Below are 52,985 nucleotides of genomic sequence, written 5' to 3'. Positions count from 1 at the left end.
AAAAAAAACCGAAAGCACAAACGAAACTCATTCAAGTTATGCAAGGGGCAATTTATGATGTTATCGTTGATTTACGAAAAAAATCACCAACATTTAAACAATGGAAAGGGTATATTTTAAGTGCAGATAACCATCGACAATTACTAGTGCCAAAAGGGTTTGCGCATGGATTTTGCACCCTTGTTCCGCATACTATCGTTATGTATAAAGTAGATGAATATTATAGCGCAGAGCATGACTCAGGATTACTTTGGGAAGATAAAGATTTAGCAATTCCTTGGCCAGTAACCGATCCTATATTGTCCGATAAGGATCAGATATTACCATTACTAGAGGAATATGAAGATAGTTTTTAAGTAGGAGCGTTGTTTATGAATATATTAGTAACAGGTGGGGCTGGATTTATTGGAAGTAATTTCGTTCATTATATGCTACAAAGTTATGAAACATATAAAATTATTAATTACGATGCATTAACATATAGCGGGAATTTAAATAACGTAAAATCTCTTCAGAATCACCCGAATTACTCTTTTGTAAAAGGAGAAATTCAAAATGGAGAGCTATTAGAACATATTATAAAAGAGCGAGACGTACAAGTGATTGTAAATTTTGCAGCTGAATCACATGTGGACCGTAGTATTGAAAATCCGATTCCTTTTTATGATACAAATGTAATTGGGACGGTCACTTTATTAGAACTAGTTAAAAAATATTCGCATATAAAACTTGTGCAAGTATCAACGGATGAAGTGTATGGCTCTTTAGGGAAAATAGGGAAATTCACAGAGAAAACGCCGTTAGCTCCAAATAGTCCATATTCTTCAAGTAAGGCGAGCGCGGACCTGATAGCTCTATCTTACTATAAAACATATCACTTACCGGTTATAGTAACGCGTTGTTCTAACAATTATGGGCCGTACCAGTATCCCGAGAAATTAATTCCGTTAATGGTTACGAATGCACTGGAAGGAAAAAAACTACCGTTATATGGTGATGGTTTAAATGTAAGAGATTGGTTACATGTAACGGATCATTGTAGTGCGATTGACGTTGTTCTGCATAAGGGACGTGTAGGAGAAGTATATAATATAGGTGGAAATAATGAAAAAACAAATGTAGAAGTTGTGGAACAAATTATTACTCTTTTAGGAAAAACAAAAAAAGATATCGAATATGTTACAGATCGTTTAGGGCACGATCGTCGTTATGCGATTGATGCAGAGAAAATGAAGAATGAATTTGATTGGGAACCGAAATATACGTTTGAACAAGGATTACAAGAGACGGTGAAATGGTATGAAAAGAATAAGGAATGGTGGAAACTACTAAAAGACCAGTAAGGGGCATGTTAAATGAAAGAGAGGGTTATCATAACAGGAGCAAACGGCCAATTAGGAAAGCAACTATTTGAAGAGTTAAACTCTGAAGAATATGATATATATCCATTTGATAAAAAGTTATTAGATGTGACAAATATATCCCGAATACAACAAGTGGTACAAGAAATAAAACCACATATAATTATTCATTGTGCTGCCTATACGAAAGTAGATCATGCGGAGAAAGAACAGGATATTGCATATAGAATAAATGCAATCGGAGCTCGAAATGTAGCGGTCGCTTCACAATTAGTAGGAGCGAAACTAGTTTATATTAGTACTGATTATGTATTTCAAGGCGCCAGACCAGAGGGATACGATGAATTTCATAGTCCAGCGCCGATAAATATATATGGAGCCTCTAAGTATGCGGGGGAGCAGTTCGTCAAAGAGTTACATAATAAATATTTTATCGTTCGCACATCGTGGCTATATGGTAAATATGGAAATAATTTTGTGAAAACGATGATGCGATTAGGAAAAGAAAGAGATGAAATATCTGTTGTAGCGGATCAAGTTGGCTCTCCTACGTATGTGGCGGATTTAAATATAGTTATTAATAAGCTCATTCATACTTCTTTATACGGTACATACCACGTATCAAACAGAGGCTCATGCTCTTGGTTTGAATTTGCAAAAAAGATATTTTCGTATACAAATATGAAAGTGAATGTGTTACCTGTTTCAACGGAAGAATTCGGGGCTGCGGCTGCGAGGCCCAAATATTCTATCTTTCAACATAACATGCTACGATTAAATGGTTTTTTACAAATGCCGTCTTGGGAAGAAGGATTAGAGCGCTTTTTTATAGAAACCAAAAGTCATTAACAAATTTCTGTTAATGACTTTTTTGTTTGCCTTTAAGCGGTTTTATGGTACTATAATTATAGTATCAGGTACTAATAACAAGTATAAGTATTTCTGGGAGGATATATCATGGAACTATTACAAGGGAAAACATTTGTTGTTATGGGCGTTGCGAACCAAAGAAGTATTGCGTGGGGAATTGCTCGCTCTTTGCATAATGCAGGTGCAAAATTAATCTTCACATATGCAGGAGAACGTTTAGAAAGAAACGTTCGTGAATTAGCGGATACATTAGAAGGACAAGAATCACTTGTATTACCTTGTGATGTAACAAATGATGAGGAACTTACAGCTTGCTTTGAAACAATTAAACAAGAAGTAGGTACTATTCACGGTGTAGCACATTGTATTGCTTTTGCAAATCGCGATGACTTAAAAGGCGAATTTGTAGATACTTCTCGCGATGGATTTTTACTTGCACAAAATATTAGTGCATTCTCTTTAACAGCTGTAGCAAGAGAAGCGAAGAAAGTTATGACAGAAGGCGGAAATATTTTAACGTTAACATACCTTGGCGGCGAGCGTGTTGTGAAAAATTATAACGTTATGGGTGTTGCGAAAGCTTCATTAGAAGCGAGCGTGAAATATTTAGCAAACGATTTAGGTCAACATGGTATTCGTGTCAACGCTATTTCTGCAGGACCAATTCGTACGTTATCTGCAAAAGGTGTAGGCGATTTCAACTCAATCTTAAGAGAAATTGAGGAGCGCGCACCACTTCGTCGTACAACAACTCCAGAAGAAGTTGGCGATACAGCAGTATTCCTATTCAGTGATTTAGCTCGCGGTGTAACAGGAGAAAACATTCATGTTGATTCAGGGTATCATATCCTAGGATAAATATAATATTAATTTTTAAAGGACAATCTCTAAATGCTGAGATTGTCCTTTTTATTTGTTCTGAGAAAGAACGATTTTTAACGAAAGTTCTTACCACGTGATGAATATAACTATAATAGTACACAATTTATTCAGCTACGTATGGAAGTGGGAGGGACGAGTGTGAAGAATAAAAATAAAAGTTCAACAGTTGGAAAACCGTTGTTATATATTGCGCAAGTAAGTTTAGAACTTACTGCACCGAAAATAAAAAGGATTATCCTGACAAACTTTGGAAATGAAGATCAAAAAGAGCAAAGTAATAGAAATGAAAATATTGTAAGTAGTGCTGTGGAAGAGGTAACAGAACAAGAACAACAAGAAGAGCAGCAAGTGGAAGAAAAAATAGAAGAAGAGAAAAAAGAAGCACACGCAGAACAAGAACAACAAGAACAACAAGAACAACAAGAACAGAAAGAACCAGTAAGAACTGTTCCGTATAATAAATCATTTAAGGATATGAATAATGATGAAAAAATTCATTTTTTATTAAACCGCCCTCATTACATTCCGAAAGTAAGGTGCAGAATAAAAACAGCTACAGTTTCTTATGTTGGATCGATCATATCGTATCGTAATGGCATTGTATCTATTATGCCGCAAAATAGCATGAGAGATATTAGGTTGTCTATAGATGATATCCAATCAATTAGTATGGCCGGCTTTTAAATATGTAAAGGTGGTAGAAAGCTTCTACCACCCCAATAGTTTTTTAGTTTACTTCACTTATTAGATAGTAACGTCGCGTAAGCATTGAATCGCACAGAAACAGCTTAAATCAACAGTAATGCAAGTAGATGTCGATACTAGTCTTGCATTTGGTACAGCTAAAAACGTACAAATTGGGTCATCAGTAGGTGGTACAGGAGAACTATCACCTAATACTACACTTAATACACGTAGTACAGCACAGCTATCATCATCTACACTTTCCACACGGAAAATTGGAGAACGGCAGCTAGTAAGGCTTGCAGATGGTGCAAATGCTTCAAATGGTGCTCCAGCTTTTGTGTATAAAATAAAAGGACGTGTATTTGCTACTGATGCAGTATTGTGTGCACCTAAAAATGGAATTTCACAACCAGATCCACACGTTGTTGTAGAACAATCTTGTAATTCATTGATGAATTTTACAACGTCAACTACACAATGAGAAGAGCCATGGTGTTTATTTTCGTTACAACTCATTAATGTCACTCCTTATCTTCTTGTTTGTATTTACATTAATAAGATATTGGAGTCGAGGAGATTTGGTCACAATCTCAAGACCTTTTTTTTTAAATAGGCGAAAGAAGATAAGGGAAGGTGGAATTATGCTGTTTACAAGCTGGCTTTTATTTTTTATTTTCGCGTTAGCAGCCTTTAGGCTCACTCGTTTAATTGTTTATGATAAAATTACAGCCTTTTTGCGAAGACCATTTATTGATGAATTAGAGATTACGGAGCCAGATGGAAGTGTATCAACGTTTACAAAAGTGAAAGGTAAAGGATTAAGAAAGTGGATTGGCGAATTATTAAGCTGTTATTGGTGTACAGGTGTATGGGTTAGTGCTTTTTTATTAGTTTTATATAATTGGATTCCTATCGTTGCGGAGCCGTTACTTGCATTATTAGCTATTGCAGGAGCAGCAGCAATCATTGAAACGATTACAGGATATTTTATGGGAGAATAATATATTTTCATAATAAGAGAAAAAGCGGAGTTTAAAAGAATGAGGGAACGGAAATAAAGAGTTGTTCATATAGTAAATAGACAGAATTGACAGTAGAGGAGATGTTTGCTGTGAGCAATAATCCTAGGCAAAATTCATATGACCTGCAGCAGTGGTATCAAATACAGCAACAGCACCATGCACAACAACAGGCATATCAAGAACAATTACAACAACAAGGATTTGTGAAGAAAAAGGGATGCAATTGTGGGAAAAAGAAGAACACAATAAAACACTATGAAGAATGAAACACTCATGTTACTGTGAGTGTTTTTTATTATACATATAAAAAGCGGTATTTCTGTATTAGAAATACCGCTTTTTACTAGCTAATTTGTGCAACTGTTAATGCTGCTGCACGGATGTCTACAGTTCCAATTAACTCAACTGGTACAATTTGAATTAAGTCACCAGGATTTAAGTTAATAAGAATAACACCGCTGGATACGTCTACTTCACCAGTACCAATAACGTTAGAACGAACCGCTGTACCTGATCCAGGAATAATGTTAGCTGGCGTACCTAATGATAAGAAGAAACGACCAGCTTCTGGTGCAACAGGTGCATTATCAAGACTAATTGTTAATGTATAACTGATTTGATAAATACCAGCTCGTAGAATTCGAATACCATCTCCAACACTTACTGTATCATTTATTACAGGAACAGTAATATTTGGGTTTGGACTTACACTAGGTAATAGTAGTGGTGTAAATAGTGAAGCGAACTGAGGTGCAGACGCGTTGAAAGCAAAACCGAAGGCAGGTAGTGTACTAGCTGGTTTTGCCTCGCAATCAATTTTAGTAAATTCGCAATCAGAAGAGAACATGTTTTTCACTCCTTTATCTGTTTCTACTTTCAGTTAATGAAAAGGACAGGTTCTATGTTCTAGACAAGTTCCCAATTTTAAGAAATTTACATAATAATACTCGTTAAGCATGGATTGGGTGGCAGAATTATCTGCCACCCAATCCATACTTAACGCATTATTTAGTTTTAAATTGTAACATCGCGTAAGCATTGAATCGCACAGAAGCAACTTAAATCAACAGTAATGCAAGTAGAGGTTGATACTAATCTTGCATTTGGTACAGCTAAAAACGTACAGATGGGATCGTCAGTAGGTGGTACAGGGGAGTTATCACCTAATACTACAGTTAATACACGTAATACAGCACAATCATCATCATCTATACTTTCTACGCGGAAAATTGGAGATCGGCAGCTAGTAAGACTTGCAGATGGTGCAAATGCTTCAAAAGGTGCTCCGGCTTTTGTGTATAAAATAAAAGGACGTGTATTAGCTACTGATGCAGTGTTATGTGCTCCTAAAAATGGAACTTCGCAACCAGATCCACATGTTGTGGTTGCACAGTCTTGCAGTTCATGTATAAAGCGAACGACATTAGATACACAGTTGAAATCACAATCATGGTCATGATGGTCTTCATTACAATTGCAGCTCATTATGTTCACTCCTTATCGTGAGTTCTGACATACACTATTACAATATGAGTGGGATATGGCTGATATTACGTTAATTCTCACGATAAAAACAAGGAATTTATATAGGAGGGATGTACATAATGTGATATAAAAAAAGACATCCTTATTTAGTGGATGTCTTTTCAGGTAAATCTTTTCGCACAGTATATAAAAAACGAGATATATCTAATTTCTTTCCTCTGAAAAATTGCGGAGAAGAAATGTAAAGCTCTTCTTTCGCACGTGTAATGGCGACATACAGTAATCGGCGTTCTTCTTCTAACGCTTCAGAAGTTTCCGTAATACGATCATTTGCATCTTTTAAAGAAGAAGTATGGGGCAGGATTCCATCACTTGCTCCAAGTAAAAAGACACATGGAAATTCAAGGCCTTTTGCGTTATGAATTGACATAAGTGAAACGGCATCTTTTTGCGGCATTGTTTTTAATGCTTCCATTTCCTTTTGACCTTGAATCGCCTCGTCGATAAATTGTAAATAAGCTGGAATATCGGTGAAACGAGTTGCAGACTCCATTAATTCTTCCAACATTTCTTCTTGTATGTCTTTATGCATCGTAAAGGAAGAACGATCGTTACTTTGTAAGTACTCTAAATATTTTCCTTTACCATGTATGATTTCTTTTAATGCTTTTTTCGGTTCTAATTCTTTAATAAATTTAATAAAATCGATGCGCTCATTTACCTTTTTCACTTGAAAAGGTTTTAAGCTCGGATTTAATAATAAGAAATGAAGAAGAGAAGGAAAACGGCCTTCACCATATTTCCATTGTTCACGTTCAATAAATGAAATACAATCATCACGTCCGATATACATCGTCGGCAATATGTTTGAAAGTGATTCTAGTCGAAACGGCTCAATCACGAGTCTTAAATGATCTAATACAGGCTTAATTAAAGAATGTTCATAAAATGATTGGCTCGCCCCGTGTTTAATAAACGGAATTTTATGAATGGTAAGCTGATCAAGTAACGAACGGCTTACAGAATGTGTGCGATACAGTAAACAAAAATCTTTATAGTTTCGGTCACCGCTATCTACTTTTTCTTGAATGAGCTGCAAAATTTGATTTGCTTCATCAAGAGTTGTAGCAGGTCTTGCATAAAAAGGTTGTACACCTTCCTCACGAACGGAGTATAGCTCTTTATCAAAACGTTCTTGATTTAATTTTATAACTTCATTTCCAAGCCCGACGATAAAGGGATTGGATCGATAATTCGTATTTAGTGCAATGATTGTTGTGTTATCAAATTCTTTTGGAAAAGATAAAATAATTTGGTGACTTGCCCCTCGCCAGCCATAAATTGCTTGATCATCATCACCTGCGATGAACAAATTATTTCTTGGCGTGGCTAACAATTTTACAATTTCATATTGTGCATAGGATGTATCTTGAAACTCATCTACTTCAATGTAGTGAAAACGTTGTTGTAATTGAGTTAGTAAAGGAGCATTATTTTCTAACATATAATATGTTTCCAATAAGATGTCATCGAAATCAATATAATTGTATCGTTGTTTTACCTCTTCAAAACGTTCATATACTTCTTTAAATTCTTGTTCGACTGGCGTTTTCGCCTTTACATCTTTCGGACGATTTAATTTGTTTTTCTCAAGTGAAATCATCGCGAGGATCGTTTCCGAATCATAATCGTCTTTTAAACGCAATTCTTTTAAGATTTTCTTTATCATAATTTGTTTATGTTTTTCATTTGCTAAAATTTGCTGATTATACCCTTGACTACGAAGCAATTTTAAGAAAACAGAGTGGAATGTACCAGCAACAACGTAGCTACTTGCTGCATGATTCATACCTGGTAACTTTGCAACACGACTGCGGATTTCTTCAGCTGCTTTTTGTGTAAATGTAAGTAATAAAATATTTCTTGGATGAACTTGTTTTACATTTACTAAATAACCAACGCGAGTTGTTAAAACAGATGTTTTCCCGCTTCCAGCACCAGCTAGTGTAAGAACAGGACCTTCTGTTGTGCGCACGGCTTCTAATTGTTTTTCGTTTAAAAAAACATTTTGTTGTTCGAGAGCGCGGAAATAAGCCGCATCTACATCTTCTTCCATAATTAAATGGGTAGATGTTTTCGGAGTATGATATGTCGCACGCGGAATATCAGCGTGTGTTAACGATTTTTGTGAAAATTTTTCTTGTGTCATATATTCACCTTCAAAACTATAGCATCAACATTTAACTTTAGCGGAAGAAAAAGAAAATAGCAATGTAAAAAAACAGGAGGGGTCACCTCCTGCTTTCAAATCACAATTCTTTTATCATTACGACATGCGGGATATTTGCTTCCATAAATACATCAGAACTCGTTACATATCCAAGTTTTTTATAGAAATCTTCAGCATGTGTTTGAGCATGAAGTTTCAATTTTGGTAGCGAATTTTCCTTTGCATACGCTTCAAGCGCATCCATAACAATTTTTCCGATGCCTTTTTTTCGATGGGAACCTAGCACGCAAATGCGTTCCACTTTTCCTATACCATCAAGGGTGCGAAAACGTCCAGCACCAACTGGAACATCATTGTCATATATAACAACGTGTGTTGAAGTTTCTTCAAACTCATCGTACTCTTCTTCAGCAGAGACACGTTGTTCATTTACAAACACTTGTTTACGTACAGAGAATGCATCTCTTAGTTGTTCGTCCGTTTGTACAATCTGTGCGTGCAAATTAGTTGTTCCCCTTTCCAAGATGGAATGTTTCGTGTACAGTCCATGTTCCATTTTCTAATTGATATAGAAGATGGAAACGATCAATTGGTTGTTCATAATAGAAATCTTTCATACGTAATCGCCCCAATACATCAGCATGCTCTGCATCTGATAAGCCTTGTCCGATTGTTAAGTGAGGTACGAAAGCATATTCGCGTTCTTGCGTGAATAACCCGCCATGCATTTCTTCATTTAAGAAAGTAAGTTCAGGTGTTTTTTCTACTTTAAAATAAAGGACGTTATTAACAGGTGCGAATGAACCGACTTTCCCAACATGAAGGGTGAAAGGGTTCGTTTTACCTGCGATTGTATGTAGCTCGTTTACAATCGATTCTAATTGTTCATCTTGCGTCTCAAAGGGTGTTTTCAATGTAATATGTGGCGGAACTAATGCGTAGTGTGGGTCATAACGCTTACGCAATCCGTTCGCTTTATCTTGAATCATTTTAGATGGAAAAATTACAATGCCTAATTTCATGTTCCAATTCCTCCCTTTGTAAGTCTAGTTAGATTTTGAGATAAATAGATCTCTTTGTCTATTATATCAAATTATTCTGAATACTGCTCTCTATTATTTCATTGATAGAATATGAGAGAAGGCTTTTGGTAAATCAGTTTGCCAATATTTCCAAGTATGATTACCTTCAAACTCTTCGTAATGCGTAATGAAATTTCTATCTGTAAGAAGTGTATTTAACTCACGGTTCGGTTCTACGAAATCAGATACTTGTCCATCAGTACGCTTTACAGCCGTTTCTTCTGTGCCGATGACGTGATACAGTTCTAATGCTTGTGGATCTTTGAAGTCTTTTGCTAAGTTCATTACTGTCTCATCCACAAATGGTGATTGCATAACGACTTTACCGAATGTATGCGGATACATAAGTGCAGTCATAAAGGAAACTGTTCCGCCAAGAGAATCACCAATTAAAACACGACCTTTTCCCATTTGGTACGTTGGATAATTTTCATCAATATATGGTGCAAGTTCATGAGCAAGGAAACGTATATATGCAGCATTTTTTACTTCATTTGGGAAATATTTTTCTTTACGATCATGTACATTTTTATATGGAATACCGACAATAATTGTACGGTCAATTTCTTCAGTTTCACGAAGGCGCTCAATTACACGATGCGCTTTACCGAGCTGAAAATAATCTCTACCATCTTGTGCAATTACAACTGTATGTTTGTGCAGTGGTGTGTAATTTACTGGTAAATAAACGAGAAGTGTAACGTCTTCTTGAAGTGATGCGCTATAAAATGAAATTTCTTCAATTCTCCCTATTGTTTGACTCATGTAGATCCCCCTAAATAAAAATTTACTGTAACGATTGTAAGAGCGACGCTTGTAGTGAAAAAGGAAATAAATATTCACTAATTGGTGCCTTAATTTCTATTTTACCATAATGGTACGAAGAATCTAAAAAATTAGTATTTAAGTCACGAAAGAAAACGGATATAATGAAGTGGGATTTTTGACAGGTGAGAGGGGAGACAGGATTTGAAACAAGAAAAGTCAATCGCACTACCATTAGCTATTTCTATAATTGCCATTTCTTTTGCAGCAGTTTTTGTAAAGATGTCCTCAGCACCATCTTCTATTTTAAGTATGTACCGCTTATGGATTATCGTACTTATTATGCTGCCTATCGTATGGAAAAAACGGGAAGAGTTTAGTAAGATTCAAATAAAAGATTGGGGATTTTTAATTGGATCTGGTTTCTTTTTAGCACTTCATTTTCTATTATGGTTTGAATCTTTAAAGCATACGACAGTTGCGAGTTCGACGATTATTTTAGCGCTTCAACCAATCGTATCTTTAATTGGAGGTTTTTTCTTATTTAAAGAAAGAACAACATACTCAGCTATTGCAACGATGGGAATTGCGATATTAGGCGTAATGTGTATTGGTTGGGGAGATTTAGGGCTAAGTGAACAAGCAATTTATGGAGATATATTATCCTTTTTAAGTGTAATAGCGGTTGTCGGTTATTTATTTATCGGGCAAACGACAGTAAAGAAAGTATCACACTGGATTTACAGCTTTACAGTTTTTGCATTCGCAGGTATTTTTATGGGAATTTATAATATAGTATTGCAAGTGCCTTTTACAGGTTATACGAAGTGGGATTGGACCGTTTTTCTTTTACTTGCGGTTGTCCCGACAGTGTCACACGTCATTAATAATTGGTTATTAAACTACGTAAATGCAACAACAATTTCAATGAGTATTTTAGGAGAACCCGTTGGAGCATCTATACTAGCGTTCTTCTTACTCGGTGAAAGACTAAATGCCATGCAAATTATCGGTAGCATGCTCGTATTGTTTGGTGTATCTGTTTTCTTACTACAGCAACAAAAACGAACAGCAAAAAATGTAATAAACGAGCCGGCGTATACACAGGAATTATAATGTTAGAGGAGAAAAGAGAAGTTGTGATACTTCTCTTTTTGTTTTATATAAATACGGGTGTGGAAGGGGGGAAGGAAATGGAATTCCCATCAAAAAAAGATGTATGGCTATATCCGATTTTTTTCGTTGTCATTGGAGCGTGTTTTGCTCCCCTATTTGCAGGTAGAGAATATTTTCTTTTATTTTTTACAATTTCATTAGCGATATTATTTATTTGGAGTTGGTTTTCGACAAAATACATCGTCGGAGAAGAAACAATTACAATTAGATCAGGTTTCGTTAAAAAGCGCATATTTATACGAGATATAAAACAAGTTTTAAATACAAAAAATCCAATAGCAGCCCATGCATTGTCATTTGATCGACTTGAAATTGTTTATGGTGCACATCAAACAGAAATTATTTCTCCTAAAGATAAAGAGCAATTCATCAATCTTGTTAAAAGTAAAAATCCACACATTGAAATAAAGTAAAAGAGTGGCTTCGTAGCCACTCTTTTACTTTGGATTTGTCATATAAGGTTGTACGTGAATGATACATAGGTCACGGAACTTTCCTTCAGCAGTTGTGACAATTACGACTGCTCTACCTGCACTTTTTCCAGTAATCGTTACCGTGTCCCCCTTTGGATACAGTGTGATAACATCAGCATTCATATTCGTCCAAAGAAGTTCTTTATTTGTTGCCTGCATTGGCAAAACGGAAGCTGATAACTCAGTGCTTTGGCCAGTTCTTACTTTTAACTTATTTTTTTCCATATGAACACCGATGACTGAAATAACAGAAGGAGCAATTGTAATTTTAGGTGGATTAGGTTGTATGTTCAAACAAGACGCAGAAGTATTGGTGATAGGTGAAAATTTTCGTGTTTGTTGTTGCTGGAAAGCTGCTAACATATTGGAGTCCCCTTTCTGTATAAGTGCTGATAGTAATACTATAAAGGAGTAGTGTTACGTTTAATTTAACGAAACATAAAGAAATTGTTAAATTCGAGCAGAAGATCGTCGAACTTTGATATAAAGAAAGCTCTGCTGATACGATAACAGCAGAGCTTTCCCTTTATAGATTATGACTATGTTGTTTTTCGAAATTCTCAAATTGCTCTTCAACTTCTTTTGAAGGTTGTGTTAGTAAACTAACAATTACGATAGCTAGTAAACTAATAGCGAAACCTGGAATCATTTCATATAAGAAATCTTTTAAGAATTTGAATTGAGTCCATATAATAACAGTAGCGGCACCAGAAACCATACCAGCAAGCGCGCCCCATTTCGTCATACGTTTCCAATATAAGCTTAATAAAATAGCAGGTCCGAATGAAGAACCGAACCCAGCCCAAGCATATCCAACAAGAGCTAAAATCGTATCATTTTGTTTAAGTGCTAATGCACATCCAATTAAAGCAATAACAAGAACAGCCATACGACCGACAAATACAAGTTCTTTATCAGAAGCATCACGCTTAAAGAATGTTCTATATAAGTCTTCTGTTACTGCACTCGAAGTAACGAGAAGTTGAGAAGAAATTGTACTCATAATAGCTGCTAAAATAGCTGCTAATAAAAATCCAGTAATAAGTGGATGGAATAAAATAGTGCCAAGTTCAACGAAAATCGTTTCTGGATCAGAAAGTTTTAAACCTGCTTTTGAATAGTATGCAATACCGATAAGGCCAGTAAACATAGCTCCAGCAACAGAGAAAATCATCCAGCTCATACCAATACGTCGTGCACTTTTAATTTCTTTTACAGAAGAAATCGCCATAAAGCGTACAATAATATGTGGTTGTCCAACATAACCAAGGCCCCATGCGAATAATGAAATAATTCCTAATACAGAAGTACCTTTAAAAATATCTAATAATGCCGGATCGATAGATTTAATTGTTTCAAATGCTGGACCAAGTCCATTTACGTGCATAATTGTTACGACTGGAACAAGAATAAGAGCGACTACCATAATGATTCCTTGCACGAAGTCTGTCCAACTTACAGCTAAAAATCCACCAAATAATGTGTAAGCTACGACAACTCCACCAACGATAAGAAGACCAACATGGTAATTGAGTCCAAATGAATTTTCGAATAATACAGCACCAGAGACAAATCCTGAAGCTACATAAAACGTGAAAAATATCATAATAACAAGTCCAGATACTAAACGTAGCATATGGGATTTGTCGTGGAAACGGTGTTCCAAAAATTCTGGGATAGTAATAGAGTTATTTGCAATTTCAGAGTAGGTACGTAAGCGAGGAGCGACATAAAGCCAGTTTGCATATGCGCCTAATGTTAGGCCAATCGCAATCCAGCTACTACTTAATCCAACGCTAAACATTGCACCGGGTAAGCCCATTAAAAGCCAACCACTCATATCAGCTGCTCCAGCACTTAATGCTGTTACTGCGGGGCCTAGTGTACGCCCGCCAAGCATATAATCTGTTAAGTTGGATGTTTGCTTATAAGCGAAATAGCCGATAATTAGCATCCCGAGCATGTAAATAGAGATAGAAGTTAAAATTAACATCTGCGTACTCATGTAGTTCCCCTTTCTTTTGTCAGGTCTTTTGATGCGTTATGCATATTTATCCCGCATGAACGGGCAGTAAAACTCCCACCTTAAAATTGGATGGGCAAGGAAGTTAGGTGGGAGATCAACTGCCCGTAAATGCCCGATTAGTTCAACTAATAATAAGTGGGGGATGAACAAAACCCCCACTTATTAAAGTTTCACTTTATAATCTATCATGATTATTCTGAAAAATCCATATAGAAATATGAATTTTCAGAAATGTAAGCGTTTTTTGATATGATTTTACTTTTTTAATATATAATATTCATACAAAAAACCTTATTTTTAATAGAGTATTTATTATATTTACATAAAAAGAGGTTGTTTTGTCAATATAATATTGAAAGGAAAGAAAAATAAAATTTTAAAAAAAGTATTGACTTGTGAAAAAAGTCAGGTCTATAATGAGTGCAACTTAAAAAAATGCAAGCGTTGATGAAGAAGAGTACACATGATGAACATGTCAGAGAGCTGATGGTTGGTGCGAATCAGTATGGAATTGATGTGGAATGGGCTTCGGAGCTTCCAAACCGAAACGAAAGAAGTAGGCTTTGGCGACATGATCTCATCGATACAAGAGACACGTATTGTTTTTGATACGGTAAAGTGCGTTACATTTGTAACGAATTAAGGTGGCACCACGGGAGTACCCGTCCTTTCTATAGGATGAGTACTCCCTTTTTGTGTATAAAAAATTAAATAAATGAAATCGTTTAAGTAAGAAGAGTACGTATATTGGAGACGTTACAGAGAGCCGGGAATAGGTGGGAGCCCGGTACGGTGCCATATACGGAATGGGCTTACGAGAGGTATGCTGAACAATTATTTTCAGTAGGCAACCCGGGTTCCGCCGTTACAAGGATAAGGTATAAATTTTGTACCTGAACAAAGCGGGATGCTTTTGCATCCAACACGAGGTGGTACCGCGGTATATTTATCGTCCTCTACATATTTTCGATATGTAGGGGACTTTTTTATTTTTCAGAGTGAGGTGAAGGACATGATGACGAAAGAAGAATTTATAAAACAAAAAAGAGAGAGAAAGACATTTTTAGTAATCACTGAAGAAGAAGGAGATAGCATTACGCCAATTTCTTTATATAGACGTATGAAAGGGAAGAAGAAATTTTTATTAGAAAGTTCACAGCTTCATCAAGATAAAGGGCGTTATTCTTACTTAGGATGTAATCCTTATGGAGAGGTGACAAGCGTTGGTACGGAAGTAGAAAGAATGATATATGGGCAAACAGAAAAGTTAAAAGGTAACGTACTACAAGTGTTAGAAGAAGTAATCGCATCATCACAAGTAGATAGCCCATTTCCATTTTGTGGAGGAGCAGTTGGTTATATTGGATATGATGTCATTCGGCAGTATGAAAACATTGGAGCGGATTTACACGACCCATTAAATATTCCGGAAGTACACCTTTTACTATATCGTGAGTTTATCGTTTACGATCATTTACGCCAAAAGTTGTCGTTTGTATATGTATGCAGGGAAGATGATTCAGCAGATTATGAGGAAGTATACGAAAGGCTACGAGTATACAAAGAGGAAGTGCTACAAGGAGAAGAAGCTGAAGTAAATGCAATACAATCCACATTATCATTCACTTCTTCTATAACGGAAAAAGAGTTTTGTGAGATGGTAGAAATGGCGAAAGAACATATAAGAGCTGGGGACATATTCCAAGTCGTACTGTCACAGCGTTTGCAAAGTGAATGTATTGGTGATCCATTCGCGTTATACCGAAAACTTCGAATTGCAAATCCATCACCATATATGTTCTATATCGATTTTCAAGATTATGTTGTACTCGGTTCTTCACCGGAAAGTTTGCTATCAGTAAGGGAGAATAAAGTGATGACGAATCCAATTGCTGGTACGAGGCCGAGGGGGAAAACGAAGAGGGAAGATGAGGAAATTGAAAAAGAACTGTTAGAAGATGAGAAAGAACGAGCGGAGCATATGATGCTTGTAGATCTTGGGCGAAATGATATTGGCAGAGTGAGTGAAATTGGATCCGTGACGATAGATAAATATATGAAAGTAGAAAAATATTCTCACGTTATGCACATTGTATCTGAAGTTTACGGAACATTGCGAAAACAAACGAGCGGATTTGATGCGTTAGCGTATTGCTTACCAGCAGGGACAGTTTCTGGGGCTCCGAAAATTAGAGCGATGGAAATTATAAATGAGCTAGAGAATGAAAAAAGAAACGTATACGCCGGAGCAGTTGGATACGTTAGTTTTTCAGGGAATCTTGATATGGCACTTGCCATTCGAACGATGGTCGTAAAGGATGAAAAAGCATACGTTCAGGCCGGAGCAGGAGTCGTTTACGATTCAGATCCAGTAGCTGAATATGAAGAAACATTAAATAAAGCGAGAGCGCTATTGGAGGTAATGAAATGATTGTACTAATTGATAATTATGATTCATTTACTTATAACTTGTATCAACTGTTAGGTGAATACGAAGAAGATATTGTAGTCGTAAGAAATGATCAAATAACGATAGAACAGCTAGAAGAGATGAATCCAACAGGAATTGTGCTTTCACCAGGACCAGGAAAACCAGAGGATGCTGGTATTTGTATCGAAGTGATTCGTCATTTTTATAAGAACGTTCCCATATTAGGTATTTGCCTTGGTCATCAGGCGATTATATCAGCATTTGGAGGAGGAATTGTTCGAGCGGAGCGTATTAAACATGGGAAAACATCACTTGTGAAACATAACGGAACGTCAATCTTTTCATACGTTACACAGCCGTTAACAGCGATGCGCTACCATTCCCTTGTTGCAGAGCAAACGAGCTTGCCAGATTGTTTTGACATACTAGCGACAGCGATGGACGATGGAGAAATTATGGCAGTTCGTCACAATTATTATCCGCTCTTCGGATTACAGTTTCATCCGGAATCAATCGCAACAGAAGAAGGCGGAAAGTTAATACGTGCCTTTTTAACAGAAGTAAAAGAGGAGGAAAGAGTATGAATAACTATCTTCGTAAATTAGTGGAGGGTCAACATTTAACAGAAGAGGAAATGTATAAAGCAGGACTACTTTTATTAAGTGAAAACATATTAGAAAGTGAAATTGCAGCTTTCTTAGTCTTACTGAAAGCGAAAGGTGAAACTGCAGAAGAAATATACGGTCTCGTTCGAGCTCTTCGCGAAAAGGCATTGCCGTTTTCGAACCATATACAAGGAGCAATGGACAATTGCGGGACGGGTGGTGACGGTGCTCAAACGTTTAATATTAGCACAACATCAGCATTCGTACTGGCAGGAGCAGGTGTAAAGGTTGCAAAACATGGTAATCGTGCCGTTTCTAGTAAAACAGGAAGTGCAGACTTATTAGAAGAACTAGGTGTAAATATTAGTAGTACGCCAAACGAGATTGATTATTTACTAGAGCATGTGGGCATTGCCTTCTTATTTGCACCAGCAATGCATCCAGCACTAAGGCGCATTATGAAAATAAGAAAAGAGTTAAACGTGCCGACAATCTTTAATTTAATTGGTCCTTTAACAAATCCAGTGAATTTAGAAACACAATTTGTCGGTATTTATAAACGAGATATGTTATTACCAGTTGCACAAGTATTACAAAAGTTAGGCCGGAAACAAGCGCTTGTCGTAAATGGAAGTGGTTTTTTAGATGAAGCGTCATTACAAGGGGAAAATCAAGTAGTCCTTTTAAAAGATAATGAAATAGTAGAAATGAATATTGATCCAGAAAATTATGGTTTTTCAAGAGTGAAAAATGAAGAAATTAGAGGGGGGAATTCACAAGAAAATGCAAAGATTACAGTCGGCGTATTGAGTGGAGAAAAGAGTGTTTACCGCGATACAGTGTTATTAAATGCAGGTCTAGCCCTTTTTGCAAATGGAAAAACAGAAACGATTGAAGAAGGAATTAAACTAGCAACACATAGCATTGACTCTGGAAAAGCATTAACCAAATTAAACTTATTAATTGCAGCAAGCAACGAAAAATTAGAAAGGGTGAACTAAAGTGGGGACGATTTTAGATAAAATTGTAGAACAGAAGAAAAAGGAAGTTGCGGAGTTATATGAAACGTATACACCAGTCAAAACAAAAAGAAAGACACATTCACTTGTAGAAGCGTTACAGCAGTTTATTGTCATTGCAGAAGTAAAGCGAGCATCACCATCAAAAGGAGATATCAATTTACACGTTGACGTACGAAAACAAGTGGGAACATATGAAGACTGCGGGGCAGGAGCAGTATCTGTTTTAACAGATGGTCAATTTTTTAAAGGATCGTTTCACGATTTACAAACAGCAAGAGAAGAAAGTAACATTCCGCTTTTATGTAAAGATTTCATAATCGATAAGATTCAAATCGATAGAGCGTATGAAACGGGAGCAGATATTATTTTACTAATCGTAGCAGCGTTAACGAAAGAAAAGTTAAAAGAGTTGTATAGCTACGTGTTAGAAAAAGGATTGGAAGCGATTGTTGAAGTTCATGATGAACAGGAATTAGAAACTGCGATCCAACTAAATCCACATGTTATTGGCATTAATAATCGTAATTTAAAAACGTTCGAAGTAGATTTAAGCCAAACTGAAAAGTTAGGAAAACGATTGAATGAGGAGAAATTACTTTGGATTAGTGAAAGTGGCATTCATTCAAAAGAAGATATTACCCGCGTTAAAAGAGCTGGAGCAAAAGGTGTATTAGTTGGAGAGGCACTTATGACATCATCTTCTATTAGTAGCTTTTTTGAAGATTGTAAGGTGAATATATGAAAGTGAAAATTTGTGGTATTACTGATGTTGAAACAGCAAAATGTGCTTGCGAATACGGAGCAGATGCAATCGGATTTGTTTTTGCAGAAAGTAAGCGGAAAATTACTCTGGGGCTAGCGAAAGAAATTATTGGGGAGCTTCCAGCACACGTATTAAAAATCGGGGTTTTCGTAAATGAATCAGTTGAAGTGATTCAGAAGATTGCAGATGAGTGCGGGTTAACGCATGTGCAACTACATGGGGATGAAGAGAATCATCAAATTAGAAGATTGAATATTCCGTCTATAAAATCACTAGGAGTAACTTCAGAGAGTGATATGAAAAGCGCTCAAGCATATGAAACGGATTATATATTGTTTGATAGCCCGAAAGAAAAGTTTCATGGAGGAAATGGAAAGACATTTTCATGGGAATTACTTGAGCATATGCCAAAAGAGTTGCGAAAGAAAACGATATTAGCTGGTGGATTAAACATCCTTAACATAGAAGAAGCAATTCGAACTGTTCGGCCATATATGGTCGATGTAAGTAGCGGAGTAGAGACAGAAGGAAAGAAAGATCTAAAGAAAATAAAACAATTTATTATAAAATCGAAGGAGTGTTCCAAATGAACTACGCATATCCAGATGAAAAAGGTCACTACGGTATATACGGAGGACGATACGTTCCAGAAACGTTAATGCAATCTGTATTAGAACTAGAAGAAGCATATAAAGAAGCGATGCAAGATGAAGCGTTTCAAAAGGAATTAAATCATTATTTAAAAACGTACGTTGGAAGGGAAACACCGCTTTATTTCGCTGAAAATATGACGAAGTATTGCGGTGGTGCAAAGATTTATTTAAAACGTGAAGATTTGAACCATACAGGAGCTCATAAAATTAACAATACAATCGGTCAGGCACTACTTGCAGTACGAATGGGCAAGAAAAAAGTTGTCGCTGAAACAGGAGCAGGACAACACGGAGTGGCAACTGCTACTGTATGTGCCCTACTCGGATTAGAATGCGTCATCTTTATGGGAGAGGAAGATGTGAGACGTCAAAAATTAAATGTGTTCCGAATGGAATTACTCGGAGCGAAAGTAGAAAGTGTAGCGGCAGGTAGCGGCACATTAAAAGATGCAGTGAACGAGGCGCTTCGCTACTGGGTTTCACACGTGCACGATACACACTACATTATGGGATCCGTTCTCGGGCCACATCCATTCCCGCAAATTGTCCGTGATTTCCAAAGTGTAATTGGAAATGAAACGAAAAAACAATATGAGGCGTTAGAAGGAAAGTTACCAGAAGCAGTCGTTGCTTGTATTGGCGGTGGTAGTAATGCGATGGGCATGTTTTATCCGTTCGTACACGATGAAGAGGTCGCTCTTTACGGCGTAGAAGCAGCAGGGAAAGGCGTTCATACAGAAAAGCATGCAGCAACTTTAACGAAAGGAAGCGTCGGTGTTTTACACGGATCAATGATGTATCTTCTGCAAAACGAAGAAGGGCAAATTCAAGAAGCGCACTCTATTTCAGCAGGACTCGATTATCCAGGTGTTGGTCCAGAACATAGCTTGCTAAAAGATATTGGCCGCGTTTCTTATCATTCAATTACTGATGATGAAGCGTTAGAAGCATTTCAATTATTAACGAAAAAAGAAGGAATTATTCCGGCTTTAGAAAGCTCACATGCTGTCGCATATGCATTAAAATTAGCGCCGCAAATGAAGAAAGACGAAGGACTTGTCATTTGCTTATCAGGCCGCGGTGATAAAGATGTAGAGAGTATAAAACGTTATATGGAAGAGGTGTGAAAAATGGGAGTAGAAAAAATTAAAGCAGCGTTTGAAAATGGTAAGAAAGCATTTATTCCGTACGTAATGGGCGGAGATGGTGGACTTGAGAAATTAAAAGAAAGAATTCGTTTTCTAGACGAAGCAGGAGCAAGCATCGTTGAAATTGGTATCCCGTTTTCAGATCCAGTTGCAGATGGCCCAACGATTCAAAGAGCAGGGAAGCGAGCGCTAGATAGCGGTATAACAGTAAAAGGAATTTTTCAAGCATTAATAGAGGTAAGGGAAGAAGTGCAAATTCCGTTTGTACTCATGACATATTTAAATCCAGTACTCGCATTTGGAAAAGAACGATTCATCGAAAACTGCATAGAAGCAGGTGTAGACGGCATCATCATTCCAGACTTACCATATGAAGAACAAAATATTATTGCGCCGTTACTTCGAGAGGCAAACATTGCGCTAATTCCACTCGTTACCGTAACGAGCCCAATTGAGCGAATCGAAAAAATTACGAGTGAATCAGAAGGATTCGTCTACGCTGTTACAGTAGCGGGCGTAACGGGAGTACGTCAAAACTTTAAAGAGGAGATTCGTAGTTACTTAGAAAAAGTAAAATCACACGTCAACTTACCAGTAGTCGCAGGATTCGGTATTTCAACAAAAGAACATGTAGAAGAAATGGTTACAATATGTGACGGAGTTGTTGTTGGAAGTAAGATCATTGAGCTTTTAGAAAATGAAAAACGAGAAGAAATATGTGAATTAATATATGCAACAAAACAAAAAGAAGAGGCGTAAGTCTCTTCTTTTTGTTTTGCGTAATAAATGTTAAAATATACAGAAAATACATTTAATTCAGAGGTGAGAAGGCATGCTAAGACGCAAATTACTGTATCTTCTTTTAACTATACCACTATACGCTTGGCTCATTAGCATGGCGAAAATAGAGTTGATGGCTCTATTTTTAGGATATGTATTTATCTTTTCCAACTTAAATCGCATTCAAGAACAGTCTATTTTAGAAATATGTCTATTTTCGATTAGTATAGAATTATTTAGTATCGTTTCGATTGTATTATTAAACGAATTATTTCTACGGATTCATTCATTTACATTAATGAAATTTGGGAATATTGTATTGCAAGCAATATGTACTTACATTGTGTTTGTTGTGTTAGAAAAAATAATTGGGCAGCAGACAGTTTTTCAGAATAATAGAAAATGGGGTGAATGAAAAGGAGCCGTTTGGCCCCTTTTTTGAATCTGTTGTAAAAATAATTGAAAATTATGTCATCTGTTATATAATAGTTAAAAATTGTATTTTAAACGAAATGAGATGATAACATGGCCATATTGTTGGCACTTATCCCAATTATGATGATTTTCATTTGTTTATTTTTATTTAAACAAACGTCATTAAGGTCCTCGTTAATTTCTTATGCAGTGTCTGTCGGAATCGTTTTACTCTCGCCAACGTTTCGATTAGGGATAAGTGAAACTGTGCACGCAACGATTAAAGGATGGTTAATTTGTTTTATTGTCGGGTACGTTTTATTTTTCGGTATTTTTTTATTTCACCTCATGAACAAAATGGGATACATCGATCAAGTAGCACGTTTTTTAGAAGAAATCACACATGATCGCTTATTACAAATGCTGCTTATGTGTTTTGGCATTTGTCCGCTTATTGAATCAGTAAGTGGATTTGGTATTGGATTCATGGTTGCAGCACCTATTTTTCTTTCGCTAGGCTATAAACCATTTCAAGCTGTACTGCTCTCATTCATCGGCTTACTAGCTAGTTCATGGGGCGCAATGGCAACGGGTACGATTATCGGTTCGCAGCTAATAAATATGCCTCTTACAACACTTGGTACAAATACAGCGCTATTAAGTATTCCGATGTTTGCTTACTTCGTTATTCTTTCTTTACACGTTGTTGGCGGCTGGCTAGCGGTTATAGAAAAGTGGAAAGAAGGAGTAGGGTTCTTTCTATTATTTTCTCTCGGAATATATCTTTCTAATGCGTACGTAAGTGTTGAACTAGCCGGGATATTAAGTTCTATCGTTACGATTACATTTGGCTTTCTTATCATTAAATTAAAAGGAAAAAGTGGGCAAAATCTTATAGCAGAACATGCCGCTGCAACGGAGAGAGAAGTATCCATTATAAAAATTATTAGCCCTTATATATTTCTAACAGTTTGTATTTTACTTTCTCGCCTCGTTCCAGCATTACATGATTTGTTCAGATCATATGCGGTTCTTGATTTGAAATCATACTCTTATAAACTAGAGTTACTATATTCACCAGGATTTTGGCTCGGTATGACTTGCTTATTTACTATTATTTTCTTCCGCATCCCGTCTAATATTATTAAACAATCATTCTCACAAACGATCAAACAATGGATTCCATTTGCTATTACGACGACAATGTTTATCGCCATTTCAGAACTAATGGGTGCATCTGGCATGCATTCATTACTTGCAAAAACAGCTGGTGAAACATTTGGAACCTTTTTCGTTTTTGTTGCTCCGTTTATTGGCGCTATTGGTGGATTTTTAACAGGTAGTAACGCAGGATCAAATGCAATGTTTATAAAACTACAAATGCAAACCGCACAAAACGTAGCACTCCCGTGGCAATATGTCACAACACTTCAAAACACCGCATCATCAGTAGCGACAATCGCTTGTCCATCACGGATTACATTAGGTGCTTACTTATGTAATATCCCTTACCGTGAAAATGAACTATTAAAGAAGACGACGTTAATGATCTTTGGTGCGGTTTTACTTGTAGTGGTAGAGGTTATTGTTTGGTATATGTTGAGAAATTAAAAATCCCCCTAACATAGGAGGATTTTTTTTATGAGTGGATAATGATTTAAATATGAATAGCTTCTACTAAATGAATAGGAGATGAAATGTATGCCCCTAAAAAACTACGGTGTGTTAAAAGGTACGGTTATACAATCAAAGATTGGAAAAGGGAAAACACCTCATTATCAAGTTCATTTACAAGATGAAGTAGGAGTAGATTATCGTATTGCAATTAACGTAAAATCGCAAAGTTATCCGTCAGAAGTTTTATATTTTGCGAGTAACAATATTAAATCAGAAGCGATTCATATTTTACCGACATTACCATTCGGTTTTACAGAAATAAAAAACAATGAACCGAAAGTGGCTTTAGATTATGTAAGAGGAAATCTATTTGATTCAAAACAAATGATTCCTTTGCCTCCCGAAAAAGCAGGAGCAGATAATGATTTAAACGAAAAAATAGAACGTTATATAAAGCGAGCGATAGAAGAAAAAGCGATTATTTACGCGTTTGGTGAAAGATGGGGACCAGAAGAAAACACACCAGATTCCTATTTTCATTTCAAACCAGGAAACGGTATACATGATATTCACATGAATCAAGGGAATGTAGAGAAATGGAAAGGTGATAATGGCATATGGCAAGACGGAGGGATACTCATTCACTTTGAAAAGGAAGAAGAATGGATTGGTATCTTTCTTGCATTCCAATCACAGTCATGGTGTACCGATGAAGAAGGGCATGCTCGTGTGCCTGTTGAGCATTGTGATTATAAGGGGAATAATTAATAAGAAGAGGGCGTTCAAAAAGAACGCCCTCTTCTTATTTTATAAAACGAAAAACTAACGAGTGTAGAAAGACAAGAGAAAAGCAGTGCTACACTAGAAAACGCAATGAGATACATATTATATTTCATAACCTGTCCAATTAGCTGGTTACTGTCGTATTGAAACAGTCCCGCTATGATGTTGAATAAAAATAAAACGATAAACATGACGATAACTCCGTCTATTGATCCTTTAATGTCTGGTTTACTTAAAGCGATATGTGCGGAAATACAAATGGCGATAAATAAAAATAACCAAAAGGAAGGATTCAATAAATTGCCGATTGTAAATAAGCTTTTCAATAATACAAACGTCGACAAGAGCATGTTTTGAATCATTTCTACATTAATAGAAGTAGAAGCGATCGTTTTTTCGAGAGTTGTATTAAATAAAAAATATGATTCTGGTACGAAATAGCGCATTAAAAGGATTAATGCAGTAATACCAGAAATAATAGGCCCGATGCCGATGAAGAAATTCCCAATTCGTTGATACACACTTTTTTGATTGTATTGATGTTGTACGTAACCTAATGCTCCTTGACTTGTATCTGTTGGGAAAAACTGCGTTGCTACAATTTTATGACGGAACAGTACGCACATAATGGCATGTCCAAGTTCGTGGATCGGAACACCAATCCACGCCGTTAAAAGGAATCCTTTTCTTCCGAAAGCCCTCGACCAATACATTCGTGTTAGTGATTCTAAATAACCTAATAGAAATCCAATTACAATGATAACGCCAATTAAGGAAAATAATTGGATTACGCTTGTAAGGAGTATTTGAAAAATTGAGTTTACCAATTCCATTGTCTTTCATCCAATCTGTTAAAAATGTTATTTGTTCTGTTTCATAATAGCATTATTTTTCAAGATTGCTAGCATATATAATTTCTTTTGAAAGAAGGATTTCAGAATCTTTTTCTTGTAGTCATGTTTTATGTACAAAGTCATATATTGAATTTGTAACACCCTATATGGTATATGCTTAAGGAGGGATGAGAGAATGAAATGTCCGTCATGTCATACAGAAAATGCAGCAGAGGCAAAGTTTTGCGGGAATTGTGGACATTCGTTAACGGAAGAAGTAGTGGCAAGTAGTGGTCAAGAAGAAGGGCCGGAACAAGCACGCGCGGCACAAGTAAAGGAAACTCGGCCAAATGAAACGGTAGAGCAAGCGAAGCGGTTTGCGAGCGGCTATTTTCAATTTTTTAAACATGCATTACAAGCACCGACAGCGATTATGAAAAGCGGCACGATTGAAGTAAGAAATGGAATTGTAAGTCTTGTTCTTATTTGTTTTTTAGGAGCATGTATTTTTTATAGAATGATGAGTGCAGCATCAGCAGTTACGAGAACATTTGCACCAGATATATCTACTCCCACATTTTTTGTAGAATCTATAACGGTCTTTTTCTTTTTATTAATTTTAACTTTATTTGTCGGATTTATTATTTTTGTAAGTGGTAAGATGATGAAATCATCTTTTTCGTTTCTTGAAGTATTCGGTATATGGGGAACGCTAGCGACGCCGGCTATTGCTATATTAGTCCTTTCTTTTCTTTTTAGTTTCTTATTAATCTTTTTCTTACCGATATTATTATCGGTAGCTGCAACTTATATAGGGATTAGTATAACTGTAGCCATATTAAAGCTAGACAATGGCGGATTAGATCTCGTGTACACACTTATTATTGCAAATGTTTTAATTGGAATTGCAACATTTATTGTACTTTGGTCTTACATTAGCACGATAATTCAAGCCTTAACACAGGGAATAACTGGCTTCTAATGAAAAGGTGGTTGACTGGATGAATGTATGTACAAAGTGCGGAATTCAGTTTGAAGATGGTGTGCAATTTTGTCAAAACTGCGGGACGAAGAGGGGAAGTCCTGTAGTAAAGAAGAACATGAGCGGTGGTGCAAAGGTTGGCATTACACTGTTAGCACTATTTGTTATAGCGATTATTGGATTATATTTGTACGGATCATCGTATTATACGCAGGTGGCACAAGTAGATCGGATGATTACGATTTTACAAGAGAGGGACGGAGAGAAATTAGCTGAGATCATTACGGCAGATGATCAATCGGTTATGATAACAAAAGAGAGTTTAACGCCTCTATTTTCATATATAAAAGAAAATCCATCGTATGTGAATGAATTAAAAGAATATTTGAGACAAGGTGAAAAACAACGGGACGGAATAGAAAGAGCTGATTTTTCGTTAACGAAAGACGGAAAGTATTTCTTTATATTTGATCGGTATAAATTGAAAGTGAAGACGTACTATACCACTTTGCTTACAAATGAAAAAGGCGTATCGTTAAAAATGAACGGAAAAGAAATTGATAAGACAGATGACAAAAAGTTTGAGAAGCAATATGGGCCGTTTCTTCCGGGCAATCAAGTGTTTCAATCAGAATATAAAAATGATTATGTAAAACTATCGCGTGAGGAAAAGGTTGTACTTATGAAACAAAGCCAAAATAACGTAATGATAGATTTAACGTTGCAAGGTCAATATATTACAGTTCAAACGAACGCGCCTGGTGCAACATTGTACGTAAATCAAAAACCAGTTACAGCACTGGCAGGAGAAGAAATTACATGGGGGCCTATAGCGACTGATGGAAGTACGACGATTTATTTAGAACGAAATGGAGAAAATGGAAGGGAAACGACGAAGGTAGAAACGGTAACGGCACTTCCGTCTTATAATCTTCCATTTCAAAAGAAAAGTACAGAAAAAACAGTTGTTTATAATGTTACTCCGCCATCTACCACTCCGTATGTATATAATGGTTTCATTTTCCCAGATAGTGATATTCGAAAATTAACGAGTACAGATTTAGCATATTTATCGAAAGAACAGTTGAAAATTGCTAGAAATGAAATATATGCAAGGCATGGACATATTTTTCAGACGAAAGATATGCAAACGTATTTTTCAAAACAATCTTGGTATAGAGAAAATCCATATTTTACAGGAAAGCTAACAGATATTGAAACTTATAATGTTGAACTCATCAAATCAAGAGAATAAACATGTGAAAAAGGTACAGTGCATAACTGTACCTTTTTTATGGTTATTTATCTGAACCAGGATCCCTTGAGAAAAAGATGTGAAAGAGAAATGTGACTTTACTTGATCCTCCTGATGTACTAGCTTGTATATGTGATAAAGGACCAGATGTTAGGGCTGCCTCGGAATGGGGGGGTACGACTATTTTGAGCGCATGATCTGATTCTGGTGAAGCAGTAACAGTTATTGTATCGTCAGAGAAGTTCAGAATTTTAACTGAACCGACTGGAAAGATAGACTTGCCAGCATGTGATGCTGAAGCGAATTGGGTAGCTTTCCAAATATCTTGCGCAAACGTATCATCGTTAGATAACCAGGCACGAGCGCTGTATATTGTCGCATTAATGGAAAATTCTTGGTCAAGTGAGAGGGCGGGTTTCGGTTCTTTTGGTTCTTGCGGTTCATCTGGAAGCTGGGCGAGAAGGCCGGCGCACATATATTTCACCTACTTTCAATAGTAACTGTTATAGCATATTAAACATGTTGTTTATGAGACACGACGGCTACCTATTCAGGCATAGGTTTGTGCACCAAATTTGAAGATAAAATCCTCTTTCTTTACAATGGAAGTAGGTGTTATTTCTATAAAATATGGAAAACGTAAAGAGTATGTAAAAAAGAAGGAGTGGTAAAGTGAACTATGTCATTATTGGCGGAGATGCAGCTGGTATGAGTGCAGCTATGCAAATTGTTAGAAACGATGAAAATGCAAATGTTGTAACTTTAGAAAAAGGTGAAATTTATTCATACGCTCAGTGTGGATTACCGTATGTCATTAGTGGTGCTATCGCTTCAACTGAAAAGTTAATCGCGCGCAACGTAAAGACGTTTCGTGAGAAATATGGAATTGATGCGAAAGTGCGTCATGAAGTAACGAAAGTAGATACGGAAAAGAAAATGGTGTACGCAGAGCATACGAAGACGAAGGATGTCTTTGAATTTCCATATGATCGATTATTAATTGCGACTGGAGTGCGTCCTGTTATGCCAGAATGGGAAGGACGGGAATTACAAGGCGTTCATCTTTTAAAAACAATTCCTGATGCTGAGCGCATATTAAAAACGCTAGAAACGAATAAAGTTGAAGATGTAACGATTATTGGCGGTGGTGCCATTGGACTTGAGATGGCAGAAACATTCGTCGAACTTGGTAAGAAAGTAAGAATGATTGAGCGAAATGATCATATCGGTACGATTTATGATGCAGATATGGCAGAGTACATACATAAAGAAGCAGATAAGCATCATATTGAAATTTTAACGAATGAAAATGTAAAAGCATTTAAAGGAAATGAACGAGTAGAAGCAATCGAAACGGATAAAGGTACGTATAAAGCAGATCTTGTTTTAGTGTCGGTTGGAGTGAAGCCAAATACTGATTTTCTTGAAGGGACAAATATACGTAAGAATCATAAAGGAGCAATCGAAGTAAATGCATATATGCAAACAAATGTGCAAGACGTATATGCAGCCGGTGATTGCGCAACACATTACCACGTTATAAAGGAAATTCATGATCATATCCCGCTCGGAACGACTGCCAATAAGCAAGGGCGACTTGCTGGACTGAATATGCTTGATAAACGAAGAGCTTTTAAAGGTACGTTAGGCACAGGTATTATTAAATTTATGGATTTGACGCTCGCAAGAACAGGCTTAAATGAAAAAGAAGCAAAAGGGCTACACATTCCGTATAAAACGGTCAAAGTAGATTCTACAAATATGGCGGGCTATTATCCAAATGCAAAACCACTTTACTTGAAATTACTATATCGCTCCGATACGAAACAATTATTGGGCGGGCAAGTAATTGGAGAAGAAGGCGTAGATAAACGTATTGATGTGATCGCGATGGCACTTTTCAATAAAATGAGCATTCATGATTTAGAAGATGTCGATTTAAGTTATGCACCACCATATAACAGCGTTTGGGATCCAATTCAGCAAGCGGCAAGGAGAGCAGAATAGCACTTTTTAAAGTGCTATTTTTTTGTTAAAGGGGAATTATCATTTTTGTCGAATGAAGAGGATCGGGAAATAGTTACATATGTGGAAGGGGAGTTTTTTTATGATTGTAGCACTTCAAAAAGTTCAAGAATCAGAAAAAGAAATATTACGTAATTTGTACGCTTTATATCTTCATGACCTTTCTAAGTTCACTATGAATATAACTATCGGAGCGAACGGATTTTTTGAATACGAAGATTTGCATATGTTTTGGAAAAATGACGGAATCACGCCGTATTTTATAAAAGTTGATCATAGTATTGTAGGATTCTTATTACTACTGGAACGTCCGTTTTTGAAGAAGGAAAATGATTTTGGTATTAATGATATTTTCATATTGAATCAATATAAAGGAAAAGGAATCGGTAAACAAGCTGTTGAGAATTTACTAGAAGAGAAAAGAGGACAATATTTCGTTATCGAACTTGTAAAAAATGTACCAGCAGTGTCGTTTTGGAAGAAAGTATATAAAAAACTGAACATTGAATTTGATGAGAGAGAGCAGTTAATTGATGATGAAGAATGCCTCGTTCAAACGTTTAAAATTTAATGAAGTTGGTGTTCCTTTTATATTCCTTTGAAATTTAACTTTATCCCGCTATTTGCGGACAGTAAGACCCCCATCTCAAAATCCAGCGAAAGCAAAGAAGTTAGGTGGGTGATCAACTGCCCGTAAAAGCCCGATTGGTTCAACTAATAATCAGTGGGGATGAAGACCCCTATTGATTAAAGTTTCACTTTATTTTGAATATACCGTTCCCCCTTGAAAACATATTACTAATCGCTTATATTTTCATATAGTATTTATTTTTTTAACGAAGCAATGAACGAACCAGGGGGCGCAGTATGGCAATTAATATGAAAACAATCGAAGAATGGATTGTTGAATCAAATACAAGACATGAAGAAGACTTTGGACACGTTGTGGAAGAAATGAAAGAAGTATGTGTCGGACTTGATAACGCGACATTAATTTATACGAAAAATGTATTTTGTTTCGGTAAAAAAGTAGAAGTGTTTTTCTTCTTCCAAGACCATGTCGTGATCGGACAAGAAAAAGACGAATATATTGAGATTGAAAAATTAAAGTATGATGATATTACAAATAGTAATTTAAAAACAAATGACAAAAATACAACGTTAGAATTAAAGTTTGCTAACGGACAATCTATTAATTTAGATAGTTTAAATGATAACTACGGTACGAAAAATTGGTTATTTGCTAGACAAATTAAGAGTATTTTTAAGTTAATCTAGTAAAAAGCAGACCTCAAAGGGTCTGCTTTTTACTTAATTCCTATTACACAAAGGCAACCTCTTTCTTCATAGCATTCCACACTTGTAAATCCTGTTTTATAAAATAGGTTTATTAATTCTTCATTCGTTTTCCATTTCTCCATATGATATTGAATTTTGAAAGTTTCAGCTACTAATAAAAAAGATCCATTCGGTTGTAAGACGCGAAATATTTCTTTTATATCTTGTTCCACATCGGGCCAAAAGTAGTGTGTTTGAAAAGCGGTTATGAGATCGAAGAAGTTTGTATTGTAAGGAATAGAGGAGACACTTGCCTGATGAATGATTACTTTTCCTTTTTTTACGTCCTGTATATTGGCTTTCTTTGAGTTTTCAACAGCTTGATCTGAATAATCAATTCCATATATTTTCCCAAATGGAATTCGTTTTGAAAGAGTATGTATTGTTTTGCCGCCGCCACAACCAATATCTAAAGTAATTGCATCTTTACGTATATGTATTTTTTGTAATCCCCAATTTGTTAGTCTCATATGTGCAGCGTTCATAATACAAAGCATGGAAGAACCAATTGTCCCGCGAGGGTTTTTTGCTTGCTGAATTAATCGTTGTAAAATGTTCAAGTTACATTCTCCTTTTATGTAAGAATATATACTCATTTCGCTTTTTATAAATTAAGTCCTTTAAAAAAAGCACGCCGTCTACCGGCGTGCTTCTAATTATGCAAAGCCCCTTTTAACCAATTCCGCGCTCGATACGCCCCAACAGGAATTTGAATAAGAGACGTTTCATTCCCAGCATCAATACCGTACAATTGATCACATGAATTTGTATCAAAACTAAGTAATGGATGCCCGCCCATCCCCATCGCGGTCGCTGCAAAAACGAGTTTATGAACGAGTATACCAGCTTCCATTTGGTGAATACGATATCCTCTATAGCCTAATGCATTTGTATAATAATCTTTCTTTCCGACTACATGTAGGCAAAGTGGTACTTGAAAAAGGTTTACGTTATCCATCGTCATACTAGACTGAAGAGGGTAACGAAGGTCTCCATATCGAATTGGTTGTATGGAATGTGTTTTACTGTTATAAGCGTAAGCCCCGTTTTTAATATTTTTCACGTTATAAAAACATCCATATAAGAAGACGCGCGCATTTTCATTTACATACTTACCATCAAGGTCGTTGTAATAGGGGAAGGAGAGGCTCGCTTCTTGTAGTAAAGTAGCGAGCTCAGCTGCATCCCATTTCGTTAAAATAAAGTCTGCATCAGGAGAATATCGTTTTTTACAAAGTTGTAGGAAATCATACGATAACCGTTCTACTTTTGGTAGCTGTACAGCGTACGCATTATGTTGATAGTGCTCTTCATGATGTAGTGTTTGGAAGTGTGCTGTCGATTCGATCATAGAAGCTTCATTTATTTTTGTTATCATCGGATATTCACCTACATGTTTTGAGCGAACGAAATGTTCATGTGCTAACGGCGGAATTTGTTGCAACAACTCATGAGAAGTAACTGTTTTATTTTCACGGTAATCATTGTGAAACCAATTAGTTTCTGGCTCTGTACTTAAAGGAATAACGGCATACACACTTTCTTCACCTTCTGACAATCCGACTAAGTGATTCATTGCCCGGTCTAGAAATTGAAAATATACGCCATTTGTGTAGCCAAACTGTTTTGCACTTTCTAGTAATTGTCCAATAAGGACCCCGCTATCTAATCCTTGAAGACGATATGAAAAATTATTGTATTTAAAGAAATTTTTCCAAAACATAGTAGATACGAATGCAGCACCGAAACAAGACTGTATGTTACAGCGATTACCGAGTGCGTCTGCTAAATAAGAATCGAAATTTCCTTCGCGAAGTAAAATAAGCCGGTGATGCGCGGCGTCATAATGGTAAATGCCGTCTGGATAATCGTCAATCTTTAAATAGATATACAATTCATTCGGATATAAAGCGCCGCCTGAAGGAATAGATCTTCGTAATACATTTCTCTCGCTATTTAGCTGACATAATTGTGTTACACCAAATGAATACCAAAGGTAGTGACCAATTTCATCTAAAGTAGGTGTAGTAGAAGAGTTCGGTAAAGATAATGGGATTTCTAAGGAGAGCGGGATGGTAGGTACATTTCGATATAATTTATAAGGAAGCGGTGCGTCTTTCCAGTCCACCTCATGATTCGGCATAATTTCATCGATAGAGAAATGGAGATGATGTAAAAAAGTATCTAGCTGCATGAAATCCCTCCTTTACTATGGAAACGGATGTGGATGTGGATTTAATCTTTCATTCGTTAAAGGTTCGTCTGTATATCCAAGTGTCATCGGTACGGTATATACCCGGTCCAGTCCTGTAATCCGAGTAAGATGGTGTCCGAAAGTCATCGGTAACATGCCTGGAATAATAACTTTTACACAGTGTAGTCCGTTCTTTTCTATAAGGGGAACGGTTTGATCTACAACGATTATTTCAAGATTAGATTGATGCAAACGATTTAAAAGTTGGTGGAGATCGGATGTTAAATCCATATCAAATGATTGTGATACATTCATTTCTTGGAACGTTTGCACCGGTGCATCTTCTCGTAAAAGGAAGTGAAGACGTTCTTCCGTTTCTTTCAATCCGTACAGCATACTGTGGTCTTCCATTTTATTAACGAAATAAGGATCTTGTAAGCATTTTTCATAGTATTCTCTTTTGTGCTCGAGCTCATCGTCTGTTATAAGTAACATGCCTGCGATTTCTTGAATGGCACTTTTTAAAGCTCGAATAGGATCTAAATGAGCACCTCCCGCACAAACAACGTTCATTCCATTTTCACGTGTATTTTTTGCAATTACCCATAAGCTCGGGATGCCGTGTTCCATCGTCGCATTAAAAGCGTGTAATTCATATCCGGTAATCGTACGTAACCGCTGAATCATTAATTGTAATTCTGTATCATTTGCTGAACTCAGATCAAGGCGGGGAAGAGGTAATTCGGCATACCAAGTGAGTAAGAAGGCATCACGCTCTACAATTTCTAAAATGCCGTGAAAAATCGCTTCTTCTAAACTACCGCCAATTGCACATCCATTTGATGTTTCATACACGAAAGCATCTCGATGACCGAGGCTATAATAAGCAATTGATTCAGGAACTAAAAGCGGTCTGTTTTGTGATAAAGAATATCCCCATACCCAGTTTTGCTCATAATCAGGATCAAACGGCTTAAATGGAAAATTATCACGATTGTAGTGTTCATTTGTATGCACACCGAGTGTAAGGGGATTTAGTGCATGTTCCTCTAAATCATGAAAACTACCATGCACATTTGTCTTTTTCCCGCGAGGCGACATACCGCAATATCGTTCTAAACCTTCTAAAATAGCAGTTGCTTCACTCACTGCAAATGAATGAGTTCGGCCTGCAACACCTTCATTTCCAAACATTAATGGCATGTTTATAATAACGTCAGCGAATGGCAATAAAGAATGCTGCATTTTGCCGTTCAACATACCGATCCGATAATCTAAATAGTCTTTCGTTAAAAATGTGTTTAATTCATGAATGGAACGGCAGCGATACGTTTCGGTGCTTACTTTTAAACTCGGTTGTAAAGAAACTTCCGCCGCATCCGCAGTATCATCAGGTAAACTACTACATACAGGACAGAGAGGATCTGGAAGAAAAGAATGCCGCGTACATTGTAATGTTTGTAAGTTTAGTAAAATAAGTTCATTTTCTAAAGAAGAATGGTTATGAGTTAATATTTTTTCTGTTTCTGCGCAAATAAGATGGCACATTTGTAACATGCCATTTTGGGTGGCACGTACATCACGCCTCGTTCCATTTTCGGCTTTAAAGGCATATTTCCGCTGTAGTTCCCACATTTCTTTTTGATCAAAGCCAGCGATAAAACGGCGTCCATCAGAACAATGGGAACATCCGGGCGTAAGAGGATGAATGTAAGGACCGATAATACCTTCGCCAAATGAAGTGAAACCACGAAGCCACGGAATATGATTTGAGCGAAAAATTAGCTCAGCATCATGATGAATAGTAGAAGGAGATCCATCATGTAATACGAGAGCGAGATAAATATTTTCAGGAAGTTCTTCTGTAAGGGTATGCTGACGAATGATGGAATATTGTTTGCATAATTGATCATGTACATAGTCTGCAAGAAGGCCATCCCCTATAAGCAATATATTTTGAGTCATAGACCGTCCTCCTTTGCAATTAATACCCCATACACACCGTCTAAGTTTTCTTTCAAAAATGGTTCGATTGCTAAATCAAACACGAAGGGATAAAAATTATGTTCTTCTAAATGCTGTAAGGCAAGCTGTAAAGATTGCACACTTGGAATTTCTTCTTCCGCTTGTATTTCCACCCTAAAAGAATCCGTGTCATATAAAATAATAGATGATTCAGGCAAGATATTAGCTCTGTAAGGAGTCTCTTCACTTTGAATGTGGAGCAGTGATAGTTGTAGTGCGCTCCGTAACGCTAACGTCATATTAATATTAGATGCACCGTACCATTTATCATTTATACCAACCCAAACGACTGGAAAACTGAGAATCTCTTCACTCATTGCGATTTTAGGTGTTTCATGAATTGTAGCAAGGGCATCGTAATAAAATCTACAATGTTTATCGTGAATATCAGTTAAATCAATCGTTGTAAGTTCTTCTAGCATATGTGACTGCCGTTCATACAATTTATTATTTAAATGTTGTTGTAGTGCCCGGTAAAATCCTTCTGTCATCGTTTCTCCAGCGCCAATACCGATATCGTTATGTTCAGGAATAAGGCGGTGAATGATTTCTGCTACATATGTTTCAATTCCTGTTAAACCAGCTTCTCGGCGTGCTTCATTATGAGTTAATCCACTGCGAGTCATAAGAGGCAGAAGGGGAGCTGGGCCATCTGATAATGGATTGGCTACTTGAATATAGCATTGTGATAACGGTAATTGATATGAATCTTGTTCATCCCATACATGGAATATACCGGCTTCTTTAGAAGTTAATGAGTCGAAAAAGCGGAATACATCAGTTGAAGTATGTTGGTTGGACCGATGCTCAAGTTTTTCAGAAAGATTTTCTATCGTATCAATTGTAAAACTTTCATCAGTTGCAAGAGGGTGTTTTATAAAAGGATGCCACGTTCCTTCAAGTGTTTCATAGTTTAATAAAAAGAATTGTAATTCTTTTTCACGATATAAATCATCCGCGACATGTTTAAACAATTCAAAAACGATTACATTTGCTAACATTGCAGATGTAATTGGTGAGAAGGAATCTGATGAATTTTCATTTTGCAAAGTCGTTTCATGTAGCCGATGCCATGCGGATTTCCAGCATTCATCACGATTTTCCGTTACGACAGGTCCAGCTATACCGAGTGTTGATAAACAAATAGCTGGTATAAAATTCTTTTTCGTTTCTCTACAAATAGTGTGAACTGTTTTTAAACCGTCAATGTCTCCATTTTGAGAAACATATAAAATCCAATCAAAAGGTTCGAATACTTCATGCAAGGGACGGTCAATTGTAGTATCGATTTCTTGAATGAGTACACCGTTATCAACTTCATATGCACGTTCTATTAGCTCATGTATTCTGTCATAGTTTGTTTCATCTCGATCTGTAACGAGGTAATGAAATGTAGGTAAACCAGATTCTAATAAAGAAGAAACTAAAGAAGTAAGCATATCTCCGGAGCCAAGTACAAGGACATTTGCTCCGCGGTACGTTTCAAATTTTAAAGCACCTGAATGAGAATCAGCTTCTAAAAATTCAATTTGTGAAGCATATCTGTCGAGTAATGTACTGTTTAATTCATGAAGTGCATCTTGATTTGCATCGCGAACGAAACCATTTTCATATAAAACCTCTCCAATTTCAAATACACGATTTTGATAGGGGAGAGGGAGACCATCAGTTATTTCTGCTAAAGAATGATTACCGTTAAACATTGGCATTAATTTTTCAATCCAGTCATAAATTCCATCACCGTCCATGCGAAATGAACTGGCGTTATTTCGAAAATAGACACCCCCGTTTGAATCGGGCAGGAAGAAAGTATCCTTATTTACTTTAAGTTTTGCATGAATTGGAAGGTTATTCATTTTAATCCTCCTTACGTTTAGGCATACATTATTATCTTATGTCATGAAATTTGTCCCGTATGAACGCAAAAAAAGGCTGTAGAATGATGTATTCTACAGCCTTTATATATTAGATTATTAATCTATCAACCTTCTAATAATAATGATTTTGGATCTTCAAGCATATCTTTAACAGCAACAAGGAAGCTAACTGCTTCTTTACCATCAACAATACGGTGATCGTAAGATAAAGCAATGTACATCATTGGGCGGTTTTCCATACGCTCGTTATCAATTGCAACTGGGCGTACTTGGATTTTATGCATTCCTAAAATACCAACTTGAGGGCTATTTAGGATTGGTGTTGACATTAGAGAACCGAATACACCACCGTTTGTAATTGTAAATGTACCACCTTGTAGTTCTTTTAATGAAAGTTTGTTATCGCGTGCTTTCATACCTAAATTACGAATTTCACTTTCGATTTCAGCGAAGTTTAATTGGTTAGCATCGCGTACAACTGGAACAACTAATCCATCTGGAGCTGCTACTGCAATACCGATATCATAGAATTTTTTGATGATAAGCTCGTCACCTTGAATTTCAGCATTTAATAATGGGAATTGTTTTAATGCTGCAACAACTGCTTTTGTGAAGAATGACATGAAGCCAAGACGTACATCATGTTTTTTCTCGAAAGCGTCTTTACGCTCTTTACGTAATTCCATGATCGCACTCATATCAACTTCGTTAAATGTTGTTAACATTGCAGATGTTTGTTGAACTTCTACAAGACGTTTTGCAATTGTTTGACGGCGGCGGGACATTTTCACGCGCTCAACTGGTTTTTCGAATTCCGTTTTTGCAACTGGAGCAGGAGCTGGGCTCTTTGGAGCAGCTGGTGCTTCTTTTGGTGCTGCAGCATGAGCTTGTACATCATGTGGTCTCACGCGTCCAAGTGGATCTGTGCTACGTACGTCGTTTAAGTCGATTCCTAATTCACGAGCCATTTTTCTAGCAGCTGGTGATGCGATAGGACGGTTCGTATTTGGTAAGCCTTGTAGACTCGTAGTTTGTTCAGCATTTGGAGCCGCAGCTTTCGGTGCTTCAGCTGTTTCTTGTTTTGCTTGCTCAGCAGGTGGTGCAGGTGTACTTACTGCAACTGGTGCTCCATTAGCATCTAAAATTGCGATAGTTGCGCCAACTTCAACTGTATCCCCAGGTTCGCCTAGTAACTTCGATACAATACCTGAATCTTCTGCAATGATTTCTACATTGACTTTATCAGTTTCAAGCTCAACAACGCTGCCGCCTTTCTCAACTTTGTCGCCTACGTTGATAAGCCATTGTGAAATAGTTCCTTCGGTAATAGATTCTGCAAGCTCAGGTACTTTAATTTCGATCATTTTAAATGTCCTCCCCTTATTTGCCTAACGGTGTGTTTTTTCTTCTTTTGTCTTCGGTAATCTCCATTTGTTAGCCTGGCCTTGGGCAGAATATCTGCCCAGGGAACAAGCTAGAAACCTTCATTATTACTTTTTAGTTGCTGAAAACTTCAATTTCTTGTTTATCTTGACGGAAGTTATACTTCACATCTAAAGCGTGTGCAACAATTAGTTCTTGCTCGGCTTTGTGAGCGAATGGATCGCCGCCAGATGGACTAGAGCGATCAGGACGTCCAATGTAACCTGTTTTCACTTTATCTCCAGCAAGTTCGAACAGAATTGGAGCCATGTAATGCCATGCGCCCATATTACGAGGTTCTTCTTGAACCCAAATGATTTCTTCTAAGTTTTTAAATCGTTTAATAATAGATTGAACTTTCTCAGCAGGGAATGGGTACAATTGCTCGATACGAACGACATGAACTTCGTCTAAGTTGTACTCATGTTTACCAGACTCGATTTCTGCTGCTAAGTCAATCGCCATTTTACCTGTGCTTAAAACAAGACGTTTTACTTTATTTGGTTTCGTGCCAAGGTTTTCTTGTTCTAAAGCAGGTTGGAAACGTCCTTCGCTTAACTGACTAGCAGTTGAAAGCGTAAGTGGGTGACGTAATAAACTCTTCGGCGTCATCAGTACTAATGGTCGAACAGCTTCTGTTCCTAAGATAGATGCTTGACGACGCAGGATATGGAAGTACTGTGCCGCGCTCGTTAAGTTTGCAACTGTCCAGTTATTCTCAGCAGCTAACTGTAAGAAACGCTCTGGACGTGCACTAGAGTGCTCTGGTCCTTGACCTTCATAACCGTGTGGTAATAGAAGAACTAAACCAGATTTTTGACCCCATTTTGCTCTTCCAGCTGAAACATATTGATCAAATAATGCTTGCGCAGTATTTGAAAAGTCACCATATTGCGCTTCCCACATAACAAGAGTTTCTGGAGCGAATACGTTATAACCATATTCGTAACCAACAACAGCAGCCTCTGATAACGGACTGTTATGAACAGAGAATGATGCATTAATGTTTGGTAAGCGATGTAATGGTGAATATGTTTCATTTGTATCAGTATCGTGTAATACGATATGACGGTGCGCAAATGTACCACGCTGTGAATCTTGACCAGTTAAACGAATTGGCGTACCTTCTTGTAAAATAGAAGCGAATGCTAATGACTCAGCAAGTGCCCATTCAATTTTACCGTTCTCTTCTAAAGCATCTTTACGGCGCTCAAGAATTTTCTTCACTTTCGGATATACGTTAAAGCCTTCTGGCCAAGATAGTAGACCTTCATTAATTGCACGAAGTGAGTCAATCTCAACACCAGTATCAATTGGTTGAATGCCTTTTGCAACAACATCTGGCACTTTAACGTGAATTGTTGCATCGCTCGTATCAGCTGGCGGTACTTGTGCATAATCGGATTTTAATTGTTCTTGCGTAAACTGAGTAATTGTTTCAACCTCATCTGCATTTAGAACACCAGCAGCTTGTAATTGATCTGCATAAATTGCTCTTACAGTTGGGTGATTTTTAATTTTTTTGTACACTTGTGGTTGCGTAACCGCTGGGTCATCCATTTCGTTATGACCATATCGACGGTAACCGATTAAATCGATTAAGAAGTCTTTTTTGAACAACATGCGATATTGAATCGCAAGGTTAGCAGCTGCAAGACAAGCTTCTGGATCATCAGCGTTCACGTGAACAATCGGAATATCGAAACCTTTTGCAAGGTCACTTGAATATTTCGTAGAACGAGAATCATAGCTATCAGTTGTAAAACCAACTGCATTGTTTGCGATAACATGAATCGTTCCGCCTGTTTGATACGCGTTCAATCTGCTTAAGTTGAGCGTTTCAGATACAATACCTTGACCAGGGAATGCAGCATCACCATGAACTAAAATTACGAATGATTTTGAAATATCTTGATCTGGAAGACCAGATTTTTTACGATTCTCTTGAGCAGCACGTGCGAAACCTTCTACTACAGGATTCACGAACTCAAGATGACTCGGGTTATTTGCTAATGTCACGCGAGTGCTAACTTCTTCGTTACTAACGACTTGTTCTCTACCTAGGTGGTATTTTACGTCGCCAGTCCAGCCAGAATTGGCTACTGCGCCTTCTATTTTTGCATGTTTGAACTCAGCAAACATGTGACTATATGGTTTTTCTAATACGTGAGCAAGTACGCTTAGACGACCGCGGTGAGCCATACCAATCATGACATCCTCTACACCGTTCTTAGCACCTTCTAGAACAATTTCATCTAAAACAGGCACAAGCATATCAACGCCCTCGATAGAGAAACGTTTTTGCCCAACGAATGTTTTATGCAAGAATTGCTCGAAACCTTCAACAGCTGTTAAACGTTTTAAAAGAGCAGTTCGTTTTTTATTTGATAGTGGTTGACGCAATGAATTTGATTCCACCATTTGATGCAACCACGTGCGTTCTTCACTATCTTGTATATGAGAAAATTCATAAGCTAAAGATTTTGTATAAACGTCTTTTAATCTATGAATTACATCAAGTGCAGTGTGAATACCTTCTGGTGCATCTTGCCATACTGTTTTCGCTGGAATCGCTTTCAAGTCAGCATCGCTCAGTTCGTTCATTGCTTTCTCAAGAAGAGATTGTCCATTTGCAGCATCTTCCATCGGGTTGATGTGAGCCAACGTGTGCCCGAAAGAACGAATCTGCTCAACAAGTTGAACGACTTTAAGAATTTTTTCAATGTTACCTGTGTTTTGAGGAGAAAAATGTGTTGCTGTGTTGTCCCCTGTTACGACATCATCTTGAAACGAAGGAGCTCCAAAAATTTCAAAAAGCTCTTGTAATTCCGGATCAACAGAACCTGCTCCAGTTACGTAAAGATCATACTGTTCAATCACATAACCAAGGTTCGGACCGTGGAACTTGGCCCAAGGGTTTGTCGTTGTATTCTTCCTCGTCATTTGTTTAAACCTCCCAATGCATATAATCCTTTTCCATACAAAAGGTGCATTTTGCTCTTTTCAATAATTGATGAACCAATAATCAATGTAAATGTTTTCTTTACTCTTATGTTATTACAATAATTTACATAATACCAAACACTATTACTTATCTGTTTTGTAAAAAAACATTCACAATAACTTATCACCCAAGTTAATCTTTCACTTTATAAAGTAATTTTACAGAAAAATGGGGTGGATATATTTGGTATACCTACATTGAAAACTAGAATTGTTACATGTAAATATAAGTATAATCATTGGAATGTTTTGATAAAAGTTGATTCGAATTATGTATATTGAAATAATAAGCGCTTTCATAGATATTATACAACAATATAACGGAATATAGTATAAAAAATAAAAAATTATGAATTTACCATAAACTTTATTTCGATAGTGTTAAATATCGAAAGGAAAATGAAGGATTTCTACAAAAAAAGTGGTTAAACATAAAAAATGCTTTATAACCCGTTAGTTTCTATAAATATGCCAAAAAACACCGTAAAACAAATAACACATTGCATCTAATAAAGCAGAGAATGAAATATTTTAAAAGGATAAAACAAATATGAAGATATTAAATTTTTAAAAAAGTGAGGAGGAAATATAGTAACGATTACATACAGTGTTCCATGTTTTATTACAAAATAGACGTGCTGAAATCGAACAAGTTTCTTCTATATAAATAGAACGAAAACTGATTGAAATAAATGTAAAGGAACCTTGACGTAAAGTTTACTTTACATATATACTCGATATATGGAAGGAGGGAGAAATTTCCTTGGAAAATAAAATGGTCGAATACCGAAAGAAATTTGGACTATCTCAAGAAAAACTGGCTGAGAAACTCGGGGTTTCCAGACAAACCATTATCTCAATTGAAAAAGGGAAATACGATCCATCACTTCCGCTAGCATTTGAAATAGCAAAAACATTTCAGACAACGATAGAACATGTATTTATTTATGAAGGAAAAGAAGGGGAGGAGTAAGAATGAACTATTCACAAAAGTACTTTGTAATCATGGGAATTATCTTTCTATTTATGAGTGGATTTATGATATTAACAGGTATAATGACGCATTCTGCACCACCAGCTATAACGTATCCATTGCTTGGGATGATGATTATGAGTTTCTGTCTAAGCTACTTACACCCGCAATTTAAAGAAAAAGACGAGCGAATGAAACTCATTCGTTATAAAGGAATGTTTGTAACCTTTTTTGCATTAACAGCATAGTATCTTCTTTTCTCTATCGGCTTAAACTTAAAAATACTTACACTATCTGCTACTGAATTATTGAATATACTTATGGCACTTACAATGAGCACCGTCTTTATCTCATTTGTTGTTTTGGCAAAAAGATATTAAGATGGAAGAGAGAAAGGAAGATTAATATATGCAAATGATGTATGCTTTTGGCATTGGGCTTGTATTATTTTTAGCAGTATTCTTATTTATTCGTAAAGACGTTCAAGGTGGGACATTAACGAAGCGAGGATTTTATAAATTAATCGGCTGTTTAGTTGTTATGCTTATAGCGATTATTGTAATGATCGTATTAATTAATCAGTCACTATAGAATGTAAAAACGGAACTTTACTTCGGTAAGGTTTTTCTTTATTGTTAAACCTAAAAATTACCGCTAAATCCATTTACTGTAAATAAATTGTGTTATATAATCCAATGAACTGATAGATAAGGAGTGTAGTATATGAATAAAAAAACTATCTTCTATTTATTAACTTGTATACTACTTGTAGCTAGTACTACTTATATAATATGTAACAAAAGAGAACAAGTGCCACCTATATTAGTATGGGACGAACAAGAATACTATGTTACGAATGAACCTGCCAAAGTAGAAGAAGTTGGGCAAAAACTTGGCGAAGTAACAAAGAAAATTAAAACAAGTAAAAACCCTACTAAAAATAGAGAATCTAATACATTACAAGAGAAAACAGAAGTGTTTACAATGATTGAGGAAGAAAAAAGTGAATATCCGCCTTTAATCATAGAGGAAGCTTATAGTGATGAATATAGGGTAGTGAGGCCGATGTTGAAGCAAGTATTATGATGAAAAGGGGATTCATATGCAGAAAGAAACTGCGTATCTATGGTTGTTAAGAAAAACTTTTTCCTTTGCTTTATTTTGCCTCCTATCGGTGCATTTTACATTGTAATGAATAGAGGGGCACTACAAAAGAGAGACTTCATTTTATATTTATTATTTGCTGCTATTAATATATCACTTTGGTTATCGCTTATGATCTTTGATCGGACTATATGGATGGTAGTAGGGAACAGAAAATGTGGTTCATTTGTGCTACGGATACAGATTGATAGAAGAGAGGCCTTGTAGGAATGCTGCAAGGCTCTTTATATTTTTGGGAATTAATAGAAAATTAATCATATAAATGCTATACTAAAAAATGTTTGTAATGTCAGTTTCATAATATTGTATGATACTGACTTACTAGAAAAGATAATGAGGAGAATGAGCGTGCAAAAGATAAAGAGATTATTGCTATTAATGATGGTAGTAGGATTAACAGCGGTTGTTTTAGCAGGGTGTGCAAATCCGAAAGATACTACAGAAGAATTTTTAACAGCGATACAAAAAGGTGATGTAGAAAAGGCTCGTACATTTGTTGAGAGTGACAAGGAATTTAATAAACTAAATGAAAAAACAGATGATGCTGAGGCAAAAGCAATGCTAAGTGCAATTACAAAGAACTTTAAATTTGAAAAGCTAGAAGAAGTATCGAAAAAGGATGACAAAGCAGAAGTGAAAGTGAAAATTACATCTGCTGATCTATCCGTTGCTGTAACAAAAGCAGTGGGAGAAGTTATGCCAATGGCCTTCGCTAGCGCATTTAGCGAAGACAAAGAACAATCTGAAAAAGCGATTGAAAAAACAATGACCTCAACTATCATCAAAAACTTAACGGATAAAGATGCAGCAATGGCAACTCGCGAAGTTACATTGAACTTAAAGAAAGACAAAGATGGCGACTATAAAATCGTTGCTGACGATAACTTGAAAGAAGTATTGTTTGCCAATGCAAAGTCTTTGGAGAAGATGTTTGGTGGGAAGTAATTGAATTAGATAAAAAAGAGACACCATATCACGTAGAAGGTTGATATGGTGTCTCTTTTTTATGAACCTGGAGAGGTTTGAACTCACGAAATTAATTATATAAATTAGATATTATGTTTTTTTGAATTCAAGACATAAAGCTAGTTGTAACAGAGGAGGTACTGTATTCTATGTTTTCTTATGCGGATCCTGTAACGTAGAAAGGTAAAATTTCTGGACCAGATTTTAATTAGTGTTCCTTCAGCTTTAATGAGGAGGTGTACGAAGATGTTGTGACTATGCCTGCTGGATACTATTAATTGTGAAGTTAAATAAGACAACAATTTATTAGAGGAAGATTAGTTAGTTTAAGTATCAGATTTAGGTGTTTAACAGGGGTACTAATTAATTTCAGTTCTTCCATGAAAAATTATAGAAAAAGTATGGATAAACAAATTCTTGTTTTAAGTGAATTTTGTAAATGTGGGGGCTGCTTTAAATAAAGATGGTCAAACACTATGTAAATAATTGAGAGTATTAAAATATGCAGAATTGCATATTAAATATTTAAAATCTTATGCTAACCTTATAATGCGAAATATAACATTTGTTGGTAATGATTCGTTTTTGAAAGATAAAAAATGAATCATTACAGTGGTATACAATTCACTGTCCTATAGCATAAACGATAATAACGAAAGCTATTTGAAGTCCTTTGAAGGAAATAAGTTATTAAAAAAGATTCCATATAGAAAATTTGTTGAAATTTCAGATGTAACAAATGTCATTTTATTTTTAATGTCTGATAAAAGCGATGCCATTAGAGGGCAAAATATTGTGGTTGACTATGGATATACAATTGTATAAATAAATCATCTTGGGAATTAAGGGTGTGGATAATGAGTTTACTAATTAAAGATTTAACAAAGAAATTTGACGAGCATGTTGCAGTGAATAATTTGAATATCGAGATACCAAAAGGTGAAATATTTGGATTCTTGGGCGGGAATGGAGCAGGTAAAACGACTACATTTCGAATGATACTTGGACTTTTATCGAAATCAAGTGGGACCATTTCATGGAATGGTAAACCTATAAATTATGGTGTTACAGATAAAATTGGGTATTTACCAGAAGAACGTGGTCTTTATGCGAAAATGACTGTCAAAGAACAAGTTAACTTTTTTGCAAAACTAAAGAACATGAAAAGTAAAGATGCAGAAAAAGAACTTCACTATTGGCTGGAGCGTTTTAATATTACTGAGCATCTGAACAAAAAGGTAGGAGAACTTTCTAAAGGGAATCAGCAAAAAATCCAGCTGATAACAGCGATTATACATAAGCCTGAACTCTTAATTTTAGATGAACCATTTAGTGGTTTAGACCCAGTAAATGTTGAAATGTTAAAAGACGCTGTTCTTGATATGCAAAAACAAGGGTCGTCAATTCTTTTTAGTTCACATCGTATGGAACATGTGGAAGAGTTATGCCAACACATTTGTATTATGCACAAAGGTGTACCTGTTGTTCAGGGTGACATTGCCAAAATTAAAAGTGATTTTGGTAAAAAGAACGTTGTAATCGTTGGCGATCATGACTTTGACCATTTGAAAGAAATAAAAGGTGTAGAAAGTATGAAGAAACGTAAAAATGCAGTTACTCTTAAAATTTCATATGAAGAAGTGTCACATGTTTTATTTAAAGAGATAACAAAATTAGGGTATGTTAAAAAGTTTGCAGTAGAAGAGCCTACATTAAATGATATCTTTATTGCGAAAGTAGGTGCACAAAATGAGTAGTTTCTGGACAATTTTTTTACAAAACTATAAATCTAAAGTGAAATCAAAATCATATTTTGCTATTACAATAATAGTTTCTATGTTAATTATAGGATTGGTGAATTTTGACAAGATTTATAACTTGTTTGCAGGTAACGAGGACGATCAAGTTGTTGTTGTTACAGAAAAAGAAGAATTATATTCAACCATTCATCAAGTGTTTAAAAATGTCGATAGTAAGATACAAGTTAAACGTAGCACGGATAAACAAAAAGCAGAATCAGGTGTTAAAAATGGTGATTATACATATGCAATCGTTGTAGAGGAATTGAATAATAAACAATTAAAGGCTACGTATATAACTGAGACGGATGTAAATCAGCAAGATGTTAGCAAGGTTCAAACGATTTTATCTCAAATACAATCTTCTAACTTCGCCCAGCAATTGAATCTATCGCAAGATGAATTAAAGGTGTTAACAACGCCAGTAGAAATTCATACCAAAACGGTTTCAGATAAGGTTAAAGATGGAGAACATACTGAGGGTGTAGGGATTTTAATTAATGTCTTTATCATGCTAAATTATCTAATGATATTAATGTATGCTGCACAATTAGCAACAGATGTTGCAACAGAGAAATCTTCTCGTGTTATGGAGTTAGTTGTTTCAAGTATTTCGCCTACCAAACATTTATATGCGAAGCTATTCTCGACATTATTGGCTGGTATTACGCAAATCATAATTTGGGGCTTGGTCGCAACTGTTGGATATAAAACAGCAATTAATGATTCGAAAAATGATATTTTAAATAGTATTGATTTAAATTCTGTTGCTCCAACTCTAGTGTTTTATGGGATTCTATTCTTCACATTAGGATTCTTATTATATGGCTCATTATCTTGTCTATTTGGCTCTATCATTACGCGTATAGAGGAATCTTCTCAAGCTGTTATGCCGCTGATGTTTATGTTACTTGCTGCTTTGTATATCGCAATTTATGGAATGTCAAATCCAAGCAGCATGGTTGTTACCATTACTAGTTATGTACCTTTCTTTACTCCTATAGTTATGCTTGTACGAATTGGATTCCTTAATATCCCAGTATGGGAGATTGCGCTAGCATTAGGGATTCTAATCGCAACAATATGTATAATGATTGGTTTAACGAGTCGTGTTTACCGCGGTGGCGTATTAATATATGGTAAAGGTGCATTTAGTAATATCAAAAAGGCAATCAAGTTAGGGCAAAAATAGGATTCGTCTATTCATTTTTAAACTTAAATTTACAAAGATCTGCATAGTTAAACTGTGTAGATCTTTTTTTGTTGAGAAATTTATATAAATAAATATAAAAATTGCCGTATTAGGCTATTTTTCAAAGAGAATTTTAAAAAGCTCTCAAAAGAGAGTAAAGAATCGAGTTCTAGCGAACAACGCAGAGCGATGATTAATATAATTTATGTCTTTCTCCAAAATGGAGAAAAGAAGTAGGGAAAAAATTTAGTTTTAATAATAATCATTTATTTGCTACATAAAGAAAACCCCTTGACTATCAAGGGGTTTTTCATATGATCCCGGAGAGGCTCGAACTCACGACCTCCACCCTGTCAAGGTGGCGCTCTCCCTGCTGAGCTACGGGATCCCAACTATAAATGTTACCATCAGCAATGTGTTTTCATTTCATTCGTGTAATCGGAGGATTTGTATAATCTGTTGAATATTGTAACATTTGATGTATTCCTATAATAGCAACAAACTTTAGTAGTGTAAAGATGTAATTTTCTGAATATTATTATTCCAATTTTTATATAAAAAAATAAGCCCCGAAGAGCTTATTTTAATAATAATATCACCGCAATTATCAATGATATTATCAAAAATAAAATCATAAATAATGGAACTCAGTCATGAGCTATCGCCCTGTAACTGTCATTCCTGCTGTGTAAATTGTATCAATAGAACCGTCAGCGTCTTTTATTTCGACTTTATAACGATATGTTCCATCCTCATAAATATCATCGCCATATCCTGTGAAAGTTGCAATTTCATCATTGCTTCCAGCTGGGACCCATTGATTTTGCCAACGGAAGTTGGTTTCAAATTCTCCCCATCTATCGCCATATTTCTTTTCAAGGCTGACATTGTAATGAATTTCTTCCGCTCGGTCATTTGTAATTCTTGCAATTACGCTGTTACCAAAAGTAACTTGTGTAGAGTGTACCTGAACTGTAACACCGTTCACCGTTTCGCTAGGACCACAAATATAACGACAGAACTCGCTTGCTCCGTCAGCATGTGCCTTCGGTGTATCAATGTTCATAGCTGTTAAACCACCTAAAGCTAAAGCTCCTGTTAATAATACTTTACCAAATGTTTTCACTTGAAATTCCCCCTAAGTATATTCTCAATTCGTTCCATAGATATCACATTAAGTAGTTTTATAACATTAATCTAATCGAACGCTTTTTTCCTCGAGTGTATTCGCTATGAATCTTTCATCTTGTAGTAATCTAACCTCTACATATAATTTCATAGTTTTGATTCCATATATGTATCATGATTTACATAGAGCAAATCTGTTAATACGTTTTGGTTATTTACTTATCACACTGCTTTTTATTACCTTTTATTGGTAAAACATTGATTTTATTATATACCATTATTATCTATTTACAAGAGAAAATCATACTGTATGCAAAAATGCATAATAAAAACCACTGCTTGTATTCTGAATTACAGAATACAAGCGGTGCTGAGTTTCAATTAATATTTGATTGGAACCTAATGCTAATTTTTTATGTTTAACAGTATACATATATCACTGTTTTTTAGTCATAATTGATAAACCTTGTTCAGAGGACGCTATTCCTGCTGGGCTACGGAATCTTCAAAAGGGAAAGTATAAGCGATTATGCTAGTAATGTATGAAGGGATAATGATAAGAAGAAAATCCAGTGAAAAGTAGTTTTTGAATGTAGCCGTTATATTATTTCCGGTATTTATCTAAAGGATTTTCATCGCTTAAATCAACAATTAAAGGGCATAAAAATAACAGTGGTAAAGCAGCGTTAGCTTGATGAAAAGTATCATTAGACATATATTGTCTTCCAAAACAATACGGACAATCTTTTTCAAATGTTATGAGAAGCGACCATACGTCTTTTACTTTCCACTTCGTTTTACAATACGTACAACGCGCCATTGAGTTCCTCCTCATTTTAAGGTGTTTTCTAATATATTCTACTTTATTGTACGAAAGTCATTTGAATTTGATGTGGCAAATTTCTGCGTTCTCTTTAATAAGTGGACTAGTTAAATCTCTACTATTCCAAACAAGAGCAACGTTTGCTTTTTGTTTTAAAATTCGTTGGCATTCAATTTTGAAAGCCTCTTTATCAAACCAATGAAATGCTTGGGCAACAGTTACTAAATCTACACTATTTTCTTTTAAAGTGGTATTTTCAGCAGTTGCTTTTATGGATTGAAAACGAGAATATAGTTTTAACGATTGCTCAGCCATCTTCCTCATATCATTATTTGGCTCAACTCCAATAACATGTAAACCACTTTCAAGCAGCTGGCGGCTAAATATCCCCGTACCCGTACCTGAACCAATATCAGCTACAATCGGATTTCCTTTCAGTTGGTTAGCTGAAAGTAAGTAATCAATATATTCATTAGGATAACTAGGACGATATTGTGCATATATATCGGCCCTGTCAGTAAAATTTTCTGTTGTTTTCACAGTACTACCTTCTTTCTTACAATATTATGTACAGAAATAGAAATTAAATATGAATTTCGGCATCAGTCTCTAAGTCTACCACTTAAGAGTCCAGCTAAATAGAAAGCCTCAGTTTCTTTATTCAAATATCCTTCATCCGTTTAGTATACTATTTTAGATAATATCTTCCAAAAGGCTATAATGGCTTACTTAAATAAATCCACATAACTGTATGTTTTTATGAATTTATTTAATAATTTATGAGCAATTATATGTCGTATTACGTTTACGTAGGTAAGAGATTTTCATTTTTGCTATTTAAATTGGCCAATATATCCTTTTTACAATTTACTGAAAATCATGTATAACAGAGATACAAGATTATTTTATAAATATTCAGGAGTAGAGGGAGAAAAGTTGTAATGGTAAGAAAAACGTTCAAGATGCGCGTGTCTAGAAATAGAACGATTTCGATTAATGGATCGATTCTTGATGTGGATGTTACACATGATGAATTTTTACAAGAGTTTGTTGAGTGGGTTGATTCTAAAGGTTGGTCGTTTATGGGGATAACGGATGAGATTACGCCCGAGGAAGCTAGTCAAAAGTTAATAGATTCGTTGATTGATGAGAAGGATAAGAAAGAGTAATTCCTTCTTATTTTTATTGTATATTTATGTTCTTTATCGTAAAAATATGATATAGTAAAAAATAGTGAAAATTCTTCCAGTTTAATACAAATTACATATGATTGGTAGATATATTATTTTGTTAAGGGATTAAATGGAAAAGGGAGAGTCATATGGTAAATTTTAAGAAAATTTTGGTTTTTATTACAGTTATTTGTTTGTTTTTGTTGACACCTATGACATTGCGTGCTGAGACGAATATTGGAGTAAATCCAGAACAAGTTGCACCACCACCTGCGGAAGGACCAAATGTTTTTAGTCAGTTTGCAACGACAATTGATGCGAAAACAGGAGATGTTTTGTATGACAAAAACGCATATCACCGCGCATATCCTGCTAGTACGACGAAAGTGTTAACAGCGATTCTACTCATGGAGCATACAAAGCCAGAGGATCAATTTACATTTTCACAATTAGCATTAGATCAAGAGAAGAGTAATTATCAAATTGAGTTTCAACCTGGAGAGACAATTAATAGAAATACTGCGCTTATGATTTTAATGGTGCTGAGTGCGAATGATGTGTCGTATGCGATTGCGGAGCGGATTGGCGGGAGTGTTGAAAATTTCGCCAATATGATGAATGAGAAAGCGAAGCAATTAGGAGCGAGAGATAGTCACTTTGTAACACCGAATGGATTGCATGATCCGAATCATTATACGACGCCATATGATATGGCTATGATTACGAAAGGTGTGCAAAATTATCCTGAAATTTTACAAGCGATGAATACGAAAAGAACGACAGTTAAGACGTCTAGGCAGACGGTGTCTATTTTTAATAAATCTAATTTTTTTGAAAATCCATATAGCATTGGCGGTAAGACAGGGTTTACGAATGAAGCGCGTAATACACTTGTTTTATTAAATGAGAAAGATGGAAATCGTATTATAAATGTAGTAATGGCTTCTCAAAGACCTGAAATTTATGAAGATTTGAAGCAGATGGCGGACTATTCTTTTGGTCAATTTGTGAAGCAAACTGTACTAGATAAACATAGTTGGCATCAAAAAACAACATATTTAAATAAAGATATTAATAGTGAACTTGAAAAAAGTGCAGAACTTATGCTTAAGAAAGATGAAGGGAAAAATGTGAAAACTATTTTCCGGGCAGCTTCATTAGATAAAGAATCTTTGTATCATAAAGGAATTCATCGTGGTGAGGTAGTTGGTGCAGTTGATATTACGAAAAATAATCAAACAATTGCGACGGTAAATGTTCTTTCAACAGAAGATGTCACTTTTGCGATGCCTAAAAAAGATACAATTGTATCAGAAGAAAAAGAGCCAAATGTGAAAGTAATAAGTGTTGGGGTAGGCGCACTTGTACTATTTGGAGCCATTTTATATGTAGTGCTACGCCGAAATACAAAAGGAATGAAAACAGAAGAAAAATAACGTATTAGTAAAAAAGGCTGTGGAGATTTTATCACAGTCTTTTTCTATGCTAAAAATACTTTTAACTAATAATTGTAAATTTTCTTATTGCAATAACTTAAAGTTCGTTATATCATTTACTTGTGTTCTTGTTAAAGAACAAAATGAACATTGCATACTTCAAATAATATAAAACAACGGAGAGGGAGAGAGACGATGAAATTAATTTGGAAGGTAATTAGCAACGCGATCTCATTTGTTTTATTTGCATTGATGGTTTTTTTAGCTTTTGTAGTTATTTCTTCAAAAGCGAGCGGTGGTGATCCGACAGTGATGGGATATCAATTTAAGAGCGTTCTTTCAGGATCAATGGAGCCGACGTTTTTAACAGGATCAATCATTGCAATAGAACCAAACAAAGATGGTTCTAAATATCAAAAAGGTGATGTTATTACCTTTAAAGAGAAAGATCAAAAAATTATCACTCACCGTATTATCGGTGTGAAAGATACAAATGGAAAAGTAATGTATGAAACAAAAGGGGATAACAACAACGGACCAGATTTAGAGCCAGTACTTGCAGAAAATGTAGTTGGAAAGTATGCAGATATTACAGTTCCGTACGTTGGTTATTTACTGAATTATGCGAATTCAAAAGTGGGAGCAGCATTACTTCTTATTATTCCAGGAGTCTTTTTACTTGGTTATTCCGCGATTTCTATTTTTGGGGCTATTCGTAGCATTGACGGAGAAAAGAAAGATAAAAAAGTAGAACAATCCGTCTAGTTCGTTTGGTTATACTTTCCGTTTAGGAAGTTAACAAATATATATTAAGGGGATATGGACATGACTTTAAAGAAAAAATTAGGAATGGGTATTACATCAGCAGTACTAGGAGCAGCGTTAGTTGGTGGAGGAACATTTGCGTTTTTCAGTGATAAAGAAGTGTCAAACAATACATTTGCGGCTGGGACACTGGATTTAGCATTAAATCCATCAACAGTTGTTAACGTATCGAATTTAAAACCTGGGGATACAATTGAAAAAGAATTTAAACTAGAAAATAAAGGCTCTTTAGATATTAAAAAGGTTCTACTGAAAACAGATTATAATGTAGAAGATGT

General features: G+C 35.9%; 54 protein-coding genes, 1 tRNA gene, 3 pseudogenes and 2 other annotated features. Of the genes and pseudogenes, 37 read left to right on the top strand and 21 right to left on the bottom strand.

The window, feature by feature from the left end; translation table 11 throughout:
• From MR167_RS14770 to MR167_RS14750, 5 genes are all read left to right on the top strand, one after another.
• Window positions 1–356: dTDP-4-dehydrorhamnose 3,5-epimerase family protein (locus MR167_RS14770; protein WP_242314897.1), on the top strand; the 356-nt coding region annotated here is incomplete at its 5' end.
• 15 nt (window positions 357–371) lie between these two features.
• Window positions 372–1,343 (top strand): dTDP-glucose 4,6-dehydratase, encoded by a 972-nt coding sequence (gene rfbB / locus MR167_RS14765; protein WP_001024179.1) that lies wholly within the window; start codon window positions 372–374, stop codon window positions 1,341–1,343.
• A gap of 12 nt (window positions 1,344–1,355) precedes the next feature.
• Window positions 1,356–2,210 (top strand): dTDP-4-dehydrorhamnose reductase, encoded by an 855-nt coding sequence (gene rfbD / locus MR167_RS14760; RefSeq protein WP_242314896.1) that lies wholly within the window; start codon window positions 1,356–1,358, stop codon window positions 2,208–2,210.
• A gap of 108 nt (window positions 2,211–2,318) precedes the next feature.
• On the top strand, window positions 2,319–3,089 hold the full coding sequence (fabI, locus tag MR167_RS14755; RefSeq protein WP_000421885.1) for an enoyl-ACP reductase FabI: 771 nt from the start codon (window positions 2,319–2,321) through the stop codon (window positions 3,087–3,089).
• A gap of 141 nt (window positions 3,090–3,230) precedes the next feature.
• Window positions 3,231–3,797 (top strand): spore coat CotO family protein, encoded by a 567-nt coding sequence (locus MR167_RS14750; protein WP_086413203.1) that lies wholly within the window; start codon window positions 3,231–3,233, stop codon window positions 3,795–3,797.
• A gap of 60 nt (window positions 3,798–3,857) precedes the next feature.
• Here the strand turns inward: MR167_RS14750 and exsY are convergent, their stop codons facing one another.
• Window positions 3,858–4,316, bottom strand: coding sequence for an exosporium assembly protein ExsY (gene exsY / locus MR167_RS14745; protein WP_001277734.1), 459 nt, complete (start codon window positions 4,314–4,316; stop codon window positions 3,858–3,860).
• Between the two features lie 125 nt (window positions 4,317–4,441).
• On the opposite strand from exsY, the gene MR167_RS14740 reads away from it, so the two are divergent.
• Window positions 4,442–4,801: a DUF1360 domain-containing protein gene (locus tag MR167_RS14740; protein WP_000899662.1), complete on the top strand. Its 360-nt coding sequence runs from the start codon at window positions 4,442–4,444 to the stop codon at window positions 4,799–4,801.
• Between the two features lie 101 nt (window positions 4,802–4,902).
• The gene (locus MR167_RS14735; protein WP_014894818.1) at window positions 4,903–5,088 is read left to right on the top strand and encodes a hypothetical protein; all 186 of its coding nucleotides are present in this window, start codon (window positions 4,903–4,905) and stop codon (window positions 5,086–5,088) included.
• A 77-nt stretch (window positions 5,089–5,165) separates the two neighbouring features.
• Here the strand turns inward: MR167_RS14735 and exsF are convergent, their stop codons facing one another.
• The 6 genes from exsF to MR167_RS14705 all read right to left on the bottom strand — a co-directional run bounded on the left by exsF (window position 5,166) and on the right by MR167_RS14705 (window position 10,384).
• Complete coding sequence (gene exsF / locus MR167_RS14730) at window positions 5,166–5,669, bottom strand: exosporium protein ExsF (RefSeq protein WP_000492933.1); 504 nt, start codon at window positions 5,667–5,669, stop codon at window positions 5,166–5,168.
• Between the two features lie 167 nt (window positions 5,670–5,836).
• Window positions 5,837–6,307: a spore coat protein CotY gene (cotY, locus tag MR167_RS14725; RefSeq protein ID WP_242314895.1), complete on the bottom strand. Its 471-nt coding sequence runs from the start codon at window positions 6,305–6,307 to the stop codon at window positions 5,837–5,839.
• A gap of 142 nt (window positions 6,308–6,449) precedes the next feature.
• The gene (locus tag MR167_RS14720) at window positions 6,450–8,516 is read right to left on the bottom strand and encodes an ATP-dependent helicase (RefSeq protein WP_000191211.1); all 2,067 of its coding nucleotides are present in this window, start codon (window positions 8,514–8,516) and stop codon (window positions 6,450–6,452) included.
• 100 nt (window positions 8,517–8,616) lie between these two features.
• The gene (locus tag MR167_RS14715) at window positions 8,617–9,039 is read right to left on the bottom strand and encodes a GNAT family N-acetyltransferase (protein WP_000543309.1); all 423 of its coding nucleotides are present in this window, start codon (window positions 9,037–9,039) and stop codon (window positions 8,617–8,619) included.
• 1 nt (window position 9,040) lies between these two features.
• Window positions 9,041–9,559, bottom strand: coding sequence for a YjcG family protein (locus tag MR167_RS14710; RefSeq protein WP_000765871.1), 519 nt, complete (start codon window positions 9,557–9,559; stop codon window positions 9,041–9,043).
• 93 nt (window positions 9,560–9,652) lie between these two features.
• Window positions 9,653–10,384 (bottom strand): alpha/beta hydrolase, encoded by a 732-nt coding sequence (locus tag MR167_RS14705; RefSeq protein ID WP_000084010.1) that lies wholly within the window; start codon window positions 10,382–10,384, stop codon window positions 9,653–9,655.
• A gap of 204 nt (window positions 10,385–10,588) precedes the next feature.
• Between MR167_RS14705 and MR167_RS14700 the strand changes: the two genes are divergently transcribed.
• Both MR167_RS14700 and MR167_RS14695 read left to right on the top strand, forming a co-directional pair.
• The gene (locus MR167_RS14700; protein WP_063675107.1) at window positions 10,589–11,500 is read left to right on the top strand and encodes a DMT family transporter; all 912 of its coding nucleotides are present in this window, start codon (window positions 10,589–10,591) and stop codon (window positions 11,498–11,500) included.
• A gap of 77 nt (window positions 11,501–11,577) precedes the next feature.
• Entirely contained in the window at window positions 11,578–11,973 is a 396-nt protein-coding gene (locus MR167_RS14695) for a PH domain-containing protein (RefSeq protein WP_000395656.1), read from the top strand.
• A 24-nt stretch (window positions 11,974–11,997) separates the two neighbouring features.
• Here MR167_RS14695 and MR167_RS14690 read toward each other — a convergent pair whose 3' ends face one another.
• Together MR167_RS14690 and putP are read right to left on the bottom strand one after the other, a co-directional pair.
• A complete protein-coding gene (locus tag MR167_RS14690; protein ID WP_000878727.1) occupies window positions 11,998–12,396 on the bottom strand; it encodes an Ig-like domain-containing protein in 399 nt (132 codons plus the stop codon).
• A 163-nt stretch (window positions 12,397–12,559) separates the two neighbouring features.
• Window positions 12,560–14,038 (bottom strand): sodium/proline symporter PutP, encoded by a 1,479-nt coding sequence (gene putP / locus MR167_RS14685; protein WP_000107191.1) that lies wholly within the window; start codon window positions 14,036–14,038, stop codon window positions 12,560–12,562.
• A gap of 456 nt (window positions 14,039–14,494) precedes the next feature.
• Window positions 14,495–14,732 (top strand) — a binding site (T-box leader).
• A gap of 42 nt (window positions 14,733–14,774) precedes the next feature.
• Window positions 14,775–15,019, top strand: a binding site (T-box leader).
• 52 nt (window positions 15,020–15,071) lie between these two features.
• On the opposite strand from putP, the gene trpE reads away from it, so the two are divergent.
• The 10 genes from trpE to MR167_RS14635 all read left to right on the top strand — a co-directional run bounded on the left by trpE (window position 15,072) and on the right by MR167_RS14635 (window position 24,260).
• Entirely contained in the window at window positions 15,072–16,490 is a 1,419-nt protein-coding gene (gene trpE / locus MR167_RS14680) for an anthranilate synthase component I (protein WP_002083083.1), read from the top strand.
• Entirely contained in the window at window positions 16,487–17,074 is a 588-nt protein-coding gene (locus tag MR167_RS14675; RefSeq protein WP_242314894.1) for an aminodeoxychorismate/anthranilate synthase component II, read from the top strand. Before trpE ends, MR167_RS14675 begins: the two co-directional genes overlap by 4 nt.
• Window positions 17,071–18,096: an anthranilate phosphoribosyltransferase gene (trpD, locus tag MR167_RS14670; protein WP_001067363.1), complete on the top strand. Its 1,026-nt coding sequence runs from the start codon at window positions 17,071–17,073 to the stop codon at window positions 18,094–18,096. Before MR167_RS14675 ends, trpD begins: the two co-directional genes overlap by 4 nt.
• A gap of 1 nt (window position 18,097) precedes the next feature.
• Window positions 18,098–18,859 carry an indole-3-glycerol phosphate synthase TrpC gene (gene trpC / locus MR167_RS14665; RefSeq protein ID WP_242314893.1) on the top strand — a complete coding sequence of 254 codons (762 nt, stop codon included), beginning with the start codon at window positions 18,098–18,100 and terminating at the stop codon, window positions 18,857–18,859.
• Window positions 18,856–19,470 carry a phosphoribosylanthranilate isomerase gene (locus MR167_RS14660; RefSeq protein ID WP_000865127.1) on the top strand — a complete coding sequence of 205 codons (615 nt, stop codon included), beginning with the start codon at window positions 18,856–18,858 and terminating at the stop codon, window positions 19,468–19,470. The genes trpC and MR167_RS14660 overlap by 4 nt, the downstream gene beginning before the upstream one ends.
• Complete coding sequence (gene trpB / locus MR167_RS14655) at window positions 19,467–20,660, top strand: tryptophan synthase subunit beta (RefSeq protein ID WP_001105026.1); 1,194 nt, start codon at window positions 19,467–19,469, stop codon at window positions 20,658–20,660. The genes MR167_RS14660 and trpB overlap by 4 nt, the downstream gene beginning before the upstream one ends.
• 3 nt (window positions 20,661–20,663) lie before the next feature.
• Window positions 20,664–21,440, top strand: coding sequence for a tryptophan synthase subunit alpha (trpA, locus tag MR167_RS14650; RefSeq protein ID WP_000537822.1), 777 nt, complete (start codon window positions 20,664–20,666; stop codon window positions 21,438–21,440).
• A 73-nt stretch (window positions 21,441–21,513) separates the two neighbouring features.
• Window positions 21,514–21,876, top strand: a complete 363-nt coding sequence (locus tag MR167_RS14645; RefSeq protein ID WP_000946134.1) for a DUF4029 domain-containing protein — start codon at window positions 21,514–21,516, stop codon at window positions 21,874–21,876.
• Between the two features lie 110 nt (window positions 21,877–21,986).
• Window positions 21,987–23,486, top strand: a complete 1,500-nt coding sequence (locus tag MR167_RS14640) for an L-lactate permease (RefSeq protein ID WP_242314892.1) — start codon at window positions 21,987–21,989, stop codon at window positions 23,484–23,486.
• A gap of 90 nt (window positions 23,487–23,576) precedes the next feature.
• Window positions 23,577–24,260, top strand: a complete 684-nt coding sequence (locus MR167_RS14635) for a DUF2278 family protein (RefSeq protein ID WP_001128581.1) — start codon at window positions 23,577–23,579, stop codon at window positions 24,258–24,260.
• Between the two features lie 14 nt (window positions 24,261–24,274).
• Here the strand turns inward: MR167_RS14635 and MR167_RS14630 are convergent, their stop codons facing one another.
• A complete protein-coding gene (locus MR167_RS14630; RefSeq protein ID WP_000424512.1) occupies window positions 24,275–25,108 on the bottom strand; it encodes a hypothetical protein in 834 nt (277 codons plus the stop codon).
• A gap of 196 nt (window positions 25,109–25,304) precedes the next feature.
• Here MR167_RS14630 and MR167_RS14625 point away from each other — a divergent pair, with 196 nt between their 5' ends.
• Both MR167_RS14625 and MR167_RS14620 read left to right on the top strand, forming a co-directional pair.
• Entirely contained in the window at window positions 25,305–26,090 is a 786-nt protein-coding gene (locus MR167_RS14625; RefSeq protein WP_000650096.1) for a zinc ribbon domain-containing protein, read from the top strand.
• Window positions 26,091–26,109: 19 nt separating this feature from the next.
• Window positions 26,110–27,345 carry a TcaA 3rd/4th domain-containing protein gene (locus MR167_RS14620; RefSeq protein ID WP_001099914.1) on the top strand — a complete coding sequence of 412 codons (1,236 nt, stop codon included), beginning with the start codon at window positions 26,110–26,112 and terminating at the stop codon, window positions 27,343–27,345.
• Between the two features lie 43 nt (window positions 27,346–27,388).
• Here MR167_RS14620 and MR167_RS14615 read toward each other — a convergent pair whose 3' ends face one another.
• A complete protein-coding gene (locus MR167_RS14615; protein WP_000332402.1) occupies window positions 27,389–27,820 on the bottom strand; it encodes a hypothetical protein in 432 nt (143 codons plus the stop codon).
• A 197-nt stretch (window positions 27,821–28,017) separates the two neighbouring features.
• On the opposite strand from MR167_RS14615, the gene MR167_RS14610 reads away from it, so the two are divergent.
• The 3 genes from MR167_RS14610 (at window position 28,018) to MR167_RS14600 (ending at window position 30,648) form a co-directional block, all read left to right on the top strand.
• Window positions 28,018–29,352 carry a CoA-disulfide reductase gene (locus MR167_RS14610; RefSeq protein WP_001110229.1) on the top strand — a complete coding sequence of 445 codons (1,335 nt, stop codon included), beginning with the start codon at window positions 28,018–28,020 and terminating at the stop codon, window positions 29,350–29,352.
• A gap of 100 nt (window positions 29,353–29,452) precedes the next feature.
• A complete protein-coding gene (locus tag MR167_RS14605) occupies window positions 29,453–29,941 on the top strand; it encodes a GNAT family N-acetyltransferase (protein ID WP_064532952.1) in 489 nt (162 codons plus the stop codon).
• Between the two features lie 296 nt (window positions 29,942–30,237).
• Complete coding sequence (locus MR167_RS14600; protein WP_000996808.1) at window positions 30,238–30,648, top strand: DUF3908 family protein; 411 nt, start codon at window positions 30,238–30,240, stop codon at window positions 30,646–30,648.
• A 29-nt stretch (window positions 30,649–30,677) separates the two neighbouring features.
• Here MR167_RS14600 and MR167_RS14595 read toward each other — a convergent pair whose 3' ends face one another.
• The 6 genes from MR167_RS14595 to odhA form a co-directional block, all read right to left on the bottom strand.
• A complete protein-coding gene (locus MR167_RS14595; RefSeq protein WP_199669553.1) occupies window positions 30,678–31,268 on the bottom strand; it encodes a class I SAM-dependent methyltransferase in 591 nt (196 codons plus the stop codon).
• Window positions 31,269–31,360: 92 nt separating this feature from the next.
• Window positions 31,361–32,902 (bottom strand): SagB family peptide dehydrogenase, encoded by a 1,542-nt coding sequence (locus MR167_RS14590; RefSeq protein ID WP_242314891.1) that lies wholly within the window; start codon window positions 32,900–32,902, stop codon window positions 31,361–31,363.
• Between the two features lie 15 nt (window positions 32,903–32,917).
• Window positions 32,918–34,867, bottom strand: coding sequence for a TOMM precursor leader peptide-binding protein (locus tag MR167_RS14585; protein WP_074789375.1), 1,950 nt, complete (start codon window positions 34,865–34,867; stop codon window positions 32,918–32,920).
• Entirely contained in the window at window positions 34,864–36,783 is a 1,920-nt protein-coding gene (locus MR167_RS14580; protein WP_242314890.1) for a putative thiazole-containing bacteriocin maturation protein, read from the bottom strand. The genes MR167_RS14585 and MR167_RS14580 overlap by 4 nt, the downstream gene beginning before the upstream one ends.
• A gap of 125 nt (window positions 36,784–36,908) precedes the next feature.
• Window positions 36,909–38,168 (bottom strand): 2-oxoglutarate dehydrogenase complex dihydrolipoyllysine-residue succinyltransferase, encoded by a 1,260-nt coding sequence (gene odhB, locus MR167_RS14575; protein ID WP_000569919.1) that lies wholly within the window; start codon window positions 38,166–38,168, stop codon window positions 36,909–36,911.
• Between the two features lie 133 nt (window positions 38,169–38,301).
• On the bottom strand, window positions 38,302–41,169 hold the full coding sequence (gene odhA, locus MR167_RS14570) for a 2-oxoglutarate dehydrogenase E1 component (RefSeq protein WP_000197142.1): 2,868 nt from the start codon (window positions 41,167–41,169) through the stop codon (window positions 38,302–38,304).
• Window positions 41,170–41,992: 823 nt separating this feature from the next.
• Between odhA and MR167_RS14565 the strand changes: the two genes are divergently transcribed.
• The 9 genes and pseudogenes from MR167_RS14565 to MR167_RS14530 all read left to right on the top strand — a co-directional run bounded on the left by MR167_RS14565 (window position 41,993) and on the right by MR167_RS14530 (window position 47,323).
• Window positions 41,993–42,202 (top strand): helix-turn-helix transcriptional regulator, encoded by a 210-nt coding sequence (locus tag MR167_RS14565; RefSeq protein ID WP_000428510.1) that lies wholly within the window; start codon window positions 41,993–41,995, stop codon window positions 42,200–42,202.
• 2 nt (window positions 42,203–42,204) lie between these two features.
• Window positions 42,205–42,582 (top strand): annotated as a pseudogene (locus MR167_RS14560) (permease).
• 28 nt (window positions 42,583–42,610) lie between these two features.
• A complete protein-coding gene (locus MR167_RS14555; RefSeq protein ID WP_001178294.1) occupies window positions 42,611–42,793 on the top strand; it encodes a DUF3976 domain-containing protein in 183 nt (60 codons plus the stop codon).
• Window positions 42,794–42,925: 132 nt separating this feature from the next.
• Complete coding sequence (locus MR167_RS14550; protein ID WP_242314889.1) at window positions 42,926–43,288, top strand: hypothetical protein; 363 nt, start codon at window positions 42,926–42,928, stop codon at window positions 43,286–43,288.
• A gap of 16 nt (window positions 43,289–43,304) precedes the next feature.
• Window positions 43,305–43,573 (top strand): annotated as a pseudogene (locus MR167_RS33360) (hypothetical protein).
• 141 nt (window positions 43,574–43,714) lie between these two features.
• Window positions 43,715–44,311, top strand: a complete 597-nt coding sequence (locus MR167_RS14545) for a DUF4878 domain-containing protein (protein WP_001169502.1) — start codon at window positions 43,715–43,717, stop codon at window positions 44,309–44,311.
• Window positions 44,312–44,944: 633 nt separating this feature from the next.
• The gene (locus tag MR167_RS14540) at window positions 44,945–45,157 is read left to right on the top strand and encodes an SDR family oxidoreductase (protein ID WP_003258596.1); all 213 of its coding nucleotides are present in this window, start codon (window positions 44,945–44,947) and stop codon (window positions 45,155–45,157) included.
• A 32-nt stretch (window positions 45,158–45,189) separates the two neighbouring features.
• The gene (locus MR167_RS14535; RefSeq protein ID WP_000054722.1) at window positions 45,190–46,089 is read left to right on the top strand and encodes an ABC transporter ATP-binding protein; all 900 of its coding nucleotides are present in this window, start codon (window positions 45,190–45,192) and stop codon (window positions 46,087–46,089) included.
• Window positions 46,082–47,323, top strand: a complete 1,242-nt coding sequence (locus MR167_RS14530; protein WP_242314888.1) for an ABC transporter permease — start codon at window positions 46,082–46,084, stop codon at window positions 47,321–47,323. The genes MR167_RS14535 and MR167_RS14530 overlap by 8 nt, the downstream gene beginning before the upstream one ends.
• A gap of 315 nt (window positions 47,324–47,638) precedes the next feature.
• On the opposite strand, the gene MR167_RS14525 is transcribed toward MR167_RS14530, so the two are convergent.
• The 4 genes and pseudogenes from MR167_RS14525 to MR167_RS14510 all read right to left on the bottom strand — a co-directional run.
• Window positions 47,639–47,711, bottom strand: a tRNA-Val gene (locus MR167_RS14525).
• A 270-nt stretch (window positions 47,712–47,981) separates the two neighbouring features.
• Window positions 47,982–48,449, bottom strand: a complete 468-nt coding sequence (locus MR167_RS14520; protein WP_000846651.1) for a hypothetical protein — start codon at window positions 48,447–48,449, stop codon at window positions 47,982–47,984.
• 606 nt (window positions 48,450–49,055) lie between these two features.
• On the bottom strand, window positions 49,056–49,271 hold the full coding sequence (locus tag MR167_RS14515; protein WP_000090226.1) for a hypothetical protein: 216 nt from the start codon (window positions 49,269–49,271) through the stop codon (window positions 49,056–49,058).
• A gap of 75 nt (window positions 49,272–49,346) precedes the next feature.
• Window positions 49,347–49,814, bottom strand: a pseudogene (locus tag MR167_RS14510) (class I SAM-dependent methyltransferase); the annotation flags it as partial.
• Window positions 49,815–50,215: 401 nt separating this feature from the next.
• On the opposite strand from MR167_RS14510, the gene MR167_RS14505 reads away from it, so the two are divergent.
• The 4 genes from MR167_RS14505 to MR167_RS14490 form a co-directional block, all read left to right on the top strand.
• Window positions 50,216–50,443 carry a hypothetical protein gene (locus MR167_RS14505; protein ID WP_000251862.1) on the top strand — a complete coding sequence of 76 codons (228 nt, stop codon included), beginning with the start codon at window positions 50,216–50,218 and terminating at the stop codon, window positions 50,441–50,443.
• Window positions 50,444–50,595: 152 nt separating this feature from the next.
• Window positions 50,596–51,882, top strand: a complete 1,287-nt coding sequence (locus MR167_RS14500; protein ID WP_242314887.1) for a D-alanyl-D-alanine carboxypeptidase family protein — start codon at window positions 50,596–50,598, stop codon at window positions 51,880–51,882.
• Between the two features lie 195 nt (window positions 51,883–52,077).
• Window positions 52,078–52,647 carry a signal peptidase I SipW gene (sipW, locus tag MR167_RS14495; protein ID WP_242314886.1) on the top strand — a complete coding sequence of 190 codons (570 nt, stop codon included), beginning with the start codon at window positions 52,078–52,080 and terminating at the stop codon, window positions 52,645–52,647.
• A 60-nt stretch (window positions 52,648–52,707) separates the two neighbouring features.
• A partial coding sequence (locus MR167_RS14490; RefSeq protein WP_242314885.1) for a TasA family protein occupies window positions 52,708–52,985 on the top strand: 278 nt, incomplete at its 3' end.

The sequence above is a fragment of the Bacillus cereus group sp. BfR-BA-01355 genome, assembly GCF_022663675.1.
GTDB classification, from domain to species: Bacteria; Bacillota; Bacilli; order Bacillales; family Bacillaceae_G; genus Bacillus_A; species Bacillus_A thuringiensis_S.
Note: the sequence above shows the minus strand (reverse complement) of the source record. Positions and strands in the feature narration are given on the sequence as shown.

Excerpts from the sequence above, each read along its gene's own strand:
- trpD (WP_001067363.1), top strand. The coding sequence starts at position 17,071 with ATGAATAACTATCTTCGTAAATTAGTGGAGGGTCAACATTTAACAGAA.
- exsF (WP_000492933.1), bottom strand. The coding sequence starts at position 5,669 with ATGTTCTCTTCTGATTGCGAATTTACTAAAATTGATTGCGAGGCAAAA.
- MR167_RS14630 (WP_000424512.1), bottom strand. The coding sequence starts at position 25,108 with ATGGAATTGGTAAACTCAATTTTTCAAATACTCCTTACAAGCGTAATC.
- trpE (WP_002083083.1), top strand. The coding sequence starts at position 15,072 with ATGATGACGAAAGAAGAATTTATAAAACAAAAAAGAGAGAGAAAGACA.
- MR167_RS14620 (WP_001099914.1), top strand. The coding sequence starts at position 26,110 with ATGAATGTATGTACAAAGTGCGGAATTCAGTTTGAAGATGGTGTGCAA.
- MR167_RS14645 (WP_000946134.1), top strand. The coding sequence starts at position 21,514 with ATGCTAAGACGCAAATTACTGTATCTTCTTTTAACTATACCACTATAC.
- MR167_RS14580 (WP_242314890.1), bottom strand. The coding sequence starts at position 36,783 with ATGAATAACCTTCCAATTCATGCAAAACTTAAAGTAAATAAGGATACT.
- MR167_RS14530 (WP_242314888.1), top strand. The coding sequence starts at position 46,082 with ATGAGTAGTTTCTGGACAATTTTTTTACAAAACTATAAATCTAAAGTG.
- MR167_RS14600 (WP_000996808.1), top strand. The coding sequence starts at position 30,238 with ATGGCAATTAATATGAAAACAATCGAAGAATGGATTGTTGAATCAAAT.
- MR167_RS14555 (WP_001178294.1), top strand. The coding sequence starts at position 42,611 with ATGCAAATGATGTATGCTTTTGGCATTGGGCTTGTATTATTTTTAGCA.
- MR167_RS14585 (WP_074789375.1), bottom strand. The coding sequence starts at position 34,867 with ATGACTCAAAATATATTGCTTATAGGGGATGGCCTTCTTGCAGACTAT.
- MR167_RS14590 (WP_242314891.1), bottom strand. The coding sequence starts at position 32,902 with ATGCAGCTAGATACTTTTTTACATCATCTCCATTTCTCTATCGATGAA.
- MR167_RS14660 (WP_000865127.1), top strand. The coding sequence starts at position 18,856 with ATGAAAGTGAAAATTTGTGGTATTACTGATGTTGAAACAGCAAAATGT.
- MR167_RS14710 (WP_000765871.1), bottom strand. The coding sequence starts at position 9,559 with ATGAAATTAGGCATTGTAATTTTTCCATCTAAAATGATTCAAGATAAA.
- putP (WP_000107191.1), bottom strand. The coding sequence starts at position 14,038 with ATGAGTACGCAGATGTTAATTTTAACTTCTATCTCTATTTACATGCTC.
- exsY (WP_001277734.1), bottom strand. The coding sequence starts at position 4,316 with ATGAGTTGTAACGAAAATAAACACCATGGCTCTTCTCATTGTGTAGTT.
- MR167_RS14675 (WP_242314894.1), top strand. The coding sequence starts at position 16,487 with ATGATTGTACTAATTGATAATTATGATTCATTTACTTATAACTTGTAT.
- odhB (WP_000569919.1), bottom strand. The coding sequence starts at position 38,168 with ATGATCGAAATTAAAGTACCTGAGCTTGCAGAATCTATTACCGAAGGA.
- sipW (WP_242314886.1), top strand. The coding sequence starts at position 52,078 with ATGAAATTAATTTGGAAGGTAATTAGCAACGCGATCTCATTTGTTTTA.
- MR167_RS14740 (WP_000899662.1), top strand. The coding sequence starts at position 4,442 with ATGCTGTTTACAAGCTGGCTTTTATTTTTTATTTTCGCGTTAGCAGCC.
- trpB (WP_001105026.1), top strand. The coding sequence starts at position 19,467 with ATGAACTACGCATATCCAGATGAAAAAGGTCACTACGGTATATACGGA.
- MR167_RS14615 (WP_000332402.1), bottom strand. The coding sequence starts at position 27,820 with ATGTGCGCCGGCCTTCTCGCCCAGCTTCCAGATGAACCGCAAGAACCA.
- MR167_RS14640 (WP_242314892.1), top strand. The coding sequence starts at position 21,987 with ATGGCCATATTGTTGGCACTTATCCCAATTATGATGATTTTCATTTGT.
- MR167_RS14605 (WP_064532952.1), top strand. The coding sequence starts at position 29,453 with ATGATTGTAGCACTTCAAAAAGTTCAAGAATCAGAAAAAGAAATATTA.
- MR167_RS14515 (WP_000090226.1), bottom strand. The coding sequence starts at position 49,271 with ATGGCGCGTTGTACGTATTGTAAAACGAAGTGGAAAGTAAAAGACGTA.
- rfbB (WP_001024179.1), top strand. The coding sequence starts at position 372 with ATGAATATATTAGTAACAGGTGGGGCTGGATTTATTGGAAGTAATTTC.
- trpA (WP_000537822.1), top strand. The coding sequence starts at position 20,664 with ATGGGAGTAGAAAAAATTAAAGCAGCGTTTGAAAATGGTAAGAAAGCA.
- MR167_RS14635 (WP_001128581.1), top strand. The coding sequence starts at position 23,577 with ATGCCCCTAAAAAACTACGGTGTGTTAAAAGGTACGGTTATACAATCA.
- MR167_RS14695 (WP_000395656.1), top strand. The coding sequence starts at position 11,578 with ATGGAATTCCCATCAAAAAAAGATGTATGGCTATATCCGATTTTTTTC.
- MR167_RS14535 (WP_000054722.1), top strand. The coding sequence starts at position 45,190 with ATGAGTTTACTAATTAAAGATTTAACAAAGAAATTTGACGAGCATGTT.
- MR167_RS14750 (WP_086413203.1), top strand. The coding sequence starts at position 3,231 with ATGGAAGTGGGAGGGACGAGTGTGAAGAATAAAAATAAAAGTTCAACA.
- odhA (WP_000197142.1), bottom strand. The coding sequence starts at position 41,169 with ATGACGAGGAAGAATACAACGACAAACCCTTGGGCCAAGTTCCACGGT.
- cotY (WP_242314895.1), bottom strand. The coding sequence starts at position 6,307 with ATGAGCTGCAATTGTAATGAAGACCATCATGACCATGATTGTGATTTC.
- MR167_RS14505 (WP_000251862.1), top strand. The coding sequence starts at position 50,216 with ATGGTAAGAAAAACGTTCAAGATGCGCGTGTCTAGAAATAGAACGATT.
- fabI (WP_000421885.1), top strand. The coding sequence starts at position 2,319 with ATGGAACTATTACAAGGGAAAACATTTGTTGTTATGGGCGTTGCGAAC.
- MR167_RS14500 (WP_242314887.1), top strand. The coding sequence starts at position 50,596 with ATGGTAAATTTTAAGAAAATTTTGGTTTTTATTACAGTTATTTGTTTG.
- MR167_RS14735 (WP_014894818.1), top strand. The coding sequence starts at position 4,903 with ATGTTTGCTGTGAGCAATAATCCTAGGCAAAATTCATATGACCTGCAG.
- MR167_RS14690 (WP_000878727.1), bottom strand. The coding sequence starts at position 12,396 with ATGTTAGCAGCTTTCCAGCAACAACAAACACGAAAATTTTCACCTATC.
- MR167_RS14550 (WP_242314889.1), top strand. The coding sequence starts at position 42,926 with ATGAATAAAAAAACTATCTTCTATTTATTAACTTGTATACTACTTGTA.
- MR167_RS14625 (WP_000650096.1), top strand. The coding sequence starts at position 25,305 with ATGAAATGTCCGTCATGTCATACAGAAAATGCAGCAGAGGCAAAGTTT.
- rfbD (WP_242314896.1), top strand. The coding sequence starts at position 1,356 with ATGAAAGAGAGGGTTATCATAACAGGAGCAAACGGCCAATTAGGAAAG.
- MR167_RS14705 (WP_000084010.1), bottom strand. The coding sequence starts at position 10,384 with ATGAGTCAAACAATAGGGAGAATTGAAGAAATTTCATTTTATAGCGCA.
- MR167_RS14720 (WP_000191211.1), bottom strand. The coding sequence starts at position 8,516 with ATGACACAAGAAAAATTTTCACAAAAATCGTTAACACACGCTGATATT.